Annotated in this window: 48 protein-coding genes (1 of these 48 running past the window's edge); 20 read left to right on the top strand and 28 right to left on the bottom strand. The window is 43.8% G+C overall.

Annotated elements, in window-relative coordinates:
• The 4 genes from J4N22_RS00240 to J4N22_RS00225 all read right to left on the bottom strand — a co-directional run.
• Positions 1–2,319, bottom strand: the 5' portion of a protein-coding gene (locus J4N22_RS00240) for a T9SS type B sorting domain-containing protein (protein WP_207491478.1). Its footprint begins 1,050 nt before the window's first position; only the first 2,319 of its 3,369 coding nucleotides appear in the window; the start codon lies at positions 2,317–2,319; its stop codon lies off the left edge, out of view.
• Positions 2,320–2,653: 334 nt separating this feature from the next.
• A complete protein-coding gene (locus tag J4N22_RS00235; protein ID WP_207491476.1) occupies positions 2,654–4,135 on the bottom strand; it encodes a RagB/SusD family nutrient uptake outer membrane protein in 1,482 nt (493 codons plus the stop codon).
• 26 nt (positions 4,136–4,161) lie between these two features.
• Entirely contained in the window at positions 4,162–7,311 is a 3,150-nt protein-coding gene (locus J4N22_RS00230) for a SusC/RagA family TonB-linked outer membrane protein (protein ID WP_207491474.1), read from the bottom strand.
• Positions 7,312–7,522: 211 nt separating this feature from the next.
• Entirely contained in the window at positions 7,523–9,850 is a 2,328-nt protein-coding gene (locus J4N22_RS00225; protein WP_207491472.1) for an efflux RND transporter permease subunit, read from the bottom strand.
• A gap of 84 nt (positions 9,851–9,934) precedes the next feature.
• On the opposite strand from J4N22_RS00225, the gene porZ reads away from it, so the two are divergent.
• Positions 9,935–12,289: a type IX secretion system anionic LPS delivery protein PorZ gene (gene porZ / locus J4N22_RS00220; RefSeq protein ID WP_207491470.1), complete on the top strand. Its 2,355-nt coding sequence runs from the start codon at positions 9,935–9,937 to the stop codon at positions 12,287–12,289.
• Between the two features lie 144 nt (positions 12,290–12,433).
• On the opposite strand, the gene J4N22_RS00215 is transcribed toward porZ, so the two are convergent.
• Together J4N22_RS00215 and J4N22_RS00210 are read right to left on the bottom strand one after the other, a co-directional pair.
• Complete coding sequence (locus J4N22_RS00215) at positions 12,434–12,898, bottom strand: hypothetical protein (RefSeq protein WP_207491468.1); 465 nt, start codon at positions 12,896–12,898, stop codon at positions 12,434–12,436.
• Between the two features lie 161 nt (positions 12,899–13,059).
• Positions 13,060–14,013, bottom strand: coding sequence for an L-threonylcarbamoyladenylate synthase (locus tag J4N22_RS00210; protein ID WP_207491466.1), 954 nt, complete (start codon positions 14,011–14,013; stop codon positions 13,060–13,062).
• Positions 14,014–14,179: 166 nt separating this feature from the next.
• Here J4N22_RS00210 and J4N22_RS00205 point away from each other — a divergent pair, with 166 nt between their 5' ends.
• The 4 genes from J4N22_RS00205 (at position 14,180) to J4N22_RS00190 (ending at position 20,239) form a co-directional block, all read left to right on the top strand.
• Positions 14,180–15,373 (top strand): carbamoyl phosphate synthase preATP-grasp domain-containing protein, encoded by a 1,194-nt coding sequence (locus J4N22_RS00205; protein ID WP_242692004.1) that lies wholly within the window; start codon positions 14,180–14,182, stop codon positions 15,371–15,373.
• 128 nt (positions 15,374–15,501) lie between these two features.
• A complete protein-coding gene (locus J4N22_RS00200; protein WP_207491464.1) occupies positions 15,502–17,592 on the top strand; it encodes a ComEC/Rec2 family competence protein in 2,091 nt (696 codons plus the stop codon).
• Between the two features lie 168 nt (positions 17,593–17,760).
• The gene (purH, locus tag J4N22_RS00195; RefSeq protein ID WP_207491462.1) at positions 17,761–19,272 is read left to right on the top strand and encodes a bifunctional phosphoribosylaminoimidazolecarboxamide formyltransferase/IMP cyclohydrolase; all 1,512 of its coding nucleotides are present in this window, start codon (positions 17,761–17,763) and stop codon (positions 19,270–19,272) included.
• A gap of 37 nt (positions 19,273–19,309) precedes the next feature.
• Positions 19,310–20,239: a DMT family transporter gene (locus tag J4N22_RS00190; protein ID WP_207491460.1), complete on the top strand. Its 930-nt coding sequence runs from the start codon at positions 19,310–19,312 to the stop codon at positions 20,237–20,239.
• A gap of 23 nt (positions 20,240–20,262) precedes the next feature.
• On the opposite strand, the gene J4N22_RS00185 is transcribed toward J4N22_RS00190, so the two are convergent.
• The 7 genes from J4N22_RS00185 to mutY all read right to left on the bottom strand — a co-directional run bounded on the left by J4N22_RS00185 (position 20,263) and on the right by mutY (position 27,474).
• Positions 20,263–21,555, bottom strand: coding sequence for a polysaccharide deacetylase family protein (locus J4N22_RS00185; protein ID WP_207491458.1), 1,293 nt, complete (start codon positions 21,553–21,555; stop codon positions 20,263–20,265).
• Between the two features lie 55 nt (positions 21,556–21,610).
• The gene (locus J4N22_RS00180; RefSeq protein ID WP_207491456.1) at positions 21,611–22,987 is read right to left on the bottom strand and encodes a LutB/LldF family L-lactate oxidation iron-sulfur protein; all 1,377 of its coding nucleotides are present in this window, start codon (positions 22,985–22,987) and stop codon (positions 21,611–21,613) included.
• A gap of 61 nt (positions 22,988–23,048) precedes the next feature.
• The gene (locus J4N22_RS00175; protein ID WP_207491454.1) at positions 23,049–23,633 is read right to left on the bottom strand and encodes a DUF3109 family protein; all 585 of its coding nucleotides are present in this window, start codon (positions 23,631–23,633) and stop codon (positions 23,049–23,051) included.
• 96 nt (positions 23,634–23,729) lie between these two features.
• Positions 23,730–24,353 (bottom strand): gliding motility lipoprotein GldD, encoded by a 624-nt coding sequence (gene gldD, locus J4N22_RS00170; RefSeq protein WP_242692003.1) that lies wholly within the window; start codon positions 24,351–24,353, stop codon positions 23,730–23,732.
• A 9-nt stretch (positions 24,354–24,362) separates the two neighbouring features.
• Positions 24,363–25,709: a gliding motility-associated protein GldE gene (gldE, locus tag J4N22_RS00165; RefSeq protein WP_207491452.1), complete on the bottom strand. Its 1,347-nt coding sequence runs from the start codon at positions 25,707–25,709 to the stop codon at positions 24,363–24,365.
• A gap of 82 nt (positions 25,710–25,791) precedes the next feature.
• A complete protein-coding gene (locus J4N22_RS00160; protein WP_207491449.1) occupies positions 25,792–26,229 on the bottom strand; it encodes a single-stranded DNA-binding protein in 438 nt (145 codons plus the stop codon).
• 162 nt (positions 26,230–26,391) lie between these two features.
• Positions 26,392–27,474, bottom strand: a complete 1,083-nt coding sequence (gene mutY / locus J4N22_RS00155) for an A/G-specific adenine glycosylase (RefSeq protein ID WP_207491447.1) — start codon at positions 27,472–27,474, stop codon at positions 26,392–26,394.
• A 217-nt stretch (positions 27,475–27,691) separates the two neighbouring features.
• Here mutY and J4N22_RS00150 point away from each other — a divergent pair, with 217 nt between their 5' ends.
• The 4 genes from J4N22_RS00150 (at position 27,692) to J4N22_RS00135 (ending at position 31,698) form a co-directional block, all read left to right on the top strand.
• Positions 27,692–27,985 (top strand): HU family DNA-binding protein, encoded by a 294-nt coding sequence (locus tag J4N22_RS00150; RefSeq protein WP_207491445.1) that lies wholly within the window; start codon positions 27,692–27,694, stop codon positions 27,983–27,985.
• Between the two features lie 101 nt (positions 27,986–28,086).
• Complete coding sequence (locus J4N22_RS00145) at positions 28,087–28,929, top strand: tetratricopeptide repeat protein (RefSeq protein ID WP_207491443.1); 843 nt, start codon at positions 28,087–28,089, stop codon at positions 28,927–28,929.
• A gap of 349 nt (positions 28,930–29,278) precedes the next feature.
• Positions 29,279–30,832 (top strand): Rne/Rng family ribonuclease, encoded by a 1,554-nt coding sequence (locus tag J4N22_RS00140; protein ID WP_207491441.1) that lies wholly within the window; start codon positions 29,279–29,281, stop codon positions 30,830–30,832.
• 77 nt (positions 30,833–30,909) lie between these two features.
• Complete coding sequence (locus J4N22_RS00135) at positions 30,910–31,698, top strand: sterol desaturase family protein (RefSeq protein WP_242692002.1); 789 nt, start codon at positions 30,910–30,912, stop codon at positions 31,696–31,698.
• A 45-nt stretch (positions 31,699–31,743) separates the two neighbouring features.
• Here J4N22_RS00135 and J4N22_RS00130 read toward each other — a convergent pair whose 3' ends face one another.
• A complete protein-coding gene (locus J4N22_RS00130) occupies positions 31,744–32,430 on the bottom strand; it encodes a zinc metallopeptidase (RefSeq protein WP_207491439.1) in 687 nt (228 codons plus the stop codon).
• A 404-nt stretch (positions 32,431–32,834) separates the two neighbouring features.
• Here J4N22_RS00130 and radA point away from each other — a divergent pair, with 404 nt between their 5' ends.
• The 4 genes from radA to J4N22_RS00110 all read left to right on the top strand — a co-directional run bounded on the left by radA (position 32,835) and on the right by J4N22_RS00110 (position 37,099).
• Positions 32,835–34,205 carry a DNA repair protein RadA gene (gene radA / locus J4N22_RS00125; RefSeq protein ID WP_207491437.1) on the top strand — a complete coding sequence of 457 codons (1,371 nt, stop codon included), beginning with the start codon at positions 32,835–32,837 and terminating at the stop codon, positions 34,203–34,205.
• A 93-nt stretch (positions 34,206–34,298) separates the two neighbouring features.
• Positions 34,299–34,958, top strand: coding sequence for a ComF family protein (locus J4N22_RS00120; RefSeq protein ID WP_242692001.1), 660 nt, complete (start codon positions 34,299–34,301; stop codon positions 34,956–34,958).
• Positions 34,959–35,024: 66 nt separating this feature from the next.
• Complete coding sequence (locus J4N22_RS00115; RefSeq protein ID WP_207491433.1) at positions 35,025–36,422, top strand: choice-of-anchor Q domain-containing protein; 1,398 nt, start codon at positions 35,025–35,027, stop codon at positions 36,420–36,422.
• A 68-nt stretch (positions 36,423–36,490) separates the two neighbouring features.
• The gene (locus J4N22_RS00110; protein ID WP_242692000.1) at positions 36,491–37,099 is read left to right on the top strand and encodes a glutathione peroxidase; all 609 of its coding nucleotides are present in this window, start codon (positions 36,491–36,493) and stop codon (positions 37,097–37,099) included.
• A gap of 34 nt (positions 37,100–37,133) precedes the next feature.
• Here the strand turns inward: J4N22_RS00110 and J4N22_RS00105 are convergent, their stop codons facing one another.
• Both J4N22_RS00105 and J4N22_RS00100 read right to left on the bottom strand, forming a co-directional pair.
• Entirely contained in the window at positions 37,134–37,499 is a 366-nt protein-coding gene (locus tag J4N22_RS00105; RefSeq protein ID WP_207491431.1) for a hypothetical protein, read from the bottom strand.
• A 73-nt stretch (positions 37,500–37,572) separates the two neighbouring features.
• The gene (locus tag J4N22_RS00100) at positions 37,573–37,950 is read right to left on the bottom strand and encodes a hypothetical protein (protein WP_207491429.1); all 378 of its coding nucleotides are present in this window, start codon (positions 37,948–37,950) and stop codon (positions 37,573–37,575) included.
• Positions 37,951–38,113: 163 nt separating this feature from the next.
• On the opposite strand from J4N22_RS00100, the gene J4N22_RS00095 reads away from it, so the two are divergent.
• Positions 38,114–39,328: a DNA polymerase III subunit gene (locus J4N22_RS00095; RefSeq protein WP_207491427.1), complete on the top strand. Its 1,215-nt coding sequence runs from the start codon at positions 38,114–38,116 to the stop codon at positions 39,326–39,328.
• 570 nt (positions 39,329–39,898) lie between these two features.
• Entirely contained in the window at positions 39,899–41,362 is a 1,464-nt protein-coding gene (locus tag J4N22_RS00090) for a PSP1 domain-containing protein (protein WP_242691999.1), read from the top strand.
• 47 nt (positions 41,363–41,409) lie between these two features.
• Here the strand turns inward: J4N22_RS00090 and J4N22_RS00085 are convergent, their stop codons facing one another.
• The 4 genes from J4N22_RS00085 to J4N22_RS00070 form a co-directional block, all read right to left on the bottom strand.
• Entirely contained in the window at positions 41,410–42,594 is a 1,185-nt protein-coding gene (locus J4N22_RS00085) for an FtsX-like permease family protein (protein WP_207491423.1), read from the bottom strand.
• A gap of 12 nt (positions 42,595–42,606) precedes the next feature.
• Entirely contained in the window at positions 42,607–43,254 is a 648-nt protein-coding gene (locus tag J4N22_RS00080) for an ATP-binding cassette domain-containing protein (RefSeq protein ID WP_207491421.1), read from the bottom strand.
• An 82-nt stretch (positions 43,255–43,336) separates the two neighbouring features.
• Complete coding sequence (locus tag J4N22_RS00075; RefSeq protein ID WP_207491420.1) at positions 43,337–45,046, bottom strand: DUF4836 family protein; 1,710 nt, start codon at positions 45,044–45,046, stop codon at positions 43,337–43,339.
• Positions 45,047–45,238: 192 nt separating this feature from the next.
• Entirely contained in the window at positions 45,239–45,742 is a 504-nt protein-coding gene (locus J4N22_RS00070) for a GNAT family N-acetyltransferase (RefSeq protein WP_207491418.1), read from the bottom strand.
• A gap of 121 nt (positions 45,743–45,863) precedes the next feature.
• Here J4N22_RS00070 and J4N22_RS00065 point away from each other — a divergent pair, with 121 nt between their 5' ends.
• Entirely contained in the window at positions 45,864–46,562 is a 699-nt protein-coding gene (locus J4N22_RS00065; protein WP_207491416.1) for a TIGR04283 family arsenosugar biosynthesis glycosyltransferase, read from the top strand.
• 1 nt (position 46,563) lies between these two features.
• Positions 46,564–47,598, top strand: coding sequence for a VOC family protein (locus tag J4N22_RS00060; RefSeq protein WP_207491414.1), 1,035 nt, complete (start codon positions 46,564–46,566; stop codon positions 47,596–47,598).
• Here J4N22_RS00060 and J4N22_RS00055 read toward each other — a convergent pair.
• The 4 genes from J4N22_RS00055 to J4N22_RS00040 all read right to left on the bottom strand — a co-directional run bounded on the left by J4N22_RS00055 (position 47,585) and on the right by J4N22_RS00040 (position 50,725).
• Positions 47,585–48,580 carry a 1-acyl-sn-glycerol-3-phosphate acyltransferase gene (locus J4N22_RS00055; RefSeq protein ID WP_207491412.1) on the bottom strand — a complete coding sequence of 332 codons (996 nt, stop codon included), beginning with the start codon at positions 48,578–48,580 and terminating at the stop codon, positions 47,585–47,587. The two genes, J4N22_RS00060 and J4N22_RS00055, sit on opposite strands and share 14 nt — an antisense overlap.
• Positions 48,581–48,632: 52 nt before the next feature.
• A complete protein-coding gene (locus J4N22_RS00050) occupies positions 48,633–49,253 on the bottom strand; it encodes a TIGR04282 family arsenosugar biosynthesis glycosyltransferase (RefSeq protein ID WP_207491410.1) in 621 nt (206 codons plus the stop codon).
• A 17-nt stretch (positions 49,254–49,270) separates the two neighbouring features.
• The gene (arsS, locus tag J4N22_RS00045; RefSeq protein WP_207491408.1) at positions 49,271–50,320 is read right to left on the bottom strand and encodes an arsenosugar biosynthesis radical SAM (seleno)protein ArsS; all 1,050 of its coding nucleotides are present in this window, start codon (positions 50,318–50,320) and stop codon (positions 49,271–49,273) included.
• A gap of 69 nt (positions 50,321–50,389) precedes the next feature.
• Entirely contained in the window at positions 50,390–50,725 is a 336-nt protein-coding gene (locus tag J4N22_RS00040; protein WP_207491406.1) for an arsenosugar biosynthesis-associated peroxidase-like protein, read from the bottom strand.
• 95 nt (positions 50,726–50,820) lie between these two features.
• Between J4N22_RS00040 and J4N22_RS00035 the strand changes: the two genes are divergently transcribed.
• Positions 50,821–51,666: a purine-nucleoside phosphorylase gene (locus J4N22_RS00035; RefSeq protein ID WP_207491404.1), complete on the top strand. Its 846-nt coding sequence runs from the start codon at positions 50,821–50,823 to the stop codon at positions 51,664–51,666.
• A 27-nt stretch (positions 51,667–51,693) separates the two neighbouring features.
• On the opposite strand, the gene J4N22_RS00030 is transcribed toward J4N22_RS00035, so the two are convergent.
• On the bottom strand, positions 51,694–52,314 hold the full coding sequence (locus J4N22_RS00030; RefSeq protein WP_207491402.1) for a ribonuclease HII: 621 nt from the start codon (positions 52,312–52,314) through the stop codon (positions 51,694–51,696).
• Between the two features lie 144 nt (positions 52,315–52,458).
• Between J4N22_RS00030 and J4N22_RS00025 the strand changes: the two genes are divergently transcribed.
• Positions 52,459–53,520 carry a COX15/CtaA family protein gene (locus J4N22_RS00025; RefSeq protein WP_207491400.1) on the top strand — a complete coding sequence of 354 codons (1,062 nt, stop codon included), beginning with the start codon at positions 52,459–52,461 and terminating at the stop codon, positions 53,518–53,520.
• A gap of 3 nt (positions 53,521–53,523) precedes the next feature.
• Here J4N22_RS00025 and J4N22_RS00020 read toward each other — a convergent pair whose 3' ends face one another.
• From J4N22_RS00020 to J4N22_RS00010, 3 genes are all read right to left on the bottom strand, one after another.
• Complete coding sequence (locus tag J4N22_RS00020) at positions 53,524–54,426, bottom strand: diacylglycerol/lipid kinase family protein (protein ID WP_242691998.1); 903 nt, start codon at positions 54,424–54,426, stop codon at positions 53,524–53,526.
• Positions 54,426–54,869: a hypothetical protein gene (locus tag J4N22_RS00015; protein WP_207491398.1), complete on the bottom strand. Its 444-nt coding sequence runs from the start codon at positions 54,867–54,869 to the stop codon at positions 54,426–54,428. The genes J4N22_RS00020 and J4N22_RS00015 overlap by 1 nt, the downstream gene beginning before the upstream one ends.
• Positions 54,870–54,930: 61 nt before the next feature.
• Positions 54,931–55,971: a 3-oxoacyl-ACP synthase III family protein gene (locus tag J4N22_RS00010; RefSeq protein WP_207491396.1), complete on the bottom strand. Its 1,041-nt coding sequence runs from the start codon at positions 55,969–55,971 to the stop codon at positions 54,931–54,933.
• Between the two features lie 161 nt (positions 55,972–56,132).
• On the opposite strand from J4N22_RS00010, the gene J4N22_RS00005 reads away from it, so the two are divergent.
• On the top strand, positions 56,133–57,488 hold the full coding sequence (locus tag J4N22_RS00005) for a flavin monoamine oxidase family protein (RefSeq protein WP_207491394.1): 1,356 nt from the start codon (positions 56,133–56,135) through the stop codon (positions 57,486–57,488).
• The last annotated feature ends 183 nt before the right edge of the window (positions 57,489–57,671 follow it).

Raw genomic sequence — 57,671 nt, 5'->3', positions numbered from 1 at the left:
CAGCACCAGTTGTTTCCCTTGGCAAATGCCGGAATCTCTTCCAAGATTTACGTAGGGCAGCATTTTATTTGTGATGAGTATACTATCCCGCACCACACAGCCATTGCTGTTTACTTGCACCCAATAGATGCCCGGTTGTGATGCCTGGTAGGTATCAGTTGTTGCACCGTTTTGCCATAAGTAGGTAGCGCCAGGTACAGCAGCTCTTAATGACACAATTGATTTCTCGCAAACGATAGTATCATTTCCAAGGTTTACGACAGGCTTGGGTCTAAAGGTCACGTTGATGGTATCAGTAACCGTACAGCTTCCATTGTTCACCCTCACCCAATATCTGCCTGTTGATTTTACATAGATAGATGGAGTGGTAGCACCGGTGCTCCAAGCGAAAGTAGCGTTGCCGGTAGTAACCTGTAATTGGAGGGAATCGCCAAGGCAGAGGGTGGTGTCGGGTCCCAGGTTTATGTCCTGGGCATTCACATAGCTTACCGTTATGGTGTCGGACACCGTGCAGCCATTGTAGGTTACTTTGCCCCAGTAAACTCCCGCTTGCCTTACCCTGAACGTATCCCTGGCAGATCCATCCTGCCACTCATATATGCCGGTGGTAGTAAATACGTCTCTGCGTGGCTTCAGTTCCAGCAGGAGTGTCTGGTTGTTGCAGAGTGACGTATCGTTTCCAAAATTTGCGACGGGGGTGCTTCGAAAACTAACATTTATTGTATCCCGGTTAGTACAACCATTTTGGTCGGTAGCCTGAAGTGCATAACTGCCGGATCGTACAACCGTCTTCACCCTGTCTGTAGATCCATCCGACCATAGAATATTGTTGAAATTAGCAGGCACAACGATGTCGTAGGAAGTTTTAGGACAGAGGGTCGTATCGCGGCCGAGATATAATGGTGCTGCTGCGTTAGTAATTTTTATGTAGCCATAGCCGGAAGGGCAGGAGAAGCCTGTGTTGGAAGCAAGCACGTAATAGGTGCCAGGCCCGGTGATGGTGATTGACCGGGTGGTGTCGCCGGTATTCCACTCGTATCGCTGCCAGCTTTGTGGCGCTGTAAGGGTATACGAGCCGAAGCACACTGCTGTGTCGTTACCAATAGAAAATTTAGTGGTAGGTGGCGCCGTAGGTTGGCGCACATAGTCATTGATGAAATTCTGGAAGGTGCCGCCGGTTCCGTGAAAGCCTTTCAGCTTGTAATTGCAGGCATACTCCGGCAGGTTGGGACAACTTATTACCGGCAAAAAGTATTGGTAATCATTAATGCTTTGATCGTAGTAGTTGTGGGATGAGATATAGATCTTTCCATCCAGCCCAACCTGCAAGTCGCGGAAGTAACCATGTGGGTCATCACCAATCTTTATCAATGATTGCTGGACTTGCGGTGCCGACAGGTTAAACTGGTAGATACCCGATGCCAGGTAGTTCCCGATGAAGTAAAGTTTAGTATCGTCAGGCGAAAAAACAAAACGTAATGCAGGAGAGGGTGTTTGCAGGCTACGGAAGTTGCTCACCATACCAGTTGCATTATTAAAATTATATAGTTCGATGTAATTCTTCCCTTCCTGCTGTGCCGCTAACATGGTACCATCATGCGAGGCTACCATGTTGCCATGAGCAGACAAAGCATTGCCCGTAATAACAGGCCCGGCGAAGCTACTGACTGGTGTAGCTACGCCACTGTCAGAAAATAGGTAGGCTTTGAACTCGTTGCTACCCCAAGTATGCACCACTATCCAAACGTCAAAGCCATTCGCATGCCGTACTGCTGAAATGCGTTCGGGTAGGCCTGTCAGCAACACATTATTTATGCTTTGGTAGTCACCTAAACCATTGTTGAGCGAAAGGTCAAAAACAGAATAGCCAAGACCAATAGCATTGGGGCACCTAACCTGCAGCCCCGTTTCCTGCGCCAGCGCGTCTGCAGCCCTGCTCTGAAACTGGACGATGTAAAACTTGTTTGGATTGTTATGAAAAGGCAGGATGTGATAGCTGTATTTATCCCCGGGGCACATCCGCAGGAAAGGCGTGTTCAGCATATCAAAATTCCTGTCGTATGTAAAAATGCTGGATAGCAGGAACTTCATTTGGCCCGTAGCGGGGTCTGAGTAAGCAACACCAGACGAGGAGGAAACAGAAAAGTTAAGCCAGCTATTTGTTGTAACAAAGTTCCGCTGACGCTCTATGATGTTATTGTTCCTGAATGTAAGCAGGTTGTCGCCATTCATGTACCAGTTGGACCATTGCTTTTGTGACAATGCAGTGAGTGAAAACAGCAGTAAAAACAGCAGGCTGGCAACGGTTCTGGGGTTCATGCGCTAAATATACGGGAGATGTTATAAGTCAGGTAAGCAAAATAAACTCGCGCCGCCACCAGCACTGCCGTACAAGTGTGCGACGCAACGATGTTGATTAGGTAACTACTGCTCATTCCATTATCTTCCTGCTAATCTTCAGGGGCCTCCTCCTTCGTCGGAGTGACAAGCAATAGAAGGCTCTTCGCGCCTCGGGGTGTTAAATGAGGAGACTGTTAACCAATTAGCTATCCTTTGCGGTTCATCTCATTCAGCGTAATACCAGTTCTTCATTAGTACAAATAAAAAACCCATTGCAATTGCAATGGGTTCTTGCTATAAAAACCGATAGGTTTTAGTATCCAGGATTCTGAATGATCAGTTGGTTTGTGATCAACTCTGAATTTGGTATAGGCCAAATGTATTGAGCGGCTGTTACCGGCACTGCTCCTACAGATCCCTTAGCTGGGAATGGCTGCAGTAAACGAGTAATATCAGTTGTCCTGTGACCTTCGCCAATGAACTCGATCCTTCTCTCGATCATGATAGCTTCAATAAGCTGTGCCTGTGTAGCTACTGCAAAAGTATAACCCGGATCTGAACGCTGGTGTACAGCTGTCAGCAAGGCAAGAGCCCTTGGATTGGCAGCACCAGGTGTTGTTCTGGCTAGCGCTTCAGCAAGGTTCAGCATTACTTCTGCATAACGGATTACAGGAACGAAATCAGTATGAGGTAATGTTGGCCACTTGCGCAGGTAAGTTCTGCCATTAGCATTCAATACTACCCACGCTCTTCTTGCGTCGTTAGCACCAAACTGGGGATGGTTGATGATGGCATTTGCACCTGTGTTCAAAGCAAAATCTCCATTACCATTTGGACCAGGATTGTAGTAGCTACCCAAACCATTCTGTGTACCTGGCAGATCCAATGGATCGAAAGGCATAGCCAGTATGAACTCCTGGTTTAGCGTAGTGAAGTTCAGCGTAGGAGCCAAACCATTCTGCACATTAGAAGGAGCAACATAAGGAGGAGCTACAGGAACCAGTTTGTTACCTTCTGTTATTACATCGTTGTACCTGCCCATAGCAAGATAAACGCGTGTTTTGAAGGCAATAGCTGTGTTCTTATGAGCCCTTGTAGCATTGATAGGATTTGCATTTGTACCAGTTGCATTTGAACCGTGGTTAGCTGGTAGTTCATTCTCAGCTTCATTCAGATCTTTTAAGATCTGTGTATACACTTCTGCTACTGTTGAGCGGGCAATGTTGTTATTGCCACTTGATTTAACGGGAGTCAAACGTAAAGGAACGCCAGGACTAGCACCGTTATTTTCGGTATAAGGACGCGCATAAAACTGCAGTAAAGAGAAGTAAGACACCGCACGGATGAATTTAGCTTCTGCTGCGTAAGATGTTTTCAATTGTGCATCAATTGGCGAAGTAGCCAAACCTTCTAAAAGGATGTTGCACTTATTGATAACATGATAAATACCCAGCGCATTGGTTGTACCTGTAAAACCCCAAAGGTTTTGTACAGGGTTATCTGTAGGCGATGCAGTAAAGTTGTAAACCTGGAACGCAGTAACGTTATTCTCCGTTACGTTTAGGAAATCTTCGCCACGTACATCCTGGTATACCAGGTAGCGGCCACCATAGAACTGTCCTGATTTCATGGCAGCATACAAGCCGTTAACTTGTTGCAGAACCCTTTGCGGCGTTTGGAAAGCCGTAGCATCCGAGATCTGCGTTTGTGGCACAGGATCCAGCTTACTTTTATCGCAGCCTGCCATCAGCACCGCAGCGGTTAATAAACCATATGATAAGTTTCTGATCTTCATAATTTCTTTCATTAAGTTTTAAAAGTTTAGAATCCTACGTTCACACCAAAAGTTATGGTTCTTGCCTGTGGAACAGAGTTCCTGTCTACGCTAGGATTACCATTTGCGTTACCGTTTGTTGATACCTCAGGATCGAAACCTGAATAGTTGGTGATGGTAGCAAGGTTTTGAGCTGATACATAAAAACGTACGCTGTTGATACCTGCTCTTTGTACCAATGACCTGTTGAAAGTATAACCAAGCGCAAGGTTCCTGATCTTTAAGAAATCACCTTTTTCTACGTTTTCAGATATTACGATACCAGAACCGTTAGAAATGTTATCGCCAAACACATAACGTGGGATGTTGGTTTGATCACCTGCTTTGGTCCACCTATTCATTACCTCTGCTGCGTTGTTCCAGTTTCTCATATCTCTCAAACCAGCTTTGGTACCATTGTATATGTAGTTGCCACCGCTAAAGAACAACAGCATGTTCAGGTCAAATCCTTTGTAACGTACAGTGTTATCCCAACCACCGGTCCATTTTGGAAGAGCTGGCCCCATAACAACTCCGTCAGCAGCCTGGTTAGCAGCGCGGGTTGGTTGACCGTTATCTACTCTTGTCCATCTTGAAGCTACAGGTGCAGCATGGTTGTATTGTACACGAGTACCATCTTTGTAAACAAAAATCCTTTGTCCATTAGCTGGGTTAACACCCGCTGTTTGAACAGCATAGAAACTACCGATTGACTCACCTACCCTGATGATGCTTGGTGTTTCAAGACCAGCAGTTGGAGGGAAGATATCAGCATTACCACCTGCAAGGGCTAATACTTTATTCTGTACAAATGAGATGTTGAAATTAGAGTTCCAGGAGAAGTCTTGCTTTTGGATCACAGCTGCATTAATACCAAGTTCTATACCAGTATTGCGCATGCTACCTACGTTCTCAAGAATTGCATTACCTGGAATACCTGCTGATGGTGCTTGAGGAGCATTCAGGATCAAACCATCAATTTCATTTCTAAAATAAGTGAACTCGAGGTTCAACCTGTTGTTCAGTAAACCAACATCCATTCCTACATCAAGTTTCTTAGAAGTTTCCCACTGCAGGTTAGTGTTACCAGCCTGCTGGTAGAATGAAGTTGATTGTGTACCATACAAACCACCTCCAAAGAAGCTATAGTATGCGTAGTCACCAATACCCTGGTTGTTACCAACAAGACCATAACTAGCGCGCAATTTCACTGAATTCACACGAGAAGCAATACCAGAGTTTTTGAAGAAGTTTTCTTCAGAAAGTACCCAACCTAATGAAGCACCCCCAAAGTTTCCGTATTTATTACCTGGAGCAAATGCTGAATAACCATCACGACGTGCGTTGATCGATACCAGGTACTTTCTTCTATAATCGTAGTTGATACGAGAGAAGAAAGACACCAGGTAGTTTTCACCAATATAGTTTCCTACAGGAACTATCTGGTTGAACTGGCCCTGGAACTCGTCATACAGCGGGTCTGCCTGTATTCTGCGGTCAGCACCCCAACCTTCCATGTAAGTATACTGCTGTTCGTTTCCTAAAAGTATGTTCAGGTTGTGGTTTTGTCCCAGTGTCCTGTCAAAGGTCAACAGGTTCTGCCAGTTGGTTCTTCTGAATGTCTGCAGGTTATTACTAGCAGCTCCCTGAAACTGAACACCATCACCATGCACTGCAGAACGAAACTCTTTGTTTACGTTTTGCAGGTAGTCAATGCCATATCCACTTCTGAAAGTAAGTCCATCAATGATGCGGAACTGACCATAAGCGTTAGCCACGATCCTGTCGTTTTCGCTGGTGAACTTGTTCTCGTTCAGTATGAAATTTGGATTGTAGAAAGAGAGAGCTGTTTTGTTTGCTCCTTGTCCTATAGTATTGGTGGCCGTATTGATGTTGTACGCACCATTAGGAAGGAAAGGAGAAACGTTAGGAGCCAGCACCAAAGGCAGACGACCTAAACCGGCAATAGAGAAAGCCTGTCCAGGAAGTGAACCTGAGTTAGGAGCTGAGTTCAAAGAGTTGGTATAAGTAAATCCACCACCAACAGAAAGGCGCGTGTTTACTTTATGATCCAGGTTCATACGAGTAGAAAGACGTTTGAAGTCGTTGTTCCTCAACATACCTTCCTGGTTAGAATAACCAACAGAGAAATAGTAGTTAGTTGATTCGTTAGCACCTGCTACGTTCACTGTATGGCTTTGAGAGATACCTGTGCGATAAACTTCATCGTACCAGTTGGTGCTGATAGGGTTTCCATTAGCATCTAATGTATTGTAAAAACCAACCGTAGTTCCGTTTGGAGGTGTACCCAGGTTAGTTAATCCTTCGTTTTTGATCTGTGTATACTGAGGACCAGTTAACAAAGGAACCAGGCGGAATGCTTTGGTAGAACCAACCCAGCCATCGTAAGAAACTCTTGCGCGACCTTGTCTTCCTCTTTTAGTTGTGATCAGTAATACACCGGCAGCAGCCCTTGAACCATAGATTGCAGTTGCAGCAGCATCTTTCAATACTTCCACACTTTCAATATCAGAAGGGTTGATATCGCCTAATGGGTTACTAGCTGCAGTGGCAGCAATAGCGCCACCTGTGTTTCCTGTAAAAGTTGGAACTCCATCAATTACTACCAGAGGAAATGAACTCAAGCTGATAGAGTTTACACCACGGATACGAATAACAGGAGGATTGTTTAAAACACCATTTGGCATGGTTACGTTCACCCCGGCCATTCTACCAGACAGCGCCTGGTCGAAACTTTGAACAGGAGCGTCCTTAATTTTTTGACCAGATACACTAGCTACGCTACCCGTAAGATCTCTTCTTCTTTGGGTACCGTAACCTACAACTACTACCTCAGCAAGGCTGCGGTCTTCAGTTGTCATACGAACATCCAATGTGCTACGATTTCCAACAGGGAGAGATTGTGTAGCAAAATTCACTGCAGAAAACTCCAGCGAACGTGTGTTGGCAGGGATAGAAATGGAATACCTACCGCCATTGTCGGTAGTGGTACCCACGCCCGAAGGAATGGCTACTACAGAAACTCCAGCCATCGGACTTCCTGTAGGGTCGGTCACAATCCCGGATACTGCCCGGGTCTGTGCATACATCTGCCCTAATAATGCTAGGGCGAACAAAAGCGCCAAGATTTTCTTCATGTGTGTAGAAATTTGATTAGTAATACTGTACGAATATATTGTTAACAATAAAATAAACCTTAAAATTGACAAGCGGTTGATAAATAATGCTGCTCGGTGAATACAGATTTATTAATTGTGGATACTTGAAGTAGTGGATTTTCCACCCTTTCACAAATGAAAATGCACCACAAACAGTGGTGCATTCAAAACAGTAGCTATAGCAGAAAAATTATTTCCTTTCCTTCGGGTGCTTCGAAAAGTGAAGCAATAGTACAGGCAACAATACAAGGTTGGTTATAGTTCCAACAATTAATGTAAGGGAGGTAAGCCATCCTAATGCTTTTGTTCCTCCAAAGCCGCTAAAGCAAAAAATGATAAACCCGGCTATTAGAACCAGTGAAGTGTAGATGATACTGATGCCTGTATGATGAATGGTTTCAATCAATGTTGGTTGAACCTTGTAGTTGAACTTCGGCAATTCCTGTTTATAGTTTACCAGGAAGCGGATGGTAACATCGATGGCTATTCCTAGTGCTACACTGAATACCAAAACTGTTGATGGCTTCAGCGGAACGCCTGTCCAACCCATCACACCAGCCGTAATTACCAGCGGCACCACATTAGGTATGAGTGAACAAACTAATATCCTGAACGAACGGAACAGGTATAACATACAAAGCGCTATCAGGATGAAGGCCAGTACAATACTTTCTTTCAAACCATTAATGATAAACCTACTTCCTTCCAGGAAAGTGACGCTGGCACCGGTAAATTGTATATTATAGGAAGCAGTATCAAAAACCTCTGTCGCTTTAGCCTGTAAACTGTCGAGCAAGACCGGGAGGCGCTTACTGCCTATGTCTTTCATGCTGATACTTATGCGCGTGTATTGTTTAGTGGTATCAATAAATCCTTGCATCAGCTTACCTGCACCGCCTTTCACGCCTGTGTCTGGTTTTGCCCGCAGGTATGGCGCCAGGAAAGGCATATCAAATTCACTAGGTGCAGCATAGCTAAGGCTGTCGCCTTCGTAATACGCCTGCTTGGCAAACTTCAAACCTTCCAGCACGCTTAGCGGCCTTGCCATATCTGGGTTCTCACGCACATAGCTGGAGAATTCTTCTATACGCTCAAATGTTTTAATGGAAGAAACAACACCGTTTTTCTTCTTGGTGTCAATCATCACTTCCAGTGGCATCACACCTTTGAAATTTTGTTCAAACCACTTCAGGTCCTGGTAAATTCTTTCTGTCTTTGGCAGATCATCTACTATGAATGCTTCGCTGTTCAGCCTGAAGATACCGGCCACGGCGGCACCGGTTATAACTAAAGTCACTATATAAACCCACTTCTGGTGGTGAATTGTCCACCGCTCAATCCGCTCCAGCAGCCTTACCAAAAGTTTATTATCGAGGTAACGAAGATGTGCAGGCTTTGGCTCTGGCAGGTAACTAAGTACTGCAGGAATAAATACAAGCGAAATGAAAAACAACATCATGATGTTGATACCTGCTACCACGCCAAACTCTTTCAGCAACTCACTTTTTGTAAATGCAAATACAGCAAAACCGATGGCGGCAGCTATGTTACAAAACAGGGTAACTATCCCCATTTTGCCTACCATGGTCACCAAAGCATGATGCTTTTCGCCTGTTTCCCTGTAAGATGCATGGTATTTATTGAGGAAGTAGATACAATTTGGAACACCTATTACCACCAGCAGTGGAGGAATAAGTGCCGTCAGCAAGGTTATTTTGTAGCCAAACAATACCATTACACCAAGGCTCCAAACAACGCCTATTATTACTACTACCAGGCTGATTGCCATAGCACTATACGACCTGAAGAAAATAAGTAGTGTAATAGCAGATAAAACCAGGGAGCCGATCAGGAAGTACTGCATTTCTTTCTGCAGCAGGTCGCCAACAGAAGTACGGATAAATGGCAATCCACTTGCACGTACCTGTACTCCTGTACCTTGTTCAAAAGCTTTCACTTTTTCCATGATGCCAGCCACCACCTTGCTCCTCACTTTGCTGTTCATCAGTTCCCGGTTCACATTTACTGCCACCAGGTACGAATTGGTGGTTGCATTGTACAGTAGACCCTGGTAAAAAGGGAGGTTTTCAAAAACCTGCCTTCCGCTATCCACTTCCGCCTGAGTGATTGCTCTATCAGCAAAGATCCTGGTGGGTACCAGCTTTTCAGTGGAGTCGTTGATTATTAAAGTGATAGCTTCCGGAACGCTTAGCACGTTCTCCACGCCATTTACAGTCCGCAGCTGTTTTCCCAGGTCCTTTACAGCATTAAAGATCTCCTGTTCATAAAATTTATCCGTCTCAAGGCCCAGCACCAGCAGGTTTCCATCTTCACCAAAACGCTGTTTAAAAGCCTGGTAATCTATATACTTCTGGTTGTCGGTAGGTATTGCGCGGGTAAAGTCGTAGCTCAGCTGAACTTTGGAAGCAAAGTATCCCATGATTGCTGTAGAAATAACCAGTATAGCAAGAAGCGCCACACGATACTTAAGAACCCATTGTCCAAGCTTAAACCACATAACTAGGTGTTTTCGGTAGTATAAAAAATGCCGCGCAAAGAAACGGAATATCAGCGGATGGCAGCGTTTCTCCTATTTTTGAGAATGCCTTACAACATTGGCAAGCAAACAGCTACAGGTATACCCGGGCGGTTGATAACAGCCTTAACAAGGCTCATCCTGCTATACTTACTTTTTTACCATACACAACCTGCTACTGCCCAATCGCAACTGCAGCCAATTGGCCAGTGGCGCGAACACCTGCCCTACCAAAACACGTTGCAGGTAGTGGCCACAAACAACAAAGTTTTTGCAGCCACACAATATGCTTTATTCAGTGTAGAAGCAGACGAAATCAGGCGCTACAGCAAAGTGACCGGCCTAAATGAAGTAGGTGTACAGGCCATTGCCTGGGATGAAACCACACAACAAATGGTAATTGGCTACGCCAACAGCAACCTTGACATCCTGAAAGACAGAACCATCAGGAACATTGGCGACATCAAACGCAGCAGTATCAATGGCGATAAAACCATCTATTACATCTACTGCCGTAATGGCCTTGCTTATATATCTACAGGACTTGGAATAGTGGTAGCCGATCTTTTGCGGTACCAGGTAAATGATACATGGCGCATTGGCAATAATGGTAGCCAGGTAAAAATCAATGGTATAACTGCTGCCGGGCAAAGCTGGTATGCAGCAACAGAGGAAGGATTGAAGGTCGCGCCCGTTTCTGGTAGCAACCTTTCTAATTTTCAAAACTGGAACCTGGTTTCCGCAGCACAAGGTCTTACACCGGGTGTTGTCAGGTCAGTGATGACGCTTCAAAACCAGGTGCTGGCATTGAAGAATGACAGCATATTTATCAATAACGGCAACAGCTGGAGTCTCTTTTATAACGACCCTAACTGGCCGATCGTTAGCATCAATACAAGTAATAATAAGCTGCTGGTAACCCAGCGGATGGCATCGGGAAATAGCCGCGTAATAGTCATGAATAACACTGGTGTGATAGAAAGAACATTGGCACAGCCTGGTGTTATTTCATTTCCGCGGTGGGCAACTATCTATAACAATGATGTGTGGGTGGCGGATTTCTTTGGCGGCCTCTCCCGCTTTGGATCTACTGTAGAACGCTATATTCCTAATGGTCCACCTGCACCAGCCACCGGTGAAATGGTAGTGCATAAGAACACACTTTATGTGGCAGCCGGCTCAGTAAATGATGCCTGGAACTACCAGTACAACCGCAACGGCATTTATACCTTTTCTAATGGCGAATGGTCAGCTACTAATATTTTTAATAGCCCCTCCTTAGACACTGTCCTGGATTTTATTCCATTAGCTATTGATCCATCTAATGAAACGCTGTGGGCCGGAAGCTATGGCGGTGGCCTGGTCAATTTTACCGGCAGCGGCATCAGCATCTTTAAACAAAACAACTCCTCACTTCAGCCAGCCATTGGCGATCTTTCCAGCTACCGCGTTAGCGGGCTCACCTTCGATGCGCAGGGAAATCTGTGGATAGCAAATTATGGCGCACCGCAAAACCTGCAGGTGCGTAAGCCAGACGGCAGCTTCCGCGCTTTTTCAGTTCCTTTTTTTCATACAGAAAATGCTATCAGCCAACTAGAGACCGATGATGCCAACCAGGTATGGGCGGTGAGTCCGAAAGGAAATGGTGTATTTGTATACGATCCCGGGCAAAATATCGATCAGCTGAATGATGACCGATGGAAATATTTAAGGTCGGGAAGTGGAAACGGCAACCTGCCGTCCAACGAGGTTTTTAGCCTGGCCAAAGACCGAAATGGCTTTATCTGGATTGGTACAGCGCGTGGTATAGCAGTGATCCAATGTCCTGACCAGCTATTTAGTGCGCAGGGGTGCGAGGCTGTGCTGCCAGTCATACAGCAGGACCGCTTTGCCGGCTTTCTTTTTCAGGATGAAGAAGTACGCACGATAGCTGTGGATGGTGCCAATCGCAAGTGGGTCGGTACCCGCAATGGTGCCTGGCTTATCAGCCCCGACGGCGACAAAATCATTTACCGTTTTACCCAGGACAATAGCCCGCTGCTTAGCAACGATGTCAGGCGTATTGCCATCGACCCTCAAACCAGCGAAGTCTTCATATCCACCTTCATTGGCATCTGTAGCTTCCGAAGCACTGCCACAGAAGGTACGGCCACCAACAAAGACGTGTTGGTGTTCCCTAACCCTGTACCACCCGGTTACAATGGTACCATTGCCATCCGCGGTGTAAGTAACGGCGCACTGGTAAAAATTGCAGAGCTGAATGGGCGACTGGTGTACCAGGTACGCGCCTTGGGGGGACAGGCTACCTGGGACGGCAGAAATTATAAAGGAGAAAAAGTAGCCAGTGGTGTATACCTGGTGCTGGTAAAAGACGATGCATCGCCTGAGCGCCTGGCAACCAAAATCGTGCTGGTAAAATAGAGGGGATATTAAGAGGAAGCCAACATTCGCACTATTGGCAGCTCCGGTTGCGTCGCACACTTGTACGGCATATCTCTTTGGAACAGCTTCAGAGCCTATCCTCCTGAACTTTTTAAAACTGCTAAATCCTTGATAAGGGTTGGGCTACGCCCAACATGACTTTGATGTTTGCCATTGCTCTACATACAGGAATGCGCTACGCGCATAGAAGAATGACGAAACAAAAGCATAGCCGTGTATGAAATTTCCAGGAGAAGCGAATGATGCGCGTTGCTCTTTAATAAATAGATCAATAGAGAAACGTTGGGCATAGCCCAACACCGTTTGTAGCAATTTCAATAAGAAGGAAGTTCCTTGGGCGTAGCCCAAGCCTGTAGCCAAACAACGTTTTGAAGCAACCATTGAATATTTGAACCTAATAAACTTATTAGGGGGTTGGGCTACGCCCAACAATAATTCTTCGGTGTTTGCCATGTTATACAAACAGGAATGCGCTACGCGCATTGATGAATGACGCATAAAAAGCATAGCACTGTGAGTTAAATTATGACTGCAATGTTGGCAGCGCGATTTAAGACGTGCATTATATTTTGGAATAACGTTGGGCATAGCCCAACACCGTTTGTAGCAATCATATCAGAAAGCATATTCCTTGGGCATAGCCCAAGCCTGTATACATCTACTCCAAAAAAATGGGCAAACCTTCCTGACATCTTATACTCACCTTTAATCCCTCACATCTCTCGCCTACCACCTTCCGCCTAACAAACCTAACGCACCGCCCCTCTTCGCAGCCGGTCATTAACCGATCTGCCTAATCCTTCTTCGGGTAAGAGTTCTGCCACGATCACATCCAGTTCAAGCGTATCTAAGTCGTATAGGTAAGAAAATAAGTTGTGGGCGGCTTCAGCCATATCCCCAGTACCAGATAAAACCAGCTGCTGGTGAATTTTTTCGTGTTGGTATTCGTTGGCAAACGACAACACCCCAATCCTTCCGTCCAGTTCCTCTACTGTTGCCACTACATCATTAGTCAAAATAAGCCTGCTCCTCGGCGAGTAATGCTTCTTCATCATTCCAGGAGATGCTGCAATGGTCTTTTCTGAATTGGCTACAATAACCGGCTCACCTATCACCGCCTCTATTTCTTCTTTTGAAATAGCTCCAAAACGGTACAGGTGAACACCATCCTCTTTCACAGCCACTACGGTTGATTCTATTCCTCTTTTACAACGTCCACCATCTAAAATATAAGGACGCGCAGCGCCAAATGCCTGCTTTACCTGCTCCGCACTCGTTGGACTTAAATAGTTTGATGGATTAGCACTCGGTGCAGCCACAGGAAAAGGCAGCTTCCTAAGCAGCTCCAGCGACACCGGGTGATTAGGTATGCGTACTGCTACGGTAGGACCACCCGCTGTAATGATATCAAGAATTTCAGGCCGCTTTTCCAATACCAGTGTCAGCGGCCCCGGCCAAAACTTCTCCGCCAGTTTGTACGCAAGTGGTGGTATGTTTTGAGCCAAAGTTTCCAATGCATCTACTGAAGGAATGTGAACAATGAGCGGGTTTGTAAGTGGTCGGCCTTTTTTCTCAAATATTTTTTTAATAGCCGCTTCACTAAAAATATTTGCTGCTAAACCATAAACCGTTTCCGTTGGAATTGCCACTACTTCATCCATTTGTAGCAGTTGTACCGCTTCATCTATTGTTACATCTTTCATACTAATTAAAGCATCATCAAGTGTTGAATCATCGTTCAGATGCCGGCTGCAAAAGTAGTGTGCAGATCTAAAGTTTCACAGTCAGCATGCACCAGCAGTCATAGTTCCGACAAAAAATAACACACCATTTCTGCTGTAGCCTTAAATTCGCGAAATCTTTCGCTACATGTATCAATCATTACCGTCCAACGAGTCCATCCCTTCGCAACGTAAAAAGATTATTGTTCTTGGCAGTGGCCCCAACCGCATTGGCCAGGGAATAGAGTTCGATTACTGCTGCGTACATGGTCTTCTTGCTATCAAAGAGTGTGGTTACGAGGCTATTATGGTCAACTGTAATCCTGAAACTGTGAGTACAGATTTTGACATGGCTGACAAGTTATACTTCGAGCCTGTGTATTGGGAGCATCTTTGGGAGATCATTGAACTTGAGAAACCAGAAGGCGTAATTGTACAACTCGGTGGTCAAACCGCGCTGAAACTTGCAAAAAAGCTAGTAGCTCGCGGCATTAAGATCATCGGAACTTCTTTCGACGACATGGACATTGCCGAAGATCGTGGCCGCTTTAGCGATCTTTTGAAAGAGCTTGAAATACCTTACCCTTCTTATGGTACTGCTTATACTGCTGATGAAGCCATAGAAGTTGCCAATAAAGTTGGTTATCCTGTACTGGTTCGCCCAAGTTATGTGCTTGGTGGACAAAGAATGCGGATAGTGATTAACGATGAAGAGGTAGAAAAGGCTGTGGTAAGCCTGCTGCGTCACATACCCGATAATAAGATATTGATTGACCACTTTCTTGATCGCTGCCAGGAAGCTGAAGTGGATGCCATTTACGACGGTGAAACTTTTCATGTGATGGGCGTGATGGAGCATATTGAACCTGCTGGTATCCATAGTGGTGATAGTAACGCGGTTTTACCTGCATTCAATCTTACTCCACTTGAAGTAACCACCATGGAATATTACTCGGAGAAAATTGCGAAGGCTCTAAATATCCGTGGACTCATCAACATTCAGTTTGCTATAAAAGACGGAAAAGTATACGTGATAGAGGCAAATCCACGTGCTTCGCGTACTACGCCATTTATTGCAAAAGCTTACCAGATACCATACCTGAACATTGCTACTAAAGTGATGTTAGGCGAAGCAAAAGTGAAGGACTTCACATATGAGAAAAAGCTAGAAGGTTTTGCCATAAAAGAACCTGTCTTCAGCTTCAATAAATTTCCGGGTGTAAGTAAGGAATTAGGACCAGAAATGAAGAGCACTGGTGAAGCTATACGCTTCATCAAGGATCTGAGAGATCCATACTTCAGAACGCTGTATAAGGAAAGAAGCATGCACTTAAGTAAATAATTGTTCTATAGAACTTTTACATGCCGCACCCCTACAGGTGCGGCATTTTTGTTTGCAAGAACTTTATGTAGCTGCGGCTCTTGCATTTTCTTTTTTGCGTGTTTATCTTAATAAACACTTGCCATAAAATGCAGCACCACCGCTCACCATACATTTGGAAGCAGATGCCTTTTGCAAGGCTGATCATTCCTTTCATTGCAGGCATAGCAGCGCAATGGTACCTTCAGCCTCCCCTGGAGATCACGTTGTTTTTGCTGCTTGCATGCTGTATCATTTCCGTGTTCATCTCATTTCTTCATATCAACTGGGTGTACAGGCTCAGGTGGATACAAGGCGGGTTGATCTATACCGCAATGGCATGTATAGGTATGCTGGTAACACACCAGCAAGACATCAGAAACAACGAAAAATGGCTGGGGCACCATTACGAACCACAGGATGCAGTGCTGGTAGTACTGCAAGAACCGCTGGTAGAAAAAGAAAGATCGTATAAAGCACAGGCTAGTGTTATTGCTATACGCCAACAGGAAGAGTGGGTGGAAGTAACAGGTGATATCATCATCTATCTACAAAAAGACTCTACTCCTCCTCCACTTCAATATGGCTCGCAAATATTGTTTGTAAACGCACTACAACCCATCAAGAACTCAGGTAATCCCGGTGCTTTTGATTATGCACGCTACAATGCTTTTCGAGATATACATCACCAGGTTTATCTCAAGGCAGATCATTATCAGACATTACCCTCAGCGCCTGGAAAAGATCTTTCTTACTACCTGCTGCAGGTAAAGCTGTATGTACTGGATGTTCTGAAAAAACATGTTGATGGAAAAGAAGAAAGCGCTGTAGCTGAAGCGTTGCTGGTAGGCTACAGGAATGACCTGGATAAAGACCTGGTACAGGCATACAGCAATACGGGCGTCGTGCACATCATTGCTATCTCTGGATTGCACCTCGGGTTGATCTATGGTATATTGTTCTGGCTTAGCAAGAAATTAAAACAGACTAAATCGAACAGGATCATCAGTTCAGTACTGATGCTGCTGGTGCTATGGATGTTTGCGCTGGTGGCGGGTGCTGCACCATCTATTGTTCGCTCAGCTACAATGTTCAGCTTTTTGATATTTGGCAAGCTGTTCAACAGGAAAGCTTCTATTTATAATATACTCTCAGGCTCTGCTTTTGTTATGCTCTGCTACAACCCATTCTACTTGTGGGATGTTGGCTTCCAGTTGTCTTACACAGCTGTACTTAGCATCGTTACATTCATGCAGCCTATATGTAGGTGGTTTTACATAAAGAACAAACTCCTTGACCTGTTATGGAAACTTTCATCTGTTACCTTGTCTGCACAAGTGCTTACTTTCCCTATTGTCATTTATTACTTCCACCAGTTCCCGTTGTTGTTTTTGTTTAGCAATCTACTGGCTGTACCACTAGCGGGTATCATACTAAAGCTGGAGCTAGTCTTAGTGATTTTTTCTTTTTATGAACCCCTGGCAAACCTGGTTGGTGGAGTAACACATTTTTTTATCTGGATGCTAAACAGCTTTATCAAGCATATTGACCAGCTTTCGTTTGTAACCTATGACAACATACAGGTGAACCTGCTGCAGGCTTACCTGCTATATGGCGCCATTATAGCCGGCAGTTGTTGGTTGATACGCCGCTGGAAAATGTCATTTCATATTACCGCGCTTTGTTTCCTGGCCTTTGTTGCAATAGACAGTTATGAAAAAGCCACTATTGGAAATAGGGCGAGGCTGGTGGTATATAATGTATCTAAACATATGGCTTTGGATTTTATAGATGGTGAGCGGTGCCAGTTTGTAGGTGATACTGCAGTGGCCGTAGCACCGGCACTAGCCAATTTTCACCTGAAGCCGGCGCGGATCAACTATAGAATAAATAATGAAGTGCAGCTAGAACAACTGGTGTTTCAATACCCGTTTGTATACTTTCATGATAAGCGGATACTGGTGATAGATAAGCCGCTGAAGTTTGATACACAAAAGCGAATACCCGTAGATATGATCCTTATATCAAAGAACCCTAAGATCTACATTAACCAATTGAACAAGGCCTTTGATTGCAAGCTCTATGTTTTTGATGCATCGAACCCGCAATGGAAAATTAACCTCTGGAAAAAAGATTGTGACAGCCTACATTTGCGCCACCATTCCACACCTGAGCAAGGTGCTTATGTAATGGAGTTGTAAATGCTTTGGTTGATCGTTGTTTAGCTGAACAAACTAATTCATTTAGTACAGCCAAGTTGCGGCTGCATCACTGCTACATAGCAGCACTACCGATGAACGGAGCGTCGCAACGATCTCTAACCAGGGTACGACTGCTTGCCACCATTTATTCGTTCTAATCAAATCGTCATGCAAAAGAAAATTCAATCTGCACTTATTTCTGTTTTTTATAAAGATGGTATGGATTCCATTGCCAGGCAACTGCATAAGCTGGGCGTGGTGATCTACTCTACCGGCGGGACGGAAAAATTCATTAAAGATCTTGGTATTCCATGTGTGGCGGTGGAGAGCCTTACATCGTACCCATCTATACTGGGTGGCAGAGTGAAAACGCTTCATCCATCGGTGTTTGGTGGCATACTTGGCAGGCGCGATGACGAGCAGGACATGCAGGAAATGCGCCAGTATAATATTCCTGAGATTGATCTTGTAATTGTGGATCTGTACCCTTTTGAAGAAACGCTTGCATCGACCAACGAAGAAAAACAGATCATTGAGAAGATTGATATTGGTGGTCCATCGATGATTAGAGCTGCGGCGAAAAACTTTAAAGACCTGCTGGTAGTGGCAGCAAAAGAAGATTATGCATCGCTTGAAAAACTTTTGGTAGAACAGGAAGGCAGCACCACTATAGAACAACGCAAATCCTTTGCTGCAAAGGCTTTCGAGGTGGTAATGAAATATGATATCGCCATCAGCAACTATTTTAATGCTGATAAACCTTTACAGACCATTCAATCTTCTATACAACAAACGCTGCGCTATGGCGAGAACCCGCACCAGCAAGCCGTGTTTTACGGCGACCTGAAAAAAGTGTTTACGCAGTGCCATGGTAAGGAGATCTCGTACAACAACCTGGTAGATATAGACGCGGCTATCCAGCTCATAAAAGAATTCAATGAAACAACATTTGCTATCATCAAGCATACAAATGTGTGCGGTATTGCATCGCGCTCTACCATTCGTGAAGCATGGGATGTAGCGCTGGCCGGCGATCCCGAAAGTGCGTTTGGTGGTGTGCTTGTTTGCAATGGAACCATTGATAAGTCTACTGCAGAAGCTATTAACGAGATATTTTTTGAAGTGCTTATAGCACAGCAATACGATGCTGATGCCATGGAAATATTGAAGAGCAAAAAGAACAGGATACTCTTGATATGCCATCCACATCTACTGGGAGAAACACAGCAAGTGAAATCTGTAGTGAATGGTTTTCTTACTCAACAAACAGATGAAGGCAATTACAGCAAATGGGAAGAAGTAGGTGGCAGAGAGACCACTGAAGCTGAAAGAGAAGATCTTGCTTTTGCTAACCTGGTCTGTAAGCACCTAAAGAGCAATGCAATTGCGCTGGTTAAAAATAAACAACTGGTTGGTAAAGGTTGCGGGCAAACAAGCCGTATAGATGCACTACGCCAGTCAATTGAAAAAGCCAAGCAATTCAATTTTGACCTGCAGGGTGCAGTGCTGGCATCAGATGCTTTCTTTCCTTTTAATGATTGTGTACAGATAGCTTATGCTGAAGGTATCCATGCTTTCATACAACCTGGTGGCTCTATTCGGGATAAAGACAGCATTGACTATTGCGTAGAAAAGAACCTCGCAATGGTAATGACAGGCATGCGTCACTTTAAGCATTGATTTTGCAGCGCAGCAAAGGATAAATTCCACAGGCAAAATGGACAAGATAGAACCGGCAGCAATAGCGTTGGAGGAGCCAAAGCCCACGAACAAAAAAGCTTATTTGGCACTTGCAGCTATCAGCCTGTTTTGGGGTAGTACCTGGGTGGTAAGTAAAATAGGCGTGCAAGGAATTCCTGGTCTGCAGCTCGCTTACATCAGGCAATTTTGTGCGGGCCTGATCTTTCTTTCCTTCTTTAAGCTAAAAGGCGAACCTTGGCCAAAGCTCGGAGACTTCAAGTGGCTGCTGCTAATGTCTCTGTTTATGATTGTGCTAGCCAATGGCATTACCACCTGGGGCATCAAATACGTGCCCAGTGGAATGGCTGCTCTTATAGGAACACTGTTCCCGCTCTTCGTAGTTATCATAGAAATGATCTGGTTCAGGAACAGTCCAAACAACAGGTTTACTGTATTAGGAATGATCATGGGCATTGCAGGCTTGAGCCTAGTGTTTTACCAGAACGCGTTTCATCACCAACCTGATGGGTATGTGTTCGGCATATCGCTCTGTTTATTTTCTACTATTTCGTGGAGTATAGGAACAATATTAGTGGCAAGGTCAAAGTTGAAAATGAACCCTTACTATGCAATGGGTTGGCAGATGTTCCTCGGTTCGTTCCTTATATACCTGCTTGCCATCTGCACCGGAAATAATATACCTTTTAGCGCAGTGCCGACTCAATCCTGGATGGCTGTTTCCTACCTGATTGCTATTGGTTCAGTTGCTGCCTTCGTCGGGATGATCTACACTATGAAACATCTCCCGGTTGCCATTGCCTCCCTTTACGGCTACTTTAACCCTATCATTGCTTTACTCATTGGTGCAGTAGTACTAAAAGAAAAACTTACGTTCACCATCATCATTGGTTCACTGGTAACACTTGTGGGTGTTTACATCGTGAATAGGAGTATTAAGAAAAGATGACCACTGCTATAGGTGCGCATTGGTTACACCATTTCTTGTAAAAAGCGCTCATACATTTTCCGCCATTCAAGCTGTGCAGGCTCCATCGAAAGAAGGTGATTATGAAAGATGGTGATCATGTGTCCATTTACCTGCTTTACCTGCTCGTAGTATTGTTTCAGTTCATCAAAGGCTTGGGCTGCTGAATAATGCTGTTCAAAAAGCGAATTAGCTTCCATGTAGCAGAAAGGAAAAATCAGCAGGTTTGACTCTTCATCCTTTTCTAGATCGTACCATTTGTATGGTAAACAATAAGAAGCCCTAAATCCATTGATGCTCCCATAGCCCATCGAATAATCTTCTTGTATACCTGCAGCAAGTAAACGCCTGTAGGTTTTGGGCAAAGTCATGCGGATATAATGCTGCCTGCTTTTTACAACATTACCTGCAAGTGATGCAAGAAGATGTATCTCTTGTTGCAACTTATTATCATCATCGCCACTCTGCCACGAAGGATGAATGCCTGTATTATACTTCTCTGCATGCCGTTTTACCAGCTGTTGGTAAGCTGAGTAAGAAGGAAGAATATTCTTGTCGTAGCCTTTGTTTTGCTGTGCTAATAAGAAAAAATAAATAGGCTGCAGTTGATGGACCCGGTGCAGTTCATCCAGCCAATCATATACATCAAATGGATCTTTTTGCTTACCCAGCAATACACGCAGCCTTTGGAATACATCTTTGATTCGGCCTTTGGTTAATGCCTTTGCAAACCCGCCTGCATTTCTCAAAAATCCTTTATGCCGGTAGCCCCAGGCAATGTCTATATCGTATGTGGGAGTAAAAGCAAAAGATGGAGGAGAGAATTGTAATGCAGGAAACTTCTGTAATAAAATCTTTTCAAATCGCTGAAGCCAAAGGTTTATAAGTGGCTGGTGAAGAAATCCATTTCTATACGCGATGCTATTCTCATGTGCATACCTGCCATACATATCCTGCTTGTGCGGAAGGTATTCTTCGTAACGTGTAAGCAAATAGAAAGCTGCAGCAAAAACATCAAAAGGTAAATCTCCACCAGAGGCAAAAAAAGCTTTTACACCGCTCCATTCGAAACATGTAATATCCTGTTGATGTACGCCTGTTTTATATAATAGAGAAACAGGTTCTATCCAAACCTCACCTGTTGTTAATCGTTCATTGGAGTAATTGATGCGCGGCCCCGCAAAAGCAAGGTATTCTTCTACATGCGTGGTGATCTTGTATTCAACACCCATAGCCGCCGATAAAGTGGAGAAGATGTATTGAGTGCGGGCTGTTGAACTAGGAATGTAAATAAGCATTAGCATCGGTAGGCTCAAGATATACCATCTCTACTTATCACAGTTGAAACATGCTCTATTCTCCATTCTTCTCCTTCCACAATTCATTGAAGGTTTTCTGCGAAAAATCAAGATGACCTCTGTGGGCAGTCCACGGCTTGAAGATCTTGTTGATCACCATATTCTTCATTTTACCATTACCCATATTCATCCATTTCCGGTTCATCATGGCCATCTTCCAACCTTTCCAAGCAAACTTTTCGCTCAATGAAGCCATTCCAAATTCAACCGATTCATGCCTGTTCTCTAACAGCAATTCATGCAGGTTGATACGCACCGGGCATACCTGTGTACAGTTGCCACACAACGATGATGCATAACTTAAATGCTTAAAGTCATCCATATCCTTCAGGTGTGGCGTGATCACACTGCCTATCGGGCCACTGTAAGTTGCTTCGTATGCATGACCACCAATGTTCTTGTAAACAGGGCATGCATTTAAACATGCACCGCACCTAATGCAGTACAATGCTTCACGAGTGGTGGGATTGGCTAAAAGATTTGTTCTGCCATTGTCCAGCAGTATCACGTACATTTCTTCCGGACCATCTACTTCATTTGCCTGCCGGGGACCACTTATTATTGAATTGTAAACCGTCACTTTTTGCCCAGTACCAAAGGTTGACAACAGCGGCCAGAACAAGGCTAGATCGGCCATCGTTGGAATAACTTTTTCAATGCCTACAATTACAATATGGGTTTTTGGAAATGCGCTACTAAGTCGGGCATTGCCTTCATTTTCTGTTACGGCTACCCCTCCAATATCGCTGATAATGAAGTTGGCTCCCGTAACACCCACTTCGGCGGCCACATATTTCTCACGCAGCTTATGACGCGCTACTATAGTAAGTTGTTCGGGTGTAAGATCAGGTGAAGTGCCTAGTTTTTCTGCAAATAGTTTTGCCACATCCTCCTTGCTTTTGTGCATGGCGGGAGTTACAATATGATACGGCGGCTCGTCATCCAGTTGTTGTATGTATTCACCCAGGTCAGTCTCTACGCTTTCAATTCCTTGTTTCTCCAGGAACTTGTTCAGGTGAATTTCTTCGGTGACCATGCTCTTGCTCTTCACCACTGTCTTGCAGTTCTTTTGCTTGCAAATGGCGCCTATTTCTTTTAGTGCCTGTTCTGCCGTTTCTGCCCAGATCACTTTTCCACCTCTGTTGGTAAATTGTTTTTCAAACTGCTCCAACTGCTGATCTAAAGTTTCTATAGCGCGCCATTTGGCATTCTTTGCCCTTTCCCGCGCCAGTTCTACATTGGTAAACTGCAGTTTGCCTACAGGCACTACCGCATTGTATTTACTAATGTTGAAATTGATCTTTCGCCTGTGCTCGAGGTCGGCCGCCTTTATGGTACTTTTTGCTATAAAAGATGCAGCATTATCATTCATTGCGGTACAATTAGATGCTCAGTATTAGTGGAGTAGGTTTAATAAGAAACACATGGTGATCTTACTTACTCGCTTCCATGTATTTTGCTGTGGCTTCCAGTGTTTCGTAAAACTCTTCGCCATACTTCCTGGTAATAGCTTCTTTTAAAAAGATATAAGTAGGAACTTTTAATTTTTTACCAAGCTTACATGCCGCAGCGCATAGATCAGGACGTGGTTCGTAGTTCACATATTCCGTTTTGCCGTCCCTGCTTTTATTAATCCTGATGGGAAACAGGTGGCAACTAATCGGCTTTTTCCACGAGATCTTTTCGTCGTTGTAAGCCTGCTCAATGGCACATTTTATAATTCCTTGTTTGTCCCTGTAACCATAGGCGCAGATCTTACCACCAACTGTTGGTGTTACCCAGCCAAACTCCTGGTCGTAAAGGTATTTTCCCTGGCGCTCTATTTCACGCTTACCCTCTTCGGTCATGTAAGGTTCAACAAGCGCGTATACTTTCCGTAGTTCTTCCAGTTCACTCACCTCCAGTGGAGCACCGGCATCCCCGTCTTCGCAGCATCCACCTTTGCACTTGGTAAGGTCGCATACAAACTGCTCTTCTACTACCTCGTCACTTACCAGTACATTGTCAATAGCTATCATAGTATAATTTCTTGCGGCGAAGATAGTTTTTAAATAAGCGGTAGAATAAACATCAGTAGAAAACGAAACTAAAGCCAGTTGAGCTACATTGTTGGTTTACTTCCATTTGAAAGTATTGATCATGTGCTTCAGATCTTCCTGCAGAAAACGATTTACCACCAGTAACGAATCTTCGTTGGGCGTAGCATCGAAATACAATGCCCCGCGCAAAAAATGCCTGGTAGAGTCAGTGAGGAAAAACTGGTTGCCTGTAGCTACATTACCCCCTACCTTAAAATAAACACCATGCACTTCATTGGGCGTAGTGATGAGGGAATCATTGATGCTGTAGGCTTTAAGCGTATGCTTATTGGTCATGGTGTAAGCATCGGTAACCAACTTGTCGAAGTTATTCTTACCAATTTCCTTATAGCTAATATGCACCTTGCCGTTGAACTGCGGGTAGTCTACATTTATCCACCACGGGTTTTCAGTAGCCTCTCCAAAGAAGCTGGTATCTTTTACAATGTTGGCATACACCGGATATTCAAACTGGTACGGGTAGCCCGGCTGATCGAATAGCTGGTATTTCTTTTCAGGAAAATTTATTTTAAAATATCCTTTAGGCTTTGCTGTGTAATCGCTGTTACATGCTGAAATGGTGCAACCGAGAATAAGGATAACAAGAATAAGTTTGAACATATTGGACAAGAACAAAAGAGAACGCATGTAAAACTTCATCTTTCAAAACTACACTTCCTCAGGTGCTTGTTGCTGAATGGTGACCTTAATTTTTTGCAAACGATTTTTCTCCACTTCCATTACGGTAAATAGAAAATCGCCTGAAGTGATTACCTGGTCACGGTGCGGAATATCACCTGCAAGTTCTAATACCAGTCCTGCCAGCGATTCACTTTCTCCGCGCACTTCATCAAAAGTTTCCGATGGCAGTTCCATCAGCCTGCAGACATCGTTGATCATTGTCTTGCCTTCAAAGATGTAATTGTGTTCATCTATTTTAACGTGAGCAATGTCCTCTTCATCAAATTCATCTTTTATGTCACCAATGATCTCTTCCATGATATCTTCCAGTGTAACGATACCGCTGGTGCCGCCAAATTCATCTACCACTATAGCAAAATGTATTCGCTTGGTCTGGAAGTCCTTCAGCAGGTCTTCTATCATTTTTTGCTCATGGATAAAGTAAGGAGGACGCATGATCGGGTGCCAGTCAAAGTCATCGGGCTTATCTAAAAAAGGAAGTAGATCTTTCGTATGAATCATACCAACCACTTCATCCATATCTTCCTTGAAAACCGGTAACCTGCTATAGTGCAGCTCTTCCACCTTTTTCACCAGGTCGCCAAATGTGGTGTCATATTCAAGACCGCTAACATCCAGCCGCGCTTTCATAACTTGCTTGGCTGAAATATTACCAAACTTCACAATCCCTTTCAAAATGTTCTTTTCCTTGGCTGATGCTTCCGTTTCGGAAGTAATATCAATTGCATGATCAAGTTCTTCTAGGCTATAAGATGAGCTGGATTTCTTTGCTAGTTTACGCTCTATAAAATCGGAGGTAAAGACGAGTCGTTTACTAAAACCTCTGAAAAGGTAAGAGATGGTTTCAACTAACGGCCCGGCATCTTTTGCAAACCTGATATTATTTTGAGTAGCCATTACTTTAGGCATTACTTCACCAAAAAGCACCAATAGAAAAGTAACTGTAACTACTTTGATCAAAAACTCAACCCACCATAACTGGTTGTTGAGCGGTATCATTTCATCTATCACAAAGTTGGAGATGATGATAATAGCAATGTTGACAAAGCTATTAGCTATCAGCAATGAAGCCAGCAATGTTTTAGGCTGTTCAAGCAGGTCAACTATTCGTTTGTACGAACGTTGCTGCTTGGTCTTCAGCATATTTACATCTTTGTATGTAAGCGAAAAAAATGCAACCTCAGCTCCTGAAACAAAAAACGAGATCACCAGGAAAAACAGTAGCAGGAATATTAAAATAGTAGTAGCCTGGGGGGTGATGGCAGCAAAATAAGCAGGAAGAAATTTATAAATAAGTACCGAGTGATGATCCAAAATCAAGTTTTTGATGAATAATAACTGGCGCTTAAAAAGTTTGCCAGCATGTTTTTGTACACAAATATATAAATGGGTTCACTTAAAAAGGAAGATCTTCCGAAGGTTCACCTATGGGTGGCATGTCTGCACTGGTCATACCTTCTAGAGTATCGTGATGTGCAATGTTATGTAAACCATGGCCTTCGCCGCGCTTATCCAGCATTATCAGGTTGTCACCAACAACCTCTGTAGCAAATTTTTTATTTCCTTCTTTATCCTCCCAACTGCGGGTTCTTAATCTACCTTCTATGTAAACAAGGCTTCCTTTGTGTAAGTATTTCTGGGCAAGTTCTGCAAGTCCGCGCCATAGCACTACAGTATGCCATTCTGTTTGCGAAACAAGCTTGCCCCCACGATCCTTATAGGTCTCCGTAGTTGCTAAACTAAATTTTGCTACACCAATGTTTCCTTCCAGGTATTGTACGTCCGGATCTTTACCAAGATTGCCAATTAGCATTACTCTGTTTACACCTCTCATGATGATCTTATTTAATGATTAATCGCCTGATGATAGGTTAGCCTTTTAAAATTAATTGTTTTTGCGACACAATTCAAGGTGAAAAAAAAAATTGTTCTTTTTCTAATATATGAATCAAAACAAGTGTACATCATGCGTCTTCGTCCATGCAATTTTTCATTTCTAACCAGCAGATTGAACCAGTGATTGTATATGAGGAACAAAGGCTTTTAAGGTTTTTGGAAAAGCTATGTCATCCATCTTACCCGGGTCTATTAACGAAAACTCATTTAGCGTCTTTGGATGTTCATGCACTCGCACTATCGCAAGCTGTATTACAAGTGATTGATGGGTTAGTTGTTGCTTATGTTCCTGTATTATTTCAAGTAACGAGAAATCTTTTATTTCAATTTGATGTAATAGCTTTATAACCTGCGGTCTGGTCAATTGTTGCCTTTTTGAAGATTCAATCAAGTAGAACTCATGGAGGTTTTGCCAGATGTCTTTACCCAACCTTTGGCGCACCATTACGTGCCCCTGGTATAAAAAAACAAAGTAGTAAAACCAGCGATGCTTTATTACCATCACCTTTTCTTTTACAGGCAGCAGGTCAACCTTTCCTTTTTGATAGGCGATACACCTGTATTGCAAAGGACAAGCTTCGCAAGCTGGCTGTTGAGGCGTACATACGATAGCTCCGAAATCCATGATAGCTTGGTTATACTTGGCCGGTTCGGGTTGGTATAAAAGTTTAGTAGCCAACTCATTGAAGAGCTGCTTTCCTTTTGTGGAGTCTATAGGTACACTTTCCCCAAAGTATCTTGACAGCACCCGGTACACATTACCATCCACAACGGCATGCGGTAAGCCAAAAGCAAACGAAGCAATGGCGGCGGCGGTATATGGTCCAACTCCTTTTAATTGTAAAAGTGTTTCGTAAGAAGATGGAAAATGACCTTGAGCAGCCACCTCTCTGGCAGTAGCTATTAAGTTCCTGCACCGGGAATAATAACCTAAACCCTCCCATAGTTTATAAACCTCCGTATCAGGGGCACTGGCTAAGGCTTGTATGGTAGGAAACGCAGATACAAATCTTTCGTAGTATGCAAGACCTTGTGCAACACGCGTTTGCTGAAGAATAATCTCGCTTAGCCAAATTTTATAAGGGTCTTTTTCACCCTTCCATGGCATGGTTCTTTTATTTTCAGAATCATGCCAGTCTAGAAGTTTGTATATGAATTCGTTCTGGAAATAAGGCTTATTCATGTGCAGGTTTTTCATAGGCTATAAAAGATGTTTATGCATCAGCTAATAATTATATAAGTCAAATAACTATTTGATTTACAGTGCGCAGCTACATCTTTTATTTTTATTTTTGATGTGTAATGCTATTAATAAGGGTTCTAAATATTAAAGCAGAAATTCCTGGATAGAAGAAAGAAAACCCAGGCAAAGCTGCTAAAAAAAGAAAAACAAAAACCCAATGAGAAAGTCAGATCTGATAAATCAAATTTCTGAAAAGACCGGCATTCCAAAAGTGGATGTACTGGTAACATTAGAAACAATGTTCAAGGAGGTGAAAGAAAGCTTGGCCAACGGGGAAAACATCTACATCCGGGGTTTTGGAAGTTTTATAACTAAAAAACGCGCAGCCAAAATTGGTAGAAACATCAAGCGAAATGTTGCCGTAGAAATACCGGAGCATTTCATTCCTGCCTTTAAACCGGCAAAGGAATTTGTAAGCGAGGTAAAAAATAAAAGAAAAGAGGAAGCCTAAAACTTCCTTTTTTAGTTTAAGCCATCAGCTGCTTTTAACGTATAGCTTTACCAGAATGAAAGGCATTTAGTATACTTTTGCCGCCAAATTAAAAGCCTTTCGTGAAAAGACAGCAAATCCTACTGGTAACTTTTGGTGCTATTGCCACAGTGTTACTCTTCTTGTTTGGCAATACTGTTCCTGCTAAAAAAGTAGCCACAGTAGCTGAAAATACGCCACATACAGAAAAAGCTGTAGATATAGATGATCTACTGAAACATGCCAAAGAAAGGCTGAATATGGACCAGATCCAACGTGTTACAGCCTTAGAAAATTCAGTAGTACGCGGCGACGTAAAAAATCAACAACTTAAGGCATATCAACAACTTGCAGCCTTCTGGGGCGATACTGCCCGCCTTTTTGAACCATATGCACATTATACCGCTGAAGCGGCCAAGTTGGAAAATTCTGAAAAATCCCTCACCTTTGCTGCCCATTTGTTTTTAAACAACCTAAAAACAGAGAGCGAACCAGCTATGCAAACATGGTTGGCAAGCAATGCGAAAGTTCTTTTTGAGCAAGCGTTACAACTCAATCCTGCTAATGATAGCAGCAGAATTGGCTTAGGTGCATGTTATATTTTCGGACACATCTCCAACAATCCAATGGAGGGTATTGGACCCATCAGAGCTATTGCTGAAAGGGACCCGGATAATATGTATGCGCAGCTAATACTGGGATTGGGTGGTGTACGAAGTGGACAGTATGATAGGGCTATTGAAAGATTTACAATAGTAATGGCCAACGAGCCGGATAACCTGGAAGCCGCCATCAACCTTGCAGAATCGTACGACAGGAAAGGAGATAAAGCAAATGCCATTAAGTGGTATACCTATATCAAGGATAAAATTCCAAATCCTGAAGTGAAGAAAGAACTTGAACAGAGGATAAAGACATTGAAATAACCGTTTTTTTATATTTTAAATAAATTAGAACATGCCTTGCGGAAAGAAAAGAAAGCGTCATAAAATTGCTACGCACAAGCGTAAAAAGAGACTAAGAAAAAATCGTCATAAGAAGAGAAAGTAATCTTTTCTTTTTCTGATCCTGTCATTTCCTTATGCCGGAGATTATACCTTGATCTCCGGCATTTGTTACTTTCTACTGGTCTTACCAACCATCTTGTTTTGCAACTTTTACCTTTTCCTTATCAATCTCAATTAAAAGTGGCAGGATACCTCTGTGTTGGAACAACACGAGAAGAAGGATTTGCTCCTTTGCGGGAGCAGTGTGTGAATTTTTAAAAGTTGCGTTTTGAACAAAGAATTAATTATAAACTCTACCCCACAAGGGGTGGAAATAGCTTTACTTGAAGATAAAAAGCTTGTAGAGCTACACAATGAGCTAACAGATGCCACTTTTGGTGTTGGCGACTTGTACCTGGGTAAGGTGAAAAAACTTATTCCCGGTTTAAATGCTGCCTTCATAGATGTTGGTTTCGAAAAGGATGCCTTTCTTCACTATACCGATCTCAGCCCATATGCCCGTTCTATTTTGAAGTTCACGCAATACGCGATGAACGATAAGAGCGAAGGTGGTTTTGACTTCAGTAAGTTCGAAGTGGAACCGGAGATTATAAAAACCGGTAAAATAAATGAAGTACTGGGTGGCAAGCCAAACGTATTGGTTCAAATTCTAAAAGAGCCAATTGCTGCCAAAGGACCACGTTTAAGCTGCGAGATATCTCTACCTGGTCGTTTTGTTGTACTTACTCCATTCAATGATATAGTTGCTGTTTCTAAAAAAATACATAGTAGCGACGAGCGAAAGCGCCTGCAGAAGATTGTAGAAGCCATCAAGCAGAAAAATTATGGTGTGATAGTACGCACCGCCGCCGAAGGCAAGAATACTGCTGAACTTCACGAAGATCTTACTACACTGATAAACACTTGGAAGAGCATACAGAAGAACCTGCGTGGTGCTGTTGCTCCTACCCGTATACTAAGTGAGCAGACAAAAGCTACCAGTATGCTGCGTGATCTGCTTACCGAAGATTTTAACCGAATAGTGGTTAATGATAAAACTGTGTATGCAGAAACCCGGAACTACATTCAGAAAATAGCACCGGAGAAAGCAGACATTGTTACCTACTACCACAATGGCACAGCAATTTTTGATAATTACGGTGTAACAAAACAGGTGAAAAGTGCATTTGGTAAAACAGTAAACCTGAATAGTGGTGCCTACCTGATAATAGAACACACCGAAGCTTTGCACGTAATTGATGTAAACAGTGGGTACAAAAGCGTAAGCAACAACCAGGAAGAAAATGCGCTGCAAACAAACCTGGAAGCGGCTGAAGAAATAGCACGCCAACTCAGGCTTCGAGATATCGGCGGAATAATAGTGGTCGATTTCATTGACATGAAGCTTCCTGACAACAAAAAAAAGTTGCAGGATGCCATGGACGGTTTTATGCGTCCAGACAGAGCAAAGCATGCTGTGCTGCCAATTTCTAAGTTTGGATTGATGCAGATCACCCGGCAGAGAATGCGCCCGGAGGTGAACATCAATACCTCTGAACTTTGCCCGGCATGTAATGGTACAGGTAAAATAGCTTCATCCCTCTTATTAGAAGATGAGATAGAAAAGAAACTGTTGTACCTGGTGACACACCAGCATAAGAACCTTGCTCTTCATGTCCATCCAATCCTCCATTCGCATCTTACCAAAGGATGGTTCTTTAATTCCATCCGCCATAAGTGGAACAGGAAGTATAAGACCAAGATCAAGGTATTGCCGAACAATACATACCATCTTACAGAGTTCCATTTTTACGATCACAATGAGGAAGAAATAAAATTTTAAGAAATGCCCGGTTTTAAGCCGGGTATTTTTGTTTTAGCCCCCAAACAAAATACCTTCAGAACAGGTTAATTAAATTTATGGCTGAACTACCCGATCTTTCTGATCCATTGATTTTTGGGTTTGTTACCCTCCTCTTTATGCTTGTAGTAATAGGCAGGTACTTTCTCATTGCCGGCCTTTTTCATCTTTGGTTTTATGTGTGGAACAAGGAAAAATGGCATTCAAGAAACCTTGGGAAGAAAGCTGTGAACCGCAAGCAGTTTCTTGCAGAGATACGCTGGTCGATGATCACCTCTTTCATTTTTGCAATAGCAGGCGCCTTTACAGCTTTACTATGGCAAAATGGACACACCAAAATTTATACGGATGTAGCAGCATTTGGATGGTGGTACCTGCCTGTTAGCCTGCTGGCTTCCATGATAATCCACGAGACCTATTACTACTGGCTTCACCGGTGGATGCACCGGCCAAAGGTGTTTAAACTGCTGCACAAGGTGCACCATGACAGCAATACTACCAGTGCCTGGACAGCTTTTTCATTTCACCCATTAGAAGGTCTGCTACAGTCACTGATCCTCCCCCTGATCATTCTCGTATTGCCTATGCACGTGTACGTCCTGCTATTGCAATTGACCATTATGACCTTTAGCAGTGTTATCAATCATCTCGAGATTGAAGTTTACCCGCAAGGGTTCAGCAGGCATTGGTTAGGCAGGTGGCTAATTGGCGCTACGCACCACTCGCTACACCACAAGCAGTTTAGGTATAACTATGGTCTGTATTTTACCTTTTGGGACAAACTTAAGGATACAGAAAGTCCCAACTACTTGCCGCTGTTTGAAGAAAAAACTACAGGGGTAAAATAAAAAAGCCGGTATCGCTACCGGCTTTTTAAATCATCAGCTATAAAATTACTCCCTGTTTCTTCCACCAAGGAAGATCAGCACATACTGAATTAGGATAACAAGCGAAGCGATAGCAGCAACAACATATGTCATTGCAGCCCATTTTAAAGCATCTTTTGCTTGCTCATGCTGCTGGCCAGATGTTACATTGGTGTTATTCAACCAGGCAAGGGCACGACGGCTGGCATCAAATTCTACCGGCAGCGTAACAAAAGCAAATATGGTCGTCAGCGCAAAAAGTATAATACCACCCAACAGGAGCATCGGGAATACATTGATCATAAGTATACCTGCAAGCAATACCCATTGAACAATGCCGCTGCTAAACTGCACCACAGGCACCAACTTGCTCCGCATTTGTAACCATTGGTAAGCTGTAGCGTGTTGTATAGCATGTCCACATTCGTGTGCCGCCACCGCAGCCGCAGCTATACTATTCCCCGCATACACTTCAGGGCTAAGGTTTACTGTTCTCTTTGCAGGATCGTAATGATCGGTTAAATAACCTTGCACCGATACCACCTGCACATTATAAATACCGTTTTCGTGAAGCATTTTTTCAGCTATCTCCTTGCCTGTCATTCCGTTGCGCAATGGCAGCTGGCTATATTTCGCAAACTTTCCCTTTAACGTAGAAGACACCAGGAAACTGATGCCTACGAAAATCAGGGATATGATCATTATTGATTGCATAGTCGTTTTTTATTTGTTCTTGCAATTTACCCACCAAATCGTTGAGGCTGAAAACAAGGAGATAATTCCGCTGTTAAATCAGTCATAATGTCCGAAACAGGCTCTCTCAACCTGCCATACCAGCACAACAAGAAGAGATTTCACCTAGAAATATAGGCCTCACAAGTGCGAATAATGACGTTCAAAAGTTATTCACACGGCTTAAATTTAATTTTGAAATGTGAACCATATTTGTAATTTAGTGGCAGAATTTAATGGGTTAGTAAGTAAACGGGGTCGTCATTCTTGACGACCCTTTCTTTTTTATCATGTTTCTTACCTCTTTGTTTATCAACTTTATACAGCTACTTTAAAGCTGAACCTGCCGTAATCATTGCTGGTAGTTGTATCCTTATCTTTAGCGCATGAGCAAATCAAAAACTGCTTTTTTCTGTAGCAACTGTGGTCATGAAAGTGCCAAGTGGCTTGGCAAATGTCCATCGTGCAACACGTGGAATTCCTTTGTAGAAGAGGTGCTTCAAAAAGGGAATGACAAGAATGACAAAGGATGGAATGATTACAACAACAGTCCTCGTTTAACCAAGACAGTTTTACTAAATGATGTAACCAGTACAAAAGAAGAAAGGATAACAACAACTGACCCCGAACTAAATCGCGTATTAGGTGGAGGCATAGTTGCCGGAAGTATAATATTGGTTGCAGGTGAGCCAGGCATTGGTAAGAGTACCTTGTTACTGCAAGCAGGTTTACTGCTAAAAGGAATTACAACCTTATACATAAGTGGTGAAGAAAGCGAGCAGCAAATAAAGATGCGGGCCAACCGTTTGAACCACGATAACGAAAACTTTTACCTTCTTACTGAAACTACCACCAATACTATTTTCCAGGAGATAAAGAAGGTGCGTCCTCATTTAGTGATCGTTGATTCCATCCAAACCCTTCAATCAAATTTTGTAGAGTCTTCTGCAGGTAGTGTTTCACAAATAAGAATATGTGCTGCTGAGTTTCAACGTTTCGCTAAAGAGACCAATACGCCTGTCATTCTTATTGGTCACATTACAAAAGATGGCGCTATAGCAGGCCCTAAAATATTAGAGCACATGGTGGATACTGTTCTGCAGTTTGAAGGGGACCGTCATTATGCATACCGAATACTACGTACCCTAAAAAACAGGTTTGGAAGTACCGCAGAACTCGGCATTTATGAAATGAGTGGCGATGGTATGCGCAGCGTGTCCAATCCTTCAGAAATTCTCATCACACAAAAAGAAGAACAACTAAGCGGTAGTGCCATAGCTGCTACTTTAGAAGGCTTGAGACCACTGCTGATAGAGGTACAGGCGTTGGTGACGCAGAGTGTTTATGGTACTCCTCAAAGAACCGTAAGTGGTTTTGACTTGAGAAGGCTGCAACTATTGCTTGCTGTTCTAGAAAAACGCGGTGGTTTTCATTTTGGCGTAAAAGATGTTTTTGTAAACATAGCGGGAGGACTGAAAATAGAAGATCCGTCTACTGACCTTGCTGTTATCTGTGCTCTCTTGAGCAGCTACGAAGATGTACCACTACCGCAAAATATTTGCTTTGCCGGTGAAGTAGGTTTGAATGGTGAGATACGCGCAGTGAACCGCATTGAACAACGTATAGCCGAAGCAGAAAAGCTAGGTTTTGAAAAGATCATCGTTTCTCGGTACAACAAAAAAGGCTTTGCCAAAGGATCAGGTATACAGGTAGTAGCTGTAGCCCAGGTAAGCGAGGTTTACCAGTTGTTGTTTTAGCAGGATCTATAACCAGTTGCTTTACTTTCAGCAAAACGATTTGTAGATTAGTAGATGCAGTTGCTGAAGTCATCCATAGACCATTTGTTGCATATGTTCTACCCGCACATTTGCACTGGCTGCGGTACAGATATATTAGCTCCTGATCAGCAACTGTGCCTGCACTGTCTTAATGATCTTCCTGTTACAAACTTCTTTGGACATCCCGGCAATCCTGTAGAACAAATCTTTTACGGCAGGCTGAACGTTTACCAGGCGGCGGCAGGTTACTTTTTCACCAAGCAATCACTGCTGCAACACTTACTCATTCAGCTGAAGTATAGAGGCAACCAGGAAATTGGCTATTACCTTGGTCAACAGCTGGGTTATCTAATAAAAGCACACAATGCATTTGCTACAGTAGATGCCATGATCCCGCTGCCACTAAACCCAAGGAAGGAAAAGAAAAGAGGCTACAACCAGGCTACCGCTCTTTGCAATGGAATAGCGGCTGTCACCAATATACCTGTTATTGACAAGGTGGTGATACGAAAAGTATATACGGAAACGCAGACGCAGATGGGCAGGATAAACAGGTGGGAGAACATGGATGGTGTATTTGCTGTTTTAGACGAACCGGCGCTGCAGGGCAAACACCTGCTGCTGGTAGATGATGTGGTAACCACCGGCGCTACATTGGAAGCTTGTGGCAGCGAAATATTGAAAGTTGCCGGCACCAATCTCAGCATAGCCACACTCGCTTACACTATATAAAGAACCCTTTCTCTTCAACAGTGCCAATAACCATTTCTTCTCCTCATTTCCTTTACTTTTGAGTAGATGAAAAATTTGTGGAATATAGTGGCGGCGGTTCTATTAATCTTTATAGTCAATGCATGCCGCAAAACAGGCTTTATTGAATCTCCTGATGCCTTTCTGACTACATCGCAGGATACACTTCATTTCGATACTGTTTTTACCAGCACTGGTTCCATCACGCAATCTTTCAAAATCTTCAATCACAACGACCAGAAGCTGCGGTTGTCATCTGTGCAACTGATGGGTGGATCAAATTCGCCGTTCAGGATGAATGTAGACGGAACAGCAAGTACATCCGTAAGAAACATAGAGGTAGCTCCTAATGACAGTATTTATGTATTTGTAACTGTTACCATCAATCCTAATGCAGCAGACCTTCCTTTCATAGTGCAGGACAGCATACAGATCATATTTAATGGCAACACCCGTTTCGTACAGCTTGATGCCTTTGGGCAGAACGCCAACTTTTACCGCAACCGCCGCATTACCCGCGACTCCACCTGGAACAACGATCTGCCGTTTGTGATCCTTGGCGGTGTTACGGTCGATAGCAGTGTAACGCTCACCATCAATAAAGGCTGCAGGATCTATCATCATGCTGATGCGCCTTTCATAGTACGAGGCAGCCTGAAGGTTATGGGTGAAAAAGAAGACAGCCTTCGTGTTCGTTTCCAGGGCGACCGGTTAGATCAATATTACCGCGACTTCCCCGGAAGCTGGCCAGGCATCTATTTCCTTTCTTCCAGCCAAGATAATGTGCTGAATTACGCGATTATAAAAAACGCTTACCAAGGCATCATTTCAGAGCTTCCTGCACGCAACAACCAGCCGAAGGTCAGGCTCAACCAAACCATCATTGACAATATTTACGATGTAGGTATACTTGGCATTGCTACCACCATCGATGCTACCAATTGCCTGATAAGCAATTGCGGAAACAACATAGGGATTACTGCAGGCGGTAGCTACAATTTTACCCACTGCACGGTAGCCAGTATTGGCAACAGCTACATCCAGCACAGGAACCCGGTGCTCTTCATCTCCAATGCGGTTTCGCAAACACTCACCAATCCAGTTGCAGCTAATTTTACTAATTGCATTATATACGGTGAAGGAGGAATAGTAGAGAACGAGATCGTACTCGACAGCAAAGGAACAACAGCACCTTTTAATGTTACTTTTACCAATGTTCTATATAAGCAAAAGGAAGATCCAGCAATACCCGGGGTGATTTTCAGTAACAGTCTTAGAAACGAATCTCCTCGTTTTGATAGTATCAATGTTGGAAACAGGATCTTTAATTTCCGTTTAGCGGCTCAATCGCCTGCAATAAATATAGGTGTAAATACAAGTACGCTGATAGATCTTGATGGCAAAACGCGTACGGGCATCCCTGATATTGGGTGTTATGAACACTAATCTTCTTCAATAACTACAATGACTGCAACTTTTTAAGTATAGTTCTTGTTATCATCTAAAATAAAAACATGAGACTTCTTCCTATTGTTATAACCGCACTTGCTTTTGCAGCATGCAATTCTGCCCAAAGAACAAATAGCAATACAACTACTTCAAATACTATGGAGACAACTACAAGTACAGAAACAGGAGGCAGCAGGGCTCCCAACAATATCCACCGCTTCCAGCTAGCTTCCATAGATGGCAGCACCATCAACTTTGGCGACTACAGGGGAAAGAAAATTCTTGTAGTAAATACTGCCAGCGAATGTGGCTATACCCGCCAATACGAAGGTTTGGAAAAACTTTACCAGGCTCACAAAGACAAACTGGTAGTAGTAGGCGTTCCGGCCAACAACTTTGGTGGACAGGAACCAGGAACCAATGAAGAGATCGCTTCTTTCTGCAAAAAGAACTACGGAGTTACTTTTCCTTTAACAGCCAAGGTGGATGTAGTAGGAGAAAATCGACATGAACTTTTTACATGGCTTACTGAAAAACGCCATAACGAAGTTTTGGATGCTACCATCAAATGGAATTTCAACAAGTTTCTGCTGGATGAAAAAGGAAACCTGCTGGCATATTTCCCAAGCAAGACAGAGCCGCAAAGCGAAGAGATACTGGCATACCTGAAATAGGTAAACAACTTTTTAAAGCAGTTGATAAAGGTGGTCACTTGATCACCTTTATCAACTGCTTCTTCTTTGGTGGGTTATCCCACAACTCGCAAAGCATACAATCCGCTGCAGTGCTGTCAGAGGCAAGTACTGCAAACTTGATCTTCTCACCCACTTTAGCCTCTGCAGGAAAACTACATTGATTGGCTACTGAAAAAACATGTTCAAAAACTGGCTGTCCGCTGCCTTGTTGCCACGAAGCCTGCCCCAAATTATAATGAGTTTCATCCAATACCTGCACAGCAATGGTAGCACAGCTGCGGTGGATTATTGTACCATTTACAATAGCCGGGCTCGTTTTCAGCTGGTCGCAGCTCTTGTAAGAAATGCTGAACAATAGAACGCTGAACAAGATTTTCATATTAAAATGCCGGCACGATTGATGCCGGCTTGTAAGCTAGAATTTTCTCGTTAACCAGTAAAGCCTGATTTCCTTATTTGTCTTTTCCTACAGAAACAACTTGTATTAGTTGCTTCTGAGCCGGCGGATTATCCCATAAAGCACAAGTAACACATTCTTTTATTGAAGGATCTGTAGAGATCACTTTAAAAGTTATCTCCTGTCCTACCGTTGCAGCTGAAGGAAATGAACAAATATTCTCTACTGAAAACACATGCTCGTACGCTGGTTTGTTGGGTGCTTGCTGCCATATAGGCTGACCCAGGTGGTAAAAAGCTGTATCCAGAACTTGCACAGCTACAGTGGCGCAACTGCGGTGGACGAGCTTTCCTTTTATCACCACGCCATCAGCGGATTTTTTACATGCACCAAACAAGAGGAACATTAATGGTAGTGCTACAATCAGTTTCATATGTAGTTGGTTTTATTATTTAATAATGCCCTCCTGACAATGGCTTTGAGGAAACCGTTGCACTTAATGAAATGCTAAAGCTGCTGCTGCTTGTGATGTAGATGGGGATTTCCTTTTGTACAGAAAGCCGGAAAATCTGTAGCACCACCCCTATCTTCGCCACATGCTTTTTAAGGATGTTATAGGACAGGAAGAGGTGAAGCAGCACCTGGCGGAAATGATAAACCATAACCGTCTGAGTCATGCTTTACTATTTTTAGGAAAAGAAGGTAGTGGCGGTTTGCCGCTTGCACTGGCATTTGCCCAATATATTGTTTGCGAAAAAGTAAATCGTTCTAATAATCCTGAGCCTGCCGGTCCTTCTCTTTTTGGTTTTGATGAACCTGCAGAGACCGTTGCCCCCGCTATGCTTACGGATGCCTGTGGTGTATGCCCTGCCTGTACAAAAGCGCAGCAACTGGTGCATCCTGATATCCACTACTCTTTCCCGGTAGTGTCGAAGAAAAGTGGCGACAAACCAAAATCCTCTGATTTTATTACTGAATGGCGCGAATTTGTAAAGCAACAGCCTTACGGAAATGCTTACGATTGGCTTCAGTTCATTGGTGCCGATAACAAACAGGGAAATATTACAGCAGAGGAATGTAACGACATTATCCGCCAGCTGAGCCTGAAGAGCTTTGAAAGCGAATACAAAATATTAGTGATGTGGATGCCTGAGTACCTGGGCAACCAGGGAAATAAGCTGCTGAAGCTGATCGAGGAGCCACCTGCCAATACGCTCTTTCTCCTGGTGGCAGAAAAAGAAGAGCAGATACTGCAAACCATCTTGTCGCGTACGCAGCTGGTAAAGATCCCGCTGCTGGATGCGCCACAGGTAGAACAAGCCTTGATTGATCGCCACCAGGTGTCGGCGGCGCAGGCACAAATGATTGCCCGTCTTTCTGAAGGAAATTACCACGAGGCCTTGCAACTGATGCAGCATGCCGAAGACGACTGGCTGGTACAACTACGGGAGTGGTTGAATGCTACGGTAAAAGGCGGTCCCGCAGCCCAGGTGAAGTGGGTGGACGAAGTGGCGAAAATGGGTCGGGAAAAACAAAAGCAATTTTTACAATACTTCAACCACGTACTGGAGCAATGCATCCGGCTGCGGATAATGGGGCAGGAGCACGTAACGCTGGCAGAAACCGAAATTGATTTTGCGCAGCGGGTAAATAAGATCAGCGGTGTAACGCAGCAGCAGGCGATCATCCACGAGCTGGACAGTGCCACCTACTACATAGAAAGAAACGCGAACGCAAAAATGTTGTTCCTGGCGCTCACTATCAAAATTAGTCATATCATTAAAAATAGGGTACTGGTGAAGGCGGTTTAGGGTCATATTTCCCTCTTTGGCAGCTGCAGCTTGTGAAACCTTCTTTAAAAAGAAGCAGGTTTCTGTGTAACAGCAGCGGCTAATCCATAGCCTTTTGCTCCCCCAACAACTCTAGATGGGTGTTTTTGAGCCCGTTATTGCACATTACCTACAAACGCCCACATTAGTTAATGCTTTTGTTTGCGTTAAGCATTGATTATAAATCATTATTTTTGGTGCTATGGTAGCTGTATTGCCTGCAATACACGCTAAGCGAGGAGAGAGTTTATGAGTGAGCAGTTTGTATGCGTGCAGCAATGAAAGAGCCCGGTTGGCTTTTTCATTCAACAGTAAAAGATATATTCCTACATATTAACAGCAACAAAGCACTGCAGCCGGTATGGTGTTCTTAGCACGAACAACCAGTTTGGCATCTGCTTCATTATTTCTCCCCCTTTCTTGCGCTACCGCATTATTTAATCTTTTATACGAACTATAGATATGGGATGTGGAAGTTGTGGAACCGCAACAGGCGGAAAACCAGGAGGATGTAAAAGTAACGGGGGCTGCAGCACCGGTGGCTGCAACCGAATGAATGTTCACGATTGGCTAATGAACCTGCCTTTCAGTGACCCCGAAAGCACTTGCCGGATTGTAGAATTGAGCTTCAATAACGGTAGCCGCAAAGATTTTTACCGAAACGCTACCCTCCAGCACTTTGAGAAAGGTGAATATGTAACAGTGGAAGGTGTAAGTGGAATAGACGTGGGTGAAGTTTCCTTAAGCGGAGAATTGGTAAGGATACAGCTCAAAAAGAAGGGTGTGGATGAGAACAGCGCGCAGCTAAAAAAGATCATCCGCCGGAGCACTGAAGCTGACATCAATAAGTTCGTGGAGAATAAGGCAAGGGAGAAAGAGGCACTGGTAAGAAGCCGTGCTATTGCCCGCACCTTGAACCTGGACATGAAACTGGCGGAAGTAGAAATACAGGCAGACGGTAAAAAAGCTACCTTTTTCTACACAGCAGATGACCGTGTAGACTTTCGCGAACTGATAAGATTATTTGCTGGCGAATTTAAAGTGAAGGTGGAAATGCGCCAGATTGGTGCACGCCAGGAAGCTGGCAAAGTGGGAGGAATAGGAAGCTGTGGTCGCGAACTTTGCTGCGCCACATGGCTTACTGACTTTAAAAGCGTGAATACCACTGCAGCGCGTTACCAGAACTTATCGATCAATCAAACCAAGTTGAGCGGCCAGTGTGGTCGCTTGAAATGCTGTTTGAATTACGAGCTGGATACTTACCTGGATGCGCTTCAGCATTTCCCGGACAATGCGGATGTGATACACATTACCCGCAGCCCTGCCTACCTGGTGAAGAAGGACATCTTCAAAAACCTGATGTGGTATACCACGCCAGACAGCAGTAAGCACTACCCGCTTACCATTGCCAGGGTAAAAGAAATTTTACGCATGAACGCTGCCGGCGAAAAACCTGATGAACTGGAGCCGGTAGAAGTGATCTCGAACAAGATAAAAGAAGTAGAACCTGAATTTGTAGATGTGGTTGGGCAGATAAGCCTCCGCAGCCTGGAGCGCAACAGCCGCAAAAGGAAAGACAAAGACAGCAGGGACCAGCGCGACCAGCGTGGTGGCGACAGGAGGGACAGCGGCCCACGTGGCAATGCACCTGCTGGAAATCGTCCGCAGCAGCAGGCAAGAGAAGGAAGACCTGCAGTCAAAGGGCAACCAAGGCAGCAAGGACAAGGACCACAGCCACCGCAAGACAGGGCTGCACAGCCTCAGAGGCCACAGCAGCGTGAACGTGGACCAAGAGAAAGGCCAGCCACTAATCCAAATGCTGCACCAGGACCTCAAAAAGCGCCTCAGCAACAGCAGCAACGCCCAAATCAAAATCCGCGTGGACCACAACAGCCTCGTGGACCACAGCAGCCAAGGCCACAACAGCAACAACAAAGGCCGCCGCAACAACGACCACCGCAGCAGCAGCGCCCAAATCAAAAACCACCGGAAGGCGATAAGCCATCTGATAAATAAAAGAAAAGCCACCTCAGCGGGTGGCTTTTTCTATTTCCTCTACTAATTTATTCCTCTGCCTGTTTTATGTATTTATAGATGGTTCTTGTATTCACCAGCCAAAGCACCAGCAGAATAAGAGCAGCGGTGAGTACAGTATAATATGATATCCACGGGCTGATGTTCATGTTCTGCTGCTGCAGGAAACGTTGTAACCACCACTGCAGTACCGCCACCACCAGCAGGCAAATAAGCGTAATAATAATATTGAACGGCATAAACTGCCGTAGCAGGAAACGCTGCAGCTGCTTGGGCGAGGTGCCAAGCGTAATCAGCAGGTTGATCTCTGTTTTTGTAGAAGCGATCGTCAGCTGGATGAACAGCGAGAACACCAGCAGCGCAAACAATAGCATGGTTGCACCTGTGACCCATGAAGCATTGACCACCGTATTTACCACCTGGCGGTACTTGCTAAAACGGGTTTTGTCCGCATCCGTTACCAGCCCCTTTTCCTGTAAATATTCCACCAGCTGCGGATCGCCGGGATCATTTGTTTTTATGACCACACGTGATGGTCTTGACTCTGCACCTACACTAAACCGCTGGTTTGCCCATTTTAAAAAATTATCCGGCACCAGCACAGAAGATATACGGTCGCTGAAACCCACTACCCTCCCGGTAAACTGCACCACCTGGCCGCTGCCATGTATGTTGATGATGATAGGTATGGACATGACCATGCCCTGCGTTAGCTGAATGAGGTTTTGCGATGGTGCGAACCCAAAATTGTACAGGTCTAAAAACTGGTTAGGAATGATCATCGGGATGACTTGCGAACCTTCCTCCCACTTCCAATCTGTTGACTGAACATCAATGAACTTGTTTGGTACGCTCTCAAAAAACAGGTCGGTATAAAAAGGGAAGTTGTCGCTGGGGCTTTGTGCCGTCACTTTGAAACGACTTGCTGTAAGTTGACCTACTTCTTCAATAAAAGGCTGTTGCTGCAGTTCAGCAACCTGCTGAGCACTTAATGTATTATCGCTGCTGTTGCCATCTATCTTCTTGTTGATGACCAAAAAGTTGGCAATACTGTCCTGGTTGCTTTCGCCGTGCAGCAGCTCGTTGTAATTTACCTGCACCTGCACCGCCGAAAAAATGAGCAGCATGGCTATAGACAAACCGGTTGCTGCCATCAATCTCCTGCTTTTCCCTATCCCGCTCCTGATGATCTTTTTTAGTAATTGGTGAAACATGAACTGCCGGGGTTATAAAGTATAGTATTGGGTGTAGTTAAAGTTGGTATCATCATCCAGGTCAGTGAGAATAAAGCCTGCGTTTCTCTTGGCACATTCCTCAGCTATCAAGGCGGCAGCTTTTTTTGTATTCTCACTATCAAGATGGCTAAATGGCTCATCCATGATCAGCCACTTGAAAGGCTGCATCAACGAGCGGATGATGGCCAGCCGCTGCTGTTCGCCATAGCTGCAAATGCCTGCTTTTTGATGAAGTATACCGGCTACACCTAATCGCTCTGCCATTTCATTTATCACCCCTGCCTCATATAGCGGTTTGCCCATTACCCGCTTCAGTTCTATGTTTTCACGTGCAGTAAGGTTAGGAAACAGCCGCAGGTCCTGGAAGATGACACTCATCTGTTGCTGTCTTTTTTCAGCAAGCTCAACGCCGTTTATGTTCCTGATATCTTTGATGCCCCACAGGATATTGCCTTCGTAATCGTGGCGCACCTTGTACAGCATATTCATCAAGGTTGTTTTACCGGTACCACTGGGTGCTTTTATTTTTATCCATTCGCCAGGGGCAAAAACCACCTGCGTATTCCATATACCTGATTGCCTCGCCAATATCTTTTCGCGAAGCGGTATTGGCACTACCTGCTGTAATTGTATCTGCATTGTATTGATGCGGGAGTTTTACACTCAAATTAAATGAAAAAGGTTGCGACTTAGCGCAACCTTTTCCTATACATTATCATGCTTATTGAGCAGTATCTGTTTTGCTTGGTTCCAGTTCTTCCAGCTCTACATCATCTACGCTTATGTTAGCAGGATTGCTAAAAGTATGTCCAACAGAAGAAAGGAATTGCACCAGCGATACCAGGCTGTTCTCTTTCTCGTTCTTCATCCTTAGTTCAAAATGACCAGCAGTATACTTGCCATTGAAGTTGTCAGCATGTCCTTTTGCATCTCGGAAAGTAGCTTTTGCCTGTGGCATAACAGCGTTTGGACCACCTTCAGCTGGGAACTGGTTTAGGATGCTTTCAATATTTACATAGAAGGCAGCATTCTTTCCTTTGAAGTCGCCCATGATGTCGTTGCTGATACCAGCTTTTGCATTACCGGCTTTGTATTGTGCCAATAACTCTGCGTCAGATGCAGCCAATAGATTTTTATCATCCACCACTACCTGGTAGCCGGTTCTGCTGATGGCTTCAGTAGCACGATATTCATTACCTTGTTTTACCATCAATCCCATCTCTACCAGTTTATCCATTAGCCTGTTCATCTGGGCTTTATCGCCTACAGGCACATTCAGCACCATCCTCATTGGGCTAGCTGTCTTTGGCATACCTGTAGCAGGATCAACCTGTGGCATAGTGAAATCAGAAACAACAACAGCCATATCGCCTTTAATAGCTTTTGCTACATCTTCTACTGTGTACTGTCCACCAAGAGCGTTTGACAAATACTGGTCAGCAACACCTTTTACTTCCAGGTGCATGATGATGTCGTTGATCATTCCCGGGTTGAAAGCAAAAGCCATGAAACCGTTGATGTTTTTAGAAGGATAACGCTCTACCATGTTCAGGTCAACTGTAGGACCAGCATATTTCTTCAGGATATTGCTAAGCGCCGGGCTGCTATACGACCTTGTTTCTACCACTACTTTACCATCTTCAAAATTGAGTGTTGCTGCGGTGAAACTATTTTCGATCAGCTCCTTCACCTTAGGTAAAGGAATAGGCATATTCTCTAAACTTGAAGTAGAGTTCACCCAGAAACTTCCGTCTGCATTTTCCTGCATCAGGTCTCTGAACTCAGGAATAGAAGCAATAGACTGGTCCTCTTTCATAGCGAAATAAGCCGCTACTTCAGATTTCAGGTCATTGCCGGTATTGGCTGGTTGCTTGAAGTTGTATTCGCCGGTAGTGCTGTCAAATTCCATCTGCATTCCTGCATTCTGGTTTGCAGTCATTACCAACACAAGGTCGTTGCCCCATGCTACAATGCTGTTGCCCTCTACATTAGCATAAGAATAATCTTTCTCTTTTCTTATTTCTGCATTGGGTTGCTTCTTCTTTACATAAGCTTCCATTTTACCGGCATCCTTTAAACCGCCGATACCTGCTACAATAGAGTTACCGCCGGCCATACCCATGCCGCCGCTTTTCTGAACAACAGATACATAGAAGTTTTCGCTTAGGTCAATTCCTGAGTTTTGGAATTCTTCCCATTCTTTTTTGCCTTTGCTTACAGTCGTATCATCCTTCGAGAATGACTTGAATAAATTTTCTACCGTAGCCTGGCTTTTAGCCAATTTGTTGGTGATGGCTTTGGTGTTGATGGCAGCAACAAAAACAGCATTTTTTGGAATATGCCTCGTTTGTTTGGGTGCAGATTTTTTACATGAAGTAAAGACCGCTGCTGAAAGCAATAGCAGCAGCGACAACCTGGTGATAGATTTCATAAACAATTAGTGGTTTAGGGCAACGAAGGTAATAGGTTGAACGATAATTTAGAAGTTATTATATGAGGTGTTTCCAGCTACTGTAGCCGGTAAAGCCTGCATAGATAAAAGCTTCTGGAAATTCATTTTCTCCATTCACATGTACCCATTTAAAATTTTGATACGGCTTATAACGTAACCGCCCGTTATTTATTATATGAATTTTACCCATACGTGGTCATCCATCAACACGTTGTTTTTGATGACCGCTTTTTTCCTGATGCCTTCGTGCTTGAAGCCGTTCTTCTCCAATACTTTCATGGATGCATGATTGGTTTCGAAAACTTCAGCATATACGCGCACTACATCAAAACGCTGCTTTATGTATTGCAGCATTTGTGCTACGGCAATGGTAGCTATTCCTTTTCCCCAAAATGGTTCACCGATGAAATAACCGATCTCTATACTTTTTCTATAGACATCATCGCGAACTGTAACGCCTATACTTCCGGCTAGTTGGGACTTGTAAATGATGGCCAGGTTTTGCAGCGGCTGCTGCTGGTTGGTGTGATCTATCCACTCCAAGGCATCTTTAATGGTATACGGATGTGGAAACCGGTCACGCACGTTTAGCCATATCTTTTTATTATTAGCAATAGCTGCCAGTGCATTACAATCTTCTTTTCGCCACTGCCGCAGCAGCACATCATTTTCCATTAGTATTTTTAAATAATGTGAGAAGATAACTATAGCTTGTAAAACTAAAGAGGAGACGGAAAAAAATTTTTGTATAAACCCTTCTCCCTGATTTTGCGTATTACTTATAAAAGGCTTGCACATGAACATAGCTGTTATCATTCCTACTTACAACGAAGCAGGCTCCATTGGCAACCTGGTCACGTCGTTGCTGAAGAATAAGCGAGAAGCTTCCATGCGAATAATTGTAAGTGATGGTGGAAGTACTGATGATACACTGCAGGAAGCTAAGGACACCGGAGCCGATCTTGCTGTTGTATCTCCACAACGCTCACGTGCTGCGCAAATGAATTATGCTGCTTCCCTGTGCCCTGAAGAGATCTTATATTTTGTTCATGCTGATGTAAAGATCCACCCTGATTATATAACAGACATAGCCGCGGCTTTGAAAGAAGGGTATGATATGGGTTGTTATCGGTATAAGTTCGACAGCGATCACCCGCTGCTAAAGGTGAATAGCTTTTTTACCAGGTTTCCATTTATATGGTGTAGGGGCGGCGATCAAACCTTGTTTGTAAAGCGACAGGTTTTTGAAAATCTGGATGGCTACAGGAGTATGCGGATCATGGAAGAATATGATTTTATTAAGCGTGCTAAAGAAGCAGGATACCGTTTCAAAATAATTCCAAAAGATATATTGGTAAGTGCACGTAAATATGAAACCAATAGCTACTTCAAAGTGTTATATGCTAATTACAGGGTAATGAAGATGTGGAAGAGTGGCAAAGCATCAGATGAAGAAATGGCCATGACTTACAAGAGGCTCCTTAATTACAGGTAACATGAAATCGTTAGTAACCGGCATACAACAGGTAGGCATTGGCGTTGTGAACGCGCAGGAAGCAAAGCATTATTACAAAGACCTTTTTGGTATGGATGTGCTGGTGTTTGAGGACAAAGCAGAAGCAAGCCTCATGACACGCTACACCGGCAACGAGGTACATTCACGCGAAGCCATTCTTACACTGAATATGCAGGGTGGTGGTGGTTTTGAACTTTGGCAATTCCAAAGCAGGCAACCTGCTTTTCCATTTACTCAACCTACCTATGGAGATATTGGCATTTACGGAGTAAAAATGCGCTCCTGCGATATAGATAGTCTTGCAGAAAATTTCCCTTCCTATGCACCCGTCACTGTGTCTCCGCATGGCCAAAGGTCATCGTGGATGAAAGATATCAACGGCAACAACTTCCAGGTAGTAGAGTATCACCAGAAGTTTAAAACTACGCGCCACTGTGTTGGTGGTGTACTGGGTGTGGTGATAGGCGTAAGTGATATGGAGCGTTCGGTTGCTTTTTACAAAGACCTGCTTGACCTGCAGGAAGTGGTATTTGATGTTACCGGGACTTTTGATGATATTCCTACCATTAGTAACGAGCAGTACAGGCGTGTGCTGTTGCATAAAACTTTTACACCCTGCGGTGCCTTTTCCAAATTACTGGGCGATGTAGAAATAGAACTGGTTCAGTGCCTGGACAGGGAGCCATCTAAGATCTATGCTAACCGCTACTGGGGCGACTGTGGCTTTATACATGTATGCTTCGATGTAACAGATATGGATGCGCTAAAGCAAAAAGCTACTGCATCTGCCCAACCGTTTACTGTAGATAGTGCCGATAGCTTTAGCATGGGAACTTCTGCCGGCAGGTTTGCTTATATAGAAGATCCGGATGGTACATTGATAGAGTTGGTGGAAACACATAAGGTGCCCATCTTGAAAAAACTCAACTGGTACTTTGACCTGAAGAAAAGAAAAAAGAACACCCCACTGCCTGATTGGATGATTGGCATGATGAGCTTGTCTAAAGTGAAGTAGTATGCTGCGCACGATATACAACTGCAGCTCGTGCCAGTAGAGGTGCTGCCAGTGTAGCCAGTAAAGCAACCAATCCTCCAGCATAATGCCACAAGAGCAGGAACAATAGTAACAGGTATAGCGGGTAGCAAACTAATAGTGAGGCGAACAATACTGAATCATAGAAAACAGTTCCTTTTGTTTTCTTCTTTACCAATTGACTTAGTGGAATATAAAGTGGCGCATGAACAAAAGCCCCAAGAGCTGCCGGGATAAACCATAATAAAGAACCAGCTTTCACTTTTCTTGGACGATCAGCATATAAGGCTTCTTTTACTGCTACAGTAGAAGTGGCCTGAGCAAAGGCTGCATTTATCTTTTTCTGTTTCACCGCAGTATCCAATCTTACCATCAACTGGCTGATCATATTTCTCATGTGGATATTGAACATATTGACCGCTGTAGCTCCCTCACCTTCCAATTGAAGCTGCTCCTTCCTCACAGGGTCTGTCATCTCCACAATTATGTTTTTTCCAAAGCCGCGGTAGTGGTTATACGATATGCCTAATGGCATCACCTGCAGTTCATTTTCCATTCCGTCGCCGGCCCAGCTACTGGTAGCCAGTCTTGCCGCTCCTTTTTTAAAAGGACGCAAGACCCAATTGTTCTCGCACAGACCTTCTATGAAAATCAGCACAATACCTCCTTCTCGAAACAACTGCCTGCAGGTTTCAAAGGTTTCTTCATTCAGGTGAAGGTTTTGTGCTCCTTCTGTTATCCTGTAAATGGGGATGAGGCCCAACCAACGAAGCACAGCGGCAACTCTTTTCTTTATAAAAACATCGCCCCGCGCCAGGAAGTGCACCTGCTGTTTAAACTGTACCACCAGCACTAGTGCATCAAAAAAAGAGTCCGGATGATTGGCGGTTATAAGCAAAGGACCTTTTACATCCAGCAGCTCTTTTTTATTGAAGGAAACGCGGTTGCAGAACAACCACATCATGAAGCGAACGTATAGTTTTAGAATTTGATATCCCAAGCCGCAGCAGATTTAATTAATCTGAAGATAGATTAGCCAGAATATCTGTAGCTAATAAATCATCCATGGTATCCACATCGTCCAGTTGTTCCAATTCTTTGTACTTCAACTGTAGCTGCGTAAGGTCGGCCACTGTATCGTCAAATACAGTAGAAGTGCCCCAATCCTTTTGCTGAAACAACCTGAGGTTTGCCTGTTTCATCCCCAGTAGATAATAACCCCCATCTGTAGTTGGACCTACAACCACATCGTGGCTCTCCAGTTCTGCAAAAGCTTCATCTATATGATCTGGCTGCAGTTGATAGCAATCACTGCCGATAATGCAAACTTCTTTATGACCCAGTGAAAAAACTTTCTCTAATGCATTATGCATACGCTCGCCAAGATCATTTCCTTCCTGCACAAACTTGGTAAAACACTTGTCGTCAAACAGGTCGCTGATGTGCACATAATCTGAGTAGAAAACAAAGCGGTGGCAGTTGACCGTATTGGCAATATCAGCAGTATACTGGAGAAGATACTTGTATACTTCCAGTGTCTTGTCATCTCCAAGATCTTTGGCTATACGTGTCTTTACTTTTCCTTTTTCCGTATTCCTAACAAATATGATGAGCGCTTTTGTGATGGCAGATTCCATACTGGCAATTTTAAGGATTAAGTTACGGCTCCACCACAGCTACTACCCGATCCGGCAGTGCATCCAAAGCAGTGTTGATTGATAACGATTGGGCGCTGTTGAAGTGCTGCCAGGTCAAATGCAGAAATATGCCGTGAGGATGCATCAACTTTCATTTCCAGCATCTGGTTGAAATCGCAGTCATAGATATAGCCATCCCAACCGATTGACAGCGTACTACGACACATCACGTTTGCTGCCGCTGCAGGGTTGAAAGCATTCGTGAGCTTTTCCATGTACTTATCATAGTTACCCGTTTGCAGCAGGTAGTCAAGGTATCGGCTGATGGGCATATTTGTTATCACAAAAAGCTGGTTGAATCGGATGTTGTATCGCTCCATCAGCGCCTGCTTATACTCAGCTTCCAATGCAGTTTGCGATGGAGGAAGAAAAGCGCCGGCAGGATTGTACACAAGGTTCAGCGTTAATCCTGTTCCTTCTATACCATAACCAACTTCGTTCAGCATTTGCAGGCCTTTGATGCTGTCTTCAAACACACCGTTGCCGCGCTGCCTGTCGGTTCGGTCTTGCGTATAAAAAGGTAACGATGAAACCACCTCTATCTTATGCTCTTTGTAGAACTGCGGCAGATCGTGGTATTTTTTATTGGCAAGAATGATGGTAAGATTGCAGCGAACGATCACGTGCCTGTCCAGCTTTCTTATTTCCTGCACAAACCACCTGAAGTTGGGGTTCATTTCAGGCGCACCACCTGTAAGATCTACTACATTTAGTTGCGGGTTTGCGGCCAGCACATCCAGGCATTGCTGCATGGTTTCAATGGTCATTATCTCTTTACGATCAGGACCAGCATCTACATGGCAATGCTTACACACCTGGTTACACATCTTACCAACGTTCACCTGGAAGATATTAATGTTGGTTGGGCGCAAAGGCAACAAGCCAACGTTCTGCAGCTTCTCCTGGAAAGGGACCAGCTTGAAAGAATCGCCATAGCCATGCTCCAGTATATCTACCTGTGTAAGTGCATCTGCTAAATTACTTCCCTGTGCTTTTAATGACTTCATGTTGCTGTTTTATGCCTGCTGCTAATCCAAACCTGAAGCTGGCTTCGGGTATTCTAAATCTATTTGAGATTACATCGCTATTTCTTTCACCTTGTTCATCATTTGTACACCGTGTACCAATGATGCGCCTCCACGAATGGCGGCTGCTACGTGTACGGCTTCCATCATTTGCTCTTCACTATAACCTTTCTCGTAGGCATCGCTGCTGTAGGCATCTATACAATACGGACACTGTACGGCATGAGCCACTGCCAATGCTATCAATGATTTCTCTCTTGCTGAAAGTGCACTGTCTTTAAATACTTCTCCATACCATGCAAAGAATTTTTCTCCTGCCTCTTTTTGAAAGTCTGTGATGTTTCCAAACTTGCCCAGGTCTGTGGCGTTGTAGTAGTGGTTACTCATGTAATAGTTTTTTATGAAGCTAAGGCCAATGATGTAAAATCTGAATATTCTTTACGAATAAACATTTGCTTTAGTTTTATTGTTTATTAAACGCTATGGAAAATTACCTGCAGAAGATACACGATACAGCTCAATACCTTATAAAAAATGGAATTTTATCGCCCTCTACAGGTATTGTATTAGGAACAGGCTTGGGACAATTACTGCAACATATAGAAGTTGAAAAAACTATTCCCTACCACGAGATACCTCATTTTCCTATTGCCACTGTAGAGTTTCATAAAGGGCAGCTGGTTTATGGCAAAATAGGTGACGTAACAGTGCTTGCTATGCAAGGGCGCTTTCACTACTACGAAGGCTACAGCATGCAGCAGATCACATTTCCCATAAGGGTGATGAAGGAGCTTGGAATAAAACAGCTGCTGCTTAGCAATGCTGCAGGAGGTATAAATAGTGCTTACAAAAAAGGTGACCTGGTACTGCTGGATGACCATATAAATCTTCAACCGGAGAACCCGCTGCGTGGTCTTACAGATCCTGCCTTTGGTTCACGTTTTCCTGATATGAGCCAGCCTTATTCACCTGTCCTTGCTAAGGCTTTTAAAAACAAAGCAGCTGAATTAGGTCTTCATCTTCATGAAGGAGTATATGCTTCTGTTATAGGTCCAAACCTGGAAACACGAGCAGAATATCGCTACCTCAGGAACATAGGTGCTGACCTGGTAGGCATGAGTACAGTTCCTGAAGTGATAGTGGCTAACCAGGCAGGTATTCCTTGTGCGGCTGTTTCAGTTATTACTGATGAATGTGATCCTGATAACCTGAAGCCGGTGGATATAGCTGAGATAATAGAAGTAGCAGGAAAGGCAGATGCTAAACTGAGCCAACTATTTGCTGAAGTCGTTAAAAGTATTCACGGAGTTTCAAATCTGAAATCTTAAATCTGAAATCAAAAATCCTCCACTCTCCTACATCAGCACATGCTCTTCTTCCAGGTCGAGCGAAAGTTGTTTGGCTGCAATATTGAAACTTAACCTGTGGTACTTGGTAAGGCCAAAAGCTTCTATAGCCAGGCGATGTTCTTCTGTACCATAGCCTTTATTGTTGCACCAGTGGTACAGCGGGTATTCTTCGTGCAACTTGCGCATGTAGTCATCGCGGTAGGTTTTGGCTAAAATACTGGCAGCAGCAATAGATGCATACAAGCCATCTCCTTTGATGATGCACTTGTGTTTTACATCCTGGTAAGGTGTAAACCGATTGCCATCAACCAATATATATTTTGGCTTACGCTTCAGGTTGTCAAGTGCCAGGTGCATTGCTTTGAAGGAAGCTTTCAGGATATTGATCTTGTCGATCTCTTCGTTGTCTACCATGGCCACGCTGTAGCAGGTAGCCTGCTCCTCAATCACCTTTCTCAGTTCATTGCGGTTAGCTTCAGAAACTTGTTTACTGTCGTTGAGCAGCGGGTGGTAAAAATCTTTGGGAAGAATGACTGCTGCGGCAAACACAGGACCAGCATAGCATCCGCGTCCGGCTTCATCGCACCCGGCTTCGGTATATCTTTTCTGGTAAAACGGCTGCAGCATACGCTGCAAAAATGGTGTTTGGTGAATGAAAAAAGAAAAATCAGGAGCATTCTTTATTCAAAAAGTTATCCAGATGTGATAAGGGTTAATTTTGCACCCGCTTCCATTTCCATGGCTCTTCTGCCAATTAAGAAATATCATTATATGCAAAACGATAGGGCAACAAAAGTTATAGCAAATTGGATCCTGCTGGGCATATTCATGCTGGTCATCCAGGTACTGTTAGGTGGCATCACCCGGCTTACCGGCTCGGGGCTTTCCATTACAGAATGGAAACCAATTATGGGTGCATTGCCACCAATGACCGAGGCGCAATGGCAAAAAGCTTTTGAACAATACCAACAGATTGCGCAATACAAATACCTCAACCAGCACTTTTCTATCGGCGATTTTAAGTTCATTTTTTTCTGGGAATGGTTTCACCGCCTGTGGGCCAGGATCATTGGTATTGTCTTCCTCATCCCATTCATCTATTTCATTGTAAAAGGTTATTTCAAAAAGTGGATGATCGCACCACTGGTTATTCTTTTTATACTTGGAGCAGCACAAGGTTTTGTTGGTTGGATAATGGTACAAAGCGGCCTGAATGAAAATGATCTGTTCGTAAGCCATATCAGGCTGGCAGCACACTTCATTGCTGCGATGATACTGATAGCTTATGCGCTTATTTTCTGGCTGCGACTGGTAGTACCGCAACAGCAGTTTGTAGCTAAACCGGCACTACGAAATGCAGCTACAGCCATAACAGTGCTGATAGTGATACAACTTACTTTCGGAGCATTTATGGCAGGTTTGAAAGCAGCTACTATCGCATCTACCTGGCCTGATATAAATGGAAGCTACTGGCCGGAAAATATGTTCGCCAATGGCTTTTCAAAAGATGCTGTATATAACAGGATCGCAATCCATTTCATTCACCGCAACCTGGCTTACCTACTTACGATTATCATCTTTATTTGGTGGATAGCTGCGAGAAAAGTAAAAGCTTCTACATTCTTTAGTAGATACCGCAATGCCTCTATAACATTGGTAATACTGCAGGTGATACTAGGTGTAATGGCACTATTAACTGCTGATAAGATTGTTCCAAACGGCTTTGGAAAATTTGAATGGTCTGCACTGTTACACCAGCTAAATGGTATGCTACTGTTCCTAAACTTCATAGGCATTATATACCTGGCGGGAAAGCCAAAGCAGGTGAACTAGCCGCTATACCGCTGGCATTATCAACTTGAAGCATTTCGGTAATATCTTTACCTGGTATTCTTCTTCTGTTGGACGCGGTTCTCCATCTACATGCAGTGGTGCATGCTTCAGGTTCCTGATGGTAAGCGACTCTGCCTGGAAGTAGAGCACATTCTTTTTTGATACATTTTCCACTAAAGTCTCCAACATGTTATTGCCTCTTATCTGGCGCAATACAGCGAAAGGTAGACGTGCCTTGTTCATCTTTTGCACCACAACAATATCCAGTAGCCCGTCTTTTAAACTTGCCTTAGGAGCAATGGTAACATAATTACCAAACTGGTTGCTGTTGGCAATACACACAAGGAAAGCATCTGTATAAAAAGAAAAATTATCCAGCACTATTTCGAACTGGTAGGGCTGCGCCTTGAAGTATTGAAACAGGCTTTGCTGTGTGTACGTCAATAATCCACGTGCGCTTTTGTTGGCAAAATCATGCGCCACCTGTGCATCAAAACCTAAGCCGCTCAGCATACAACTGAACTGGTCGTTGATTAAGAAAGCATCTATATAACTGGCGGTGCCATCGAAAATAATATCAAGCGCACGAAGCGGGTTACGAGGTATACCGGCACAATAAGCAAGGCCGTTACCACTGCCCATAGGGATGATACCAAAGTTGATATTGCATTCTTTCAATGCCTTCACCACCTGGTTCACTGTACCGTCGCCACCAACCATCACTACATCGGTAATATTCTCCTGCTCTATCTTTTCAACCAGGTCATCGTATATACCCGTAGAGGTAGTAGGAAATATCTCGTAATGGATTCCTTTAGCGGCAGTTTTTAATTCTATTAATTTCTGCACAGCACCCTTCTTACTGGTGCCTGATTTTGGGTTTACCAGGTAAATTATCTTCCGCATTATTTCCACTGGATCTTACAAAGCAATATTCTTCTTACTCGCACCAAGGCAGCCTGGTTAGGATCTTTAGGTAAAGACATTGTATATATATAAAGCGGCTTGTTGGATGCAGCTGCTTTAGCCAATTCTTTCAATTTTAAGGTAGCCGTACCCGTTTGATTCTTCAGCGAGAGCTCCTTGAAAGTTTGTTCGTTTGCATCATTGATGGTGAATGATCTTTTCCAATCCTGCTGACCATCATTGGTAGTGTATTGAATGGTCAGTATATCATTCTTTTTTACAGAAGACTTACTAAGTGTTATTGTAGGCTCTGCTGTTTCTGCAGGAGAACGAAGTAGCACTTGCTTATTTAGTCTTACCTGCCATTCATCAGAATTTTGAGCCTGCGCAGAAGTGGCGAGTAATGCAACAAAAGCGAAGAGTATTAGCAGCTGTTTCTTCATAATAAGTGTTTGTGGCGAAAGTCGCCATCTTTTTCTAATTAAAGAGAATACCTTACTTGTTTTACCACCTGATTAACGCACTAGCCCATGTGAAGCCACTACCAAAAGCAGCCAAACAAACTATATCACCTTCTTTTATTTTGCCTTCATTCCATGCTTCGTACAAGGCAAGAGGAACACTGGCAGCAGTAGTATTGCCATAGCGCTGTATGTTGTTATACACTTTCTCATCAGGAAGCTTCAGCATTTTTTGCACCATCTGGCTAATACGAAGATTGGCCTGGTGCGGCACCAGCATATCTATATCAGCAGGCTGAAGACCATTGGCAGCAAGCGCCTCCCCTATTACTTCAGGAAACTTTACAACAGCTTTTTTGAACACAGCCTGACCATCCATGTTAGGAAACAACTGCGCATTATCCACCATCTGGTGGCTCATAAACATATCTGCTATTTCAGCATCATTAAAATCAGCATAGTTTCCCCAACGGTTGGCATGTGTGCCGGGATTGTACATCGCAAGAATTTCAGCGCTCTCTCCATCGCTGTGTAAGTGGGTGCTCATTATACCTCTATCGCTATCCGTGGCTTTTAATACCACAGCACCTGCACCGTCACCAAATATCACGCTCACATTCCTGCCGCGTGTGCTCATATCAAGGCCAAACGAATGCTTCTCGCTTCCTATCACCAGTATGTTCTTATACATACCTGTTTTAATAAATTGATCGGCTACACTAATGGCATATACAAACCCGCTGCACTGGTTCCTTATATCCAAGGCACCTATCTCACGCATTTTTAGTTCGCGCTGCACCAGCACGCCACAGCCGGGGAAATAATAGTCGGGGCTTAGTGTAGCAAAGATGATGAAGTCAATATCTGTTGGTTGAAGACCTGCATTTTCTATGGCCATGGTTGCAGCAGCTATACCCATGGTAGTTGTGGTTTCGCCTTCTCTGTCGGCATACCTTCTCTCTTGTATGCCGGTACGTTCCTGTATCCATTCATCACTGGTGTCCATGTACCGGGTAAGGTCATTATTGGTAATTACATTTTTTGGTACATACATACCTATACCGGCAATCATCGATCGTTTCATAATGGCTTGTCGTTTGAAGACCAAAGTAAAGAATTACCGGCACTCGTACCGCAAATAGAAATACAATGGTATTTGTTTATCATTTCCTTCCATAGTTGAGATAAGAATAATACTTTAAAGCTGCAGAAGTTTTCAATCCATCACCTACCAAAACGAATGCTATGACAACACGCCGCACGTTTTTAAAAGAAACTGCTGTAATAGTATCAGGTACATTATTACATGCATATAGTTCATTTGCTCTTGCTCCAAAACCTGCCCATGTTGTAGTGCTGGGAGCTGGCTTTGCAGGTCTTGCCGCAGCCTATGCACTTACTAAACGGAAAATAAAAGTAACAGTGCTGGAAGCGCAACCACGTATCGGTGGTAGGGTTCATTCATCTAAAATTCCGGGAGAAGAATTGGTGGTAGAACTTGGTGCTGAGTGGGTAGGTGATTCGCATGACCGAATAAAAGAACTATGCAAGGAGTTTGGTTTAGAACTTCAAGACAATCGCTTTGAAACACACCTGCTGTATAAGAATGAATACGCAGGCAAGCACGCATGGAAATACTCTGATGAGTGGGATGCGAAATGGAAGAAACTACTGGAAGCATACGGTAAGATGAATGATGCAGACAAACGAAGATTGGACAGTTACGACTGGTGGCGCTACCTGGTGAACAACGGCTGCGATGGTCGAGACCTGGAGATACGTGAACTGCTGGATAGCACCGACTTTGGCGAAAGCATCAGGCATGTATCGGCTTATGCTGCTATGGCAGAATATGCCGAGAGCAGCGAAAAGAATGAAATGGACTTTAAGATTAAAGGCGGCAATAGCAAACTTGCTGAAGCGCTTGCCACCAAGATTGGAAAAGGAAATATTCTTTTAGATCATACAGTTACTTCTGTTGATCAAAGAGGTACTAAGGTGAAGGTGACTTGTGCCAACGGCAAAACATTTACTGCTGATAAGATCATATGCACGCTGCCCACATTTGCTGTAAGCAAAGTACAATGGTTACCTGCTTTACCAGCCGATAAACAACATGCATTGCGTTCACTGCAGTATGCACGAATAAATAAACATCCTGTTCTTTTTAATGATCGGTTTTGGCCGGAGGATTTTGATATGGTAACAGATACGCCTGCTCATTATTTTTACCATGCTACTAAAAATCAACCCGGCAGCAACGGTGTTTTGATTTCCTACACCATTGGCGATAAAGCAGCAGTGATAGCCAACCAGGATGAGGCATTTCATAAAGCCACCATCAAGCAGGCACTGCAACCTGCCTTTGGAAACATAGAAGAAAAGATGCTTCAACACTTCAACTACTACTGGGGCAACGACAAGCATACGCGTGGTGCTTATGCTTTGTACAAGCCCGGGCAATGGTTTACGTTGATGCCTGTACTAAAGAAACCTTTTCTGCATACACACTTTGCCGGCGAACACTTAGCCGATTGGCAGGGTTTTATGGAAGGAGCTATTAATACTGGCGAAGAGGCAGCGAAGAGAGTGGTTGGGTGATGTTGGATGCTGGATAATAGATGCTGGATGATTGGAAGTTGGTGGTTGGTGGTAGATGTCACGTCCTGAAACTGGTTGACATATTGAAGTAATTAAACTCAATCAATATGTCACAAAAAGTAGAGAGAACAGTCATCCGGTACAGTAATAGCTTTAAGCTAATGGTTGTCCAGGAGATTGAAG

Source organism: Aridibaculum aurantiacum (assembly GCF_017355875.1).
In the GTDB taxonomy this organism is placed as follows: Bacteria; Bacteroidota; Bacteroidia; order Chitinophagales; family Chitinophagaceae; genus Segetibacter; species Segetibacter aurantiacus.
This window is presented reverse-complemented; position numbering and strand designations above follow the sequence as displayed.

Coding starts and splice junctions, on each gene's coding strand:
- J4N22_RS00235 (WP_207491476.1), bottom strand. CDS start 4,135: ATGAAGATCAGAAACTTATCATATGGTTTATTAACCGCTGCGGTGCTG.
- J4N22_RS00230 (WP_207491474.1), bottom strand. CDS start 7,311: ATGAAGAAAATCTTGGCGCTTTTGTTCGCCCTAGCATTATTAGGGCAG.
- J4N22_RS00225 (WP_207491472.1), bottom strand. CDS start 9,850: ATGTGGTTTAAGCTTGGACAATGGGTTCTTAAGTATCGTGTGGCGCTT.
- porZ (WP_207491470.1), top strand. CDS start 9,935: ATGCCTTACAACATTGGCAAGCAAACAGCTACAGGTATACCCGGGCGG.
- J4N22_RS00215 (WP_207491468.1), bottom strand. CDS start 12,898: ATGCCCAACGTTATTCCAAAATATAATGCACGTCTTAAATCGCGCTGC.
- J4N22_RS00210 (WP_207491466.1), bottom strand. CDS start 14,013: ATGAAAGATGTAACAATAGATGAAGCGGTACAACTGCTACAAATGGAT.
- J4N22_RS00205 (WP_242692004.1), top strand. CDS start 14,180: ATGTATCAATCATTACCGTCCAACGAGTCCATCCCTTCGCAACGTAAA.
- J4N22_RS00200 (WP_207491464.1), top strand. CDS start 15,502: ATGCAGCACCACCGCTCACCATACATTTGGAAGCAGATGCCTTTTGCA.
- purH (WP_207491462.1), top strand. CDS start 17,761: ATGCAAAAGAAAATTCAATCTGCACTTATTTCTGTTTTTTATAAAGAT.
- J4N22_RS00190 (WP_207491460.1), top strand. CDS start 19,310: ATGGACAAGATAGAACCGGCAGCAATAGCGTTGGAGGAGCCAAAGCCC.
- J4N22_RS00185 (WP_207491458.1), bottom strand. CDS start 21,555: ATGCTTATTTACATTCCTAGTTCAACAGCCCGCACTCAATACATCTTC.
- J4N22_RS00180 (WP_207491456.1), bottom strand. CDS start 22,987: ATGAATGATAATGCTGCATCTTTTATAGCAAAAAGTACCATAAAGGCG.
- J4N22_RS00175 (WP_207491454.1), bottom strand. CDS start 23,633: ATGATAGCTATTGACAATGTACTGGTAAGTGACGAGGTAGTAGAAGAG.
- gldD (WP_242692003.1), bottom strand. CDS start 24,353: ATGAAGTTTTACATGCGTTCTCTTTTGTTCTTGTCCAATATGTTCAAA.
- J4N22_RS00160 (WP_207491449.1), bottom strand. CDS start 26,229: ATGAGAGGTGTAAACAGAGTAATGCTAATTGGCAATCTTGGTAAAGAT.
- mutY (WP_207491447.1), bottom strand. CDS start 27,474: ATGAATAAGCCTTATTTCCAGAACGAATTCATATACAAACTTCTAGAC.
- J4N22_RS00150 (WP_207491445.1), top strand. CDS start 27,692: ATGAGAAAGTCAGATCTGATAAATCAAATTTCTGAAAAGACCGGCATT.
- J4N22_RS00135 (WP_242692002.1), top strand. CDS start 30,910: ATGGCTGAACTACCCGATCTTTCTGATCCATTGATTTTTGGGTTTGTT.
- J4N22_RS00130 (WP_207491439.1), bottom strand. CDS start 32,430: ATGCAATCAATAATGATCATATCCCTGATTTTCGTAGGCATCAGTTTC.
- radA (WP_207491437.1), top strand. CDS start 32,835: ATGAGCAAATCAAAAACTGCTTTTTTCTGTAGCAACTGTGGTCATGAA.
- J4N22_RS00120 (WP_242692001.1), top strand. CDS start 34,299: ATGTTCTACCCGCACATTTGCACTGGCTGCGGTACAGATATATTAGCT.
- J4N22_RS00115 (WP_207491433.1), top strand. CDS start 35,025: ATGAAAAATTTGTGGAATATAGTGGCGGCGGTTCTATTAATCTTTATA.
- J4N22_RS00110 (WP_242692000.1), top strand. CDS start 36,491: ATGAGACTTCTTCCTATTGTTATAACCGCACTTGCTTTTGCAGCATGC.
- J4N22_RS00105 (WP_207491431.1), bottom strand. CDS start 37,499: ATGAAAATCTTGTTCAGCGTTCTATTGTTCAGCATTTCTTACAAGAGC.
- J4N22_RS00100 (WP_207491429.1), bottom strand. CDS start 37,950: ATGAAACTGATTGTAGCACTACCATTAATGTTCCTCTTGTTTGGTGCA.
- J4N22_RS00095 (WP_207491427.1), top strand. CDS start 38,114: ATGCTTTTTAAGGATGTTATAGGACAGGAAGAGGTGAAGCAGCACCTG.
- J4N22_RS00090 (WP_242691999.1), top strand. CDS start 39,899: ATGAATGTTCACGATTGGCTAATGAACCTGCCTTTCAGTGACCCCGAA.
- J4N22_RS00085 (WP_207491423.1), bottom strand. CDS start 42,594: ATGTTTCACCAATTACTAAAAAAGATCATCAGGAGCGGGATAGGGAAA.
- J4N22_RS00080 (WP_207491421.1), bottom strand. CDS start 43,254: ATGCAGATACAATTACAGCAGGTAGTGCCAATACCGCTTCGCGAAAAG.
- J4N22_RS00075 (WP_207491420.1), bottom strand. CDS start 45,046: ATGAAATCTATCACCAGGTTGTCGCTGCTGCTATTGCTTTCAGCAGCG.
- J4N22_RS00070 (WP_207491418.1), bottom strand. CDS start 45,742: ATGGAAAATGATGTGCTGCTGCGGCAGTGGCGAAAAGAAGATTGTAAT.
- J4N22_RS00065 (WP_207491416.1), top strand. CDS start 45,864: ATGAACATAGCTGTTATCATTCCTACTTACAACGAAGCAGGCTCCATT.
- J4N22_RS00060 (WP_207491414.1), top strand. CDS start 46,564: ATGAAATCGTTAGTAACCGGCATACAACAGGTAGGCATTGGCGTTGTG.
- J4N22_RS00055 (WP_207491412.1), bottom strand. CDS start 48,580: ATGATGTGGTTGTTCTGCAACCGCGTTTCCTTCAATAAAAAAGAGCTG.
- J4N22_RS00050 (WP_207491410.1), bottom strand. CDS start 49,253: ATGGAATCTGCCATCACAAAAGCGCTCATCATATTTGTTAGGAATACG.
- arsS (WP_207491408.1), bottom strand. CDS start 50,320: ATGAAGTCATTAAAAGCACAGGGAAGTAATTTAGCAGATGCACTTACA.
- J4N22_RS00040 (WP_207491406.1), bottom strand. CDS start 50,725: ATGAGTAACCACTACTACAACGCCACAGACCTGGGCAAGTTTGGAAAC.
- J4N22_RS00035 (WP_207491404.1), top strand. CDS start 50,821: ATGGAAAATTACCTGCAGAAGATACACGATACAGCTCAATACCTTATA.
- J4N22_RS00030 (WP_207491402.1), bottom strand. CDS start 52,314: ATGCTGCAGCCGTTTTACCAGAAAAGATATACCGAAGCCGGGTGCGAT.
- J4N22_RS00025 (WP_207491400.1), top strand. CDS start 52,459: ATGCAAAACGATAGGGCAACAAAAGTTATAGCAAATTGGATCCTGCTG.
- J4N22_RS00020 (WP_242691998.1), bottom strand. CDS start 54,426: ATGCGGAAGATAATTTACCTGGTAAACCCAAAATCAGGCACCAGTAAG.
- J4N22_RS00015 (WP_207491398.1), bottom strand. CDS start 54,869: ATGAAGAAACAGCTGCTAATACTCTTCGCTTTTGTTGCATTACTCGCC.
- J4N22_RS00010 (WP_207491396.1), bottom strand. CDS start 55,971: ATGAAACGATCGATGATTGCCGGTATAGGTATGTATGTACCAAAAAAT.
- J4N22_RS00005 (WP_207491394.1), top strand. CDS start 56,133: ATGACAACACGCCGCACGTTTTTAAAAGAAACTGCTGTAATAGTATCA.